The organism is Adlercreutzia aquisgranensis (genome assembly GCF_943193145.1).
In the GTDB taxonomy this organism is placed as follows: Bacteria; Actinomycetota; Coriobacteriia; order Coriobacteriales; family Eggerthellaceae; genus Xiamenia; species Xiamenia aquisgranensis.
The window spans coordinates 1-57671 of sequence record NZ_CALPDA010000014.1 but is presented as its reverse complement, the minus strand read 5'-3'; the positions used below and the strand labels follow the sequence as shown (position 1 = coordinate 57671).

At 66.4% G+C, this 57671-nt stretch carries 47 protein-coding genes; 41 read left to right on the top strand and 6 right to left on the bottom strand.

The window, feature by feature from the left end; translation table 11 throughout:
* Positions 1-544 precede the first annotated feature (544 nt).
* From NFR41_RS09325 to thrS, 19 genes are all read left to right on the top strand, one after another.
* On the top strand, positions 545-994 hold the full coding sequence (locus tag NFR41_RS09325; protein WP_160212772.1) for a division/cell wall cluster transcriptional repressor MraZ: 450 nt from the start codon (positions 545-547) through the stop codon (positions 992-994).
* A gap of 15 nt (positions 995-1009) precedes the next feature.
* Positions 1010-1984 (top strand): 16S rRNA (cytosine(1402)-N(4))-methyltransferase RsmH, encoded by a 975-nt coding sequence (gene rsmH, locus NFR41_RS09320; RefSeq protein WP_251231633.1) that lies wholly within the window; start codon positions 1010-1012, stop codon positions 1982-1984.
* Positions 1985-2062: 78 nt separating this feature from the next.
* Positions 2063-2593, top strand: coding sequence for a cell division protein FtsL (locus tag NFR41_RS09315; protein WP_251231632.1), 531 nt, complete (start codon positions 2063-2065; stop codon positions 2591-2593).
* Positions 2594-2599: 6 nt separating this feature from the next.
* A complete protein-coding gene (locus NFR41_RS09310; RefSeq protein ID WP_251231631.1) occupies positions 2600-4519 on the top strand; it encodes a peptidoglycan D,D-transpeptidase FtsI family protein in 1920 nt (639 codons plus the stop codon).
* Position 4520: 1 nt separating this feature from the next.
* Positions 4521-6023, top strand: a complete 1503-nt coding sequence (locus NFR41_RS09305) for a UDP-N-acetylmuramoyl-L-alanyl-D-glutamate--2,6-diaminopimelate ligase (protein ID WP_251231630.1) — start codon at positions 4521-4523, stop codon at positions 6021-6023.
* A 12-nt stretch (positions 6024-6035) separates the two neighbouring features.
* Complete coding sequence (locus NFR41_RS09300) at positions 6036-7532, top strand: UDP-N-acetylmuramoyl-tripeptide--D-alanyl-D-alanine ligase (RefSeq protein ID WP_251231629.1); 1497 nt, start codon at positions 6036-6038, stop codon at positions 7530-7532.
* Positions 7533-8570: a phospho-N-acetylmuramoyl-pentapeptide-transferase gene (gene mraY / locus NFR41_RS09295; RefSeq protein WP_160212768.1), complete on the top strand. Its 1038-nt coding sequence runs from the start codon at positions 7533-7535 to the stop codon at positions 8568-8570.
* 3 nt (positions 8571-8573) lie between these two features.
* Positions 8574-10106: a UDP-N-acetylmuramoyl-L-alanine--D-glutamate ligase gene (gene murD, locus NFR41_RS09290; RefSeq protein ID WP_251231628.1), complete on the top strand. Its 1533-nt coding sequence runs from the start codon at positions 8574-8576 to the stop codon at positions 10104-10106.
* Between the two features lie 9 nt (positions 10107-10115).
* On the top strand, positions 10116-11348 hold the full coding sequence (locus tag NFR41_RS09285; RefSeq protein WP_251231627.1) for an FtsW/RodA/SpoVE family cell cycle protein: 1233 nt from the start codon (positions 10116-10118) through the stop codon (positions 11346-11348).
* Between the two features lies 1 nt (position 11349).
* Positions 11350-12447, top strand: a complete 1098-nt coding sequence (gene murG / locus NFR41_RS09280; RefSeq protein WP_251231626.1) for an undecaprenyldiphospho-muramoylpentapeptide beta-N-acetylglucosaminyltransferase — start codon at positions 11350-11352, stop codon at positions 12445-12447.
* An 88-nt stretch (positions 12448-12535) separates the two neighbouring features.
* Positions 12536-13972: a UDP-N-acetylmuramate--L-alanine ligase gene (gene murC, locus NFR41_RS09275; RefSeq protein WP_251231625.1), complete on the top strand. Its 1437-nt coding sequence runs from the start codon at positions 12536-12538 to the stop codon at positions 13970-13972.
* Position 13973: 1 nt separating this feature from the next.
* Entirely contained in the window at positions 13974-14903 is a 930-nt protein-coding gene (gene murB, locus NFR41_RS09270; RefSeq protein WP_251231624.1) for a UDP-N-acetylmuramate dehydrogenase, read from the top strand.
* A gap of 142 nt (positions 14904-15045) precedes the next feature.
* Positions 15046-15864: a cell division protein FtsQ/DivIB gene (locus NFR41_RS09265; protein ID WP_251231623.1), complete on the top strand. Its 819-nt coding sequence runs from the start codon at positions 15046-15048 to the stop codon at positions 15862-15864.
* Positions 15865-16110: 246 nt separating this feature from the next.
* Positions 16111-17589 carry a trigger factor gene (gene tig, locus NFR41_RS09260; RefSeq protein WP_251231622.1) on the top strand — a complete coding sequence of 493 codons (1479 nt, stop codon included), beginning with the start codon at positions 16111-16113 and terminating at the stop codon, positions 17587-17589.
* Between the two features lie 256 nt (positions 17590-17845).
* Complete coding sequence (locus NFR41_RS09255) at positions 17846-18481, top strand: ATP-dependent Clp protease proteolytic subunit (protein ID WP_160212760.1); 636 nt, start codon at positions 17846-17848, stop codon at positions 18479-18481.
* Between the two features lie 19 nt (positions 18482-18500).
* Complete coding sequence (gene clpX / locus NFR41_RS09250; protein ID WP_251231621.1) at positions 18501-20105, top strand: ATP-dependent Clp protease ATP-binding subunit ClpX; 1605 nt, start codon at positions 18501-18503, stop codon at positions 20103-20105.
* Between the two features lie 7 nt (positions 20106-20112).
* A complete protein-coding gene (locus NFR41_RS09245; RefSeq protein ID WP_251231620.1) occupies positions 20113-22776 on the top strand; it encodes a valine--tRNA ligase in 2664 nt (887 codons plus the stop codon).
* Positions 22777-22968: 192 nt separating this feature from the next.
* Complete coding sequence (locus NFR41_RS09240; RefSeq protein WP_160212758.1) at positions 22969-23475, top strand: zinc ribbon domain-containing protein; 507 nt, start codon at positions 22969-22971, stop codon at positions 23473-23475.
* A gap of 123 nt (positions 23476-23598) precedes the next feature.
* Positions 23599-25518, top strand: a complete 1920-nt coding sequence (gene thrS / locus NFR41_RS09235) for a threonine--tRNA ligase (protein ID WP_251231619.1) — start codon at positions 23599-23601, stop codon at positions 25516-25518.
* A 314-nt stretch (positions 25519-25832) separates the two neighbouring features.
* Here thrS and NFR41_RS09230 read toward each other — a convergent pair whose 3' ends face one another.
* Positions 25833-26765, bottom strand: coding sequence for a patatin-like phospholipase family protein (locus NFR41_RS09230; RefSeq protein WP_251231618.1), 933 nt, complete (start codon positions 26763-26765; stop codon positions 25833-25835).
* Between the two features lie 229 nt (positions 26766-26994).
* On the opposite strand from NFR41_RS09230, the gene trxA reads away from it, so the two are divergent.
* From trxA to NFR41_RS09205, 5 genes are all read left to right on the top strand, one after another.
* Positions 26995-27303, top strand: coding sequence for a thioredoxin (gene trxA, locus NFR41_RS09225; protein ID WP_251231617.1), 309 nt, complete (start codon positions 26995-26997; stop codon positions 27301-27303).
* Between the two features lie 118 nt (positions 27304-27421).
* Entirely contained in the window at positions 27422-28408 is a 987-nt protein-coding gene (trxB, locus tag NFR41_RS09220) for a thioredoxin-disulfide reductase (RefSeq protein ID WP_251231616.1), read from the top strand.
* A gap of 271 nt (positions 28409-28679) precedes the next feature.
* Entirely contained in the window at positions 28680-29762 is a 1083-nt protein-coding gene (prfA, locus tag NFR41_RS09215) for a peptide chain release factor 1 (RefSeq protein WP_251231615.1), read from the top strand.
* A 3-nt stretch (positions 29763-29765) separates the two neighbouring features.
* Positions 29766-30953, top strand: coding sequence for a N5-glutamine methyltransferase family protein (locus NFR41_RS09210; protein ID WP_251231614.1), 1188 nt, complete (start codon positions 29766-29768; stop codon positions 30951-30953).
* The gene (locus NFR41_RS09205; protein WP_251231613.1) at positions 30946-31791 is read left to right on the top strand and encodes a purine-nucleoside phosphorylase; all 846 of its coding nucleotides are present in this window, start codon (positions 30946-30948) and stop codon (positions 31789-31791) included. The genes NFR41_RS09210 and NFR41_RS09205 overlap by 8 nt, the downstream gene beginning before the upstream one ends.
* A gap of 9 nt (positions 31792-31800) precedes the next feature.
* Here the strand turns inward: NFR41_RS09205 and NFR41_RS09200 are convergent, their stop codons facing one another.
* Entirely contained in the window at positions 31801-35106 is a 3306-nt protein-coding gene (locus NFR41_RS09200) for a DEAD/DEAH box helicase (protein ID WP_251231612.1), read from the bottom strand.
* Between the two features lie 217 nt (positions 35107-35323).
* Here NFR41_RS09200 and NFR41_RS09195 point away from each other — a divergent pair, with 217 nt between their 5' ends.
* Positions 35324-36190: a ZIP family metal transporter gene (locus NFR41_RS09195; RefSeq protein ID WP_251231611.1), complete on the top strand. Its 867-nt coding sequence runs from the start codon at positions 35324-35326 to the stop codon at positions 36188-36190.
* Between the two features lie 111 nt (positions 36191-36301).
* Here the strand turns inward: NFR41_RS09195 and NFR41_RS09190 are convergent, their stop codons facing one another.
* From NFR41_RS09190 to NFR41_RS09180, 3 genes are read right to left on the bottom strand one after another with little or no spacing between them, the layout of a single operon-like run.
* Complete coding sequence (locus tag NFR41_RS09190; RefSeq protein ID WP_251231610.1) at positions 36302-38236, bottom strand: heavy metal translocating P-type ATPase; 1935 nt, start codon at positions 38234-38236, stop codon at positions 36302-36304.
* 7 nt (positions 38237-38243) lie between these two features.
* On the bottom strand, positions 38244-38462 hold the full coding sequence (locus NFR41_RS09185) for a cation transporter (protein WP_160212233.1): 219 nt from the start codon (positions 38460-38462) through the stop codon (positions 38244-38246).
* Between the two features lie 53 nt (positions 38463-38515).
* Positions 38516-38866: an ArsR/SmtB family transcription factor gene (locus NFR41_RS09180; protein ID WP_432762704.1), complete on the bottom strand. Its 351-nt coding sequence runs from the start codon at positions 38864-38866 to the stop codon at positions 38516-38518.
* Positions 38867-39738: 872 nt separating this feature from the next.
* On the opposite strand from NFR41_RS09180, the gene NFR41_RS09175 reads away from it, so the two are divergent.
* From NFR41_RS09175 to NFR41_RS09140, 8 genes are all read left to right on the top strand, one after another.
* The gene (locus tag NFR41_RS09175; protein ID WP_251231609.1) at positions 39739-40911 is read left to right on the top strand and encodes an LCP family protein; all 1173 of its coding nucleotides are present in this window, start codon (positions 39739-39741) and stop codon (positions 40909-40911) included.
* A 166-nt stretch (positions 40912-41077) separates the two neighbouring features.
* A complete protein-coding gene (ftsZ, locus tag NFR41_RS09170; RefSeq protein ID WP_160212235.1) occupies positions 41078-42205 on the top strand; it encodes a cell division protein FtsZ in 1128 nt (375 codons plus the stop codon).
* A gap of 24 nt (positions 42206-42229) precedes the next feature.
* Complete coding sequence (locus NFR41_RS09165) at positions 42230-43057, top strand: purine nucleoside phosphorylase YfiH/LACC1 family protein (RefSeq protein WP_251231608.1); 828 nt, start codon at positions 42230-42232, stop codon at positions 43055-43057.
* A gap of 3 nt (positions 43058-43060) precedes the next feature.
* Positions 43061-43753: a YggS family pyridoxal phosphate-dependent enzyme gene (locus NFR41_RS09160; protein WP_251231607.1), complete on the top strand. Its 693-nt coding sequence runs from the start codon at positions 43061-43063 to the stop codon at positions 43751-43753.
* Between the two features lie 86 nt (positions 43754-43839).
* Positions 43840-44688, top strand: coding sequence for a cell division protein SepF (locus NFR41_RS09155; protein ID WP_251231606.1), 849 nt, complete (start codon positions 43840-43842; stop codon positions 44686-44688).
* 33 nt (positions 44689-44721) lie between these two features.
* Positions 44722-44982: a YggT family protein gene (locus tag NFR41_RS09150; RefSeq protein WP_160212239.1), complete on the top strand. Its 261-nt coding sequence runs from the start codon at positions 44722-44724 to the stop codon at positions 44980-44982.
* A gap of 138 nt (positions 44983-45120) precedes the next feature.
* A complete protein-coding gene (locus NFR41_RS09145; RefSeq protein WP_251231605.1) occupies positions 45121-45900 on the top strand; it encodes a DivIVA domain-containing protein in 780 nt (259 codons plus the stop codon).
* 49 nt (positions 45901-45949) lie between these two features.
* Entirely contained in the window at positions 45950-46753 is an 804-nt protein-coding gene (locus NFR41_RS09140; protein ID WP_160212241.1) for a YebC/PmpR family DNA-binding transcriptional regulator, read from the top strand.
* Positions 46754-46868: 115 nt separating this feature from the next.
* Here the strand turns inward: NFR41_RS09140 and NFR41_RS09135 are convergent, their stop codons facing one another.
* On the bottom strand, positions 46869-47765 hold the full coding sequence (locus NFR41_RS09135) for a plasmid pRiA4b ORF-3 family protein (RefSeq protein WP_251231604.1): 897 nt from the start codon (positions 47763-47765) through the stop codon (positions 46869-46871).
* 228 nt (positions 47766-47993) lie between these two features.
* Between NFR41_RS09135 and ruvC the strand changes: the two genes are divergently transcribed.
* From ruvC to NFR41_RS09095, 8 genes are all read left to right on the top strand, one after another.
* Positions 47994-48557 (top strand): crossover junction endodeoxyribonuclease RuvC, encoded by a 564-nt coding sequence (gene ruvC / locus NFR41_RS09130; protein WP_251231603.1) that lies wholly within the window; start codon positions 47994-47996, stop codon positions 48555-48557.
* The gene (gene ruvA / locus NFR41_RS09125) at positions 48554-49138 is read left to right on the top strand and encodes a Holliday junction branch migration protein RuvA (protein WP_251231602.1); all 585 of its coding nucleotides are present in this window, start codon (positions 48554-48556) and stop codon (positions 49136-49138) included. Before ruvC ends, ruvA begins: the two co-directional genes overlap by 4 nt.
* Before the next feature lie 10 nt (positions 49139-49148).
* On the top strand, positions 49149-50225 hold the full coding sequence (gene ruvB, locus NFR41_RS09120) for a Holliday junction branch migration DNA helicase RuvB (protein ID WP_160212245.1): 1077 nt from the start codon (positions 49149-49151) through the stop codon (positions 50223-50225).
* Between the two features lie 28 nt (positions 50226-50253).
* The gene (locus tag NFR41_RS09115) at positions 50254-50754 is read left to right on the top strand and encodes a hypothetical protein (RefSeq protein ID WP_251231601.1); all 501 of its coding nucleotides are present in this window, start codon (positions 50254-50256) and stop codon (positions 50752-50754) included.
* A 242-nt stretch (positions 50755-50996) separates the two neighbouring features.
* The gene (gene priA, locus NFR41_RS09110; protein WP_251231652.1) at positions 50997-53300 is read left to right on the top strand and encodes a replication restart helicase PriA; all 2304 of its coding nucleotides are present in this window, start codon (positions 50997-50999) and stop codon (positions 53298-53300) included.
* 257 nt (positions 53301-53557) lie between these two features.
* Positions 53558-54805, top strand: a complete 1248-nt coding sequence (locus NFR41_RS09105) for a DegT/DnrJ/EryC1/StrS family aminotransferase (RefSeq protein ID WP_251231651.1) — start codon at positions 53558-53560, stop codon at positions 54803-54805.
* A complete protein-coding gene (locus NFR41_RS09100) occupies positions 54805-55419 on the top strand; it encodes a sugar transferase (protein ID WP_251231600.1) in 615 nt (204 codons plus the stop codon). Before NFR41_RS09105 ends, NFR41_RS09100 begins: the two co-directional genes overlap by 1 nt.
* Before the next feature lie 69 nt (positions 55420-55488).
* Positions 55489-57671: N-acetylmuramoyl-L-alanine amidase (locus tag NFR41_RS09095; RefSeq protein ID WP_251231599.1), on the top strand; the 2183-nt coding region annotated here is incomplete at its 3' end.

The following is a 57671-nucleotide window of genomic DNA, read 5'->3' as shown; positions in this document are numbered from 1 at the left end:
CGTTGTGCTCGGCGCCCTTCGGCTCTCGGGTTGCGATGACAGGCGGGGCGCCGCTAAATACGATCGAAGCGCGGGGGGTTGCCGCAGGGGATGCACCCCGCGATTGCGGCTTAGGCTTAAGCCCCCATCTCGCGGCGACCGCTGGTTGTTGAAGACACTTTCCTTTCTGCAACCATTTGCCTGGGTAGGGGACCGCTCGCCATAGGTTCTGCATATTTCTGATCTGGGGACGGCGAAAACGTTGGGATGGCGCCCCACCAACCCGAATTATCACGAACGAACGTATGGTTCAAGCATGCACTGTTCCATATCTTGGGGGTGCGTTTCCCTGACAACCACTATATGGGCTCCGTATTGGTGAGTGCTTTTGTCCACGAGCAGCGAACATTCGTTTTTACCAGCAGAAACGCTCGCCGCGGATTTACGTATGGCAGTGGTAACAGGGGGGTAAAAGTGGGATAAAGTGTAGCGAAGTGGGGCAAAATGGTGTACTATTCCAGCCATCGGAAGAACCGTGGGATCACTAGCAGGGAAGGCTCAAGCGATGGAAGGCGAAACCGCGTGGCATATCGACCTCATGGGGTCGTACAGCCATAAGGTGGATGCCAAGGGTCGCCTTGCGCTCCCGTCTCAGTTCCGCAAGGTGCTTCCGACCGACCTTGTGGTAACCGTTGACATGAAGGATCAGGCGCTGCGCGTGTTCGACCAGGAGGACTTCAACCGTTGGGTGGACAAGTTCTTCGTCGACCGCTTCGGGAAGTACGATTCCTCCAGCAGCCAGCACGAGGCTCTCAAGCGCAAGCTGAAGTCTCGCAGCATGCCGGTGACCATCGACTCCGCCGGGCGAATCGGCCTTTCGAAGGCCCAGCGCGAGAAGGTGGGCATCGACGCCGACGTGGTCATCGTGGGCAACACCGGTTACTTCGAGATCTGGGATGCGGCCTCCTTCGAGCAGGCGGACGACGAGATCGATCTCGCGTCCTTCATGCAGTAGGCTGCCGCGCGAACCGTGACAAGCGAATACCGGCACATACCCGTCCTGCTCCCCGAGTGCCTCGAATACCTGCAGCTTAAAACACACCCCATATTCGTGGACGCAACGCTCGGCGGAGCAGGGCATTCCTCCGAAGCAGCGAAAGAGCTGGGAGCGTCGGGCCTGCTCATAGGTATCGATCAGGACGAGGTGGCCCTTGCGGCCGCCGAAGCCAAACTCGGGACGATACCGAAGGCGCAGCGCCCGCGCATCCAGCTGGTGCGAGGGAACTTCGGCGACCTCGACCAAGCGCTGCTTTCCGCGGACATTCCCGGCATCGATGCGATCCTGTTCGATCTGGGGGTATCGTCCGTGCAGATAGACACACCCGAGCGCGGCTTCTCCTTCAAGGAGGACGGCCCGTTGGACATGCGGATGGATCCGGGGAACCAAACCCTAACCGCAGCAGAGATCGTCAACACCTACAACGCAGCAGATCTCTCCCGGATAATCCGCGCCTACTCCGACGAGAAGTGGGCCAGCCGAATCGCGGAGTTCATCGTGAGGGCGCGCCAGCAGGAGCCGATCGTCCGCAGCGAGCAGCTGGTGGAGGTGATCAAGGCGGCCATCCCCGCATCGGCCAGACGGGCCGGGGGGCATCCCGCCAAACGCACCTTCCAGGCGCTTCGCATCGAGGTGAACGGCGAGCTGGACGTGCTGCGTCGCGGGCTTGAAGCGGCCATTCGCTGGCTGAACCCCGGCGGGCGCATCGCGGTGATCAGCTACCACTCTTTGGAGGACCGCATCGTCAAGGACGCCTTCGCCGCTATGGCGAACCGCTGCACCTGCCCGCCGGATCTGCCGGTGTGCGCATGCGGAAGAAAGCCGGTACTTGAGCTTGTTACCAGAAAGCCCGTCCTGCCGACGGCAGACGAGGTAGCCCGAAACCCCCGGGCCCGCAGCGCCAAGCTGCGCGTGGCCCAGAAGTGTTTGGACTGCCCGTCCAACTAGAAGACGAACCTGCAAGGCGCGCCCGGAACCACCCAAGGCGCGCCTGTTTAGCCCAAGGGGGCGGAAAGGAGCGAGAGCATGGCCGGCCGAAACGCCTACGTGTACGGCACCGCCGCCCGCAACCTTGCCGCCGAGCCCGCCCGCCGAACCCGCTACACCCCGCAGCCCGAGCGCAGCACGCAGCGCCGCGCGCAGCCCCGCCAGGAAGTGCGGGTGGTGCGCGGTGCCCAGACCGCTTCCTCGGTGCGACCTCAGCCCGCCTCTTCCGCAGCCGGCTTCGTAATGGCAGCCGTAGTGGTGCTGCTGATAGTGGCGGTCGCGGCTTGTTTGCGGCTTGCGCTCTCGTCGGCGGCTATCGCCACTTCCTTGGACTCGCAGCAGATCTCCAACAGCATCCAGGACGTCCGTACCGCCTCCACCTCGCTGGAGATCGAGCAGTCCACCCTGGCCAACCCCGCGCGCATCAGCGCCGAGGCTAAGCGCCTGGGCATGGCGGCACCTTCCAGCGTGGGGGTTATCGAGCTCTCGCCCGACGTGGTGGTGCTGGACGGTAGCGGCGCGCTGTCCCTTTCCGGCAGCGTCAACAGCCTCATCTCCCTTGAAGGGTAGCCTTCCGTGGCGCCCCGCAGATCTTCCACATCCTACCGCGGGACCGCTTCCCCGTTGCGGCCCGCGTCTGCGCGCCCGCGGACGGGCCGCTACGACAACCTGAACCTTTCCCAGCGAACCGTAGGCTCGTCCCGCCGAAGCTCCCATGCGTCCGCTTCGCGCGGCCGCACCTCGGGCGGGGGCGGCTTCCAAGGGCAGGGCAGGGCAAACGCCGCCGCGGCAGCCAACCCCGGCGCCCGCATGATGCTGGTGCTGGTGCTGCTTGGCCTGGTGCTTGCCGGCATTGCCGCCCAGTTGGTGCTGCTGCAGGTGTTCGATCCCTTCCAGTACCGGGCCATGGCCGTGGAGAACCACACCAGCGTGGAGGTGCTGGAGCCCAGGCGCGGCACCATCTACGACCGCAACGGCACCGTGCTGGCCATCAGCGTGGACGCGGTGGACATCTACGTGAACCCTTCCGAAAGCGAGGACCCGGGTGCGGAGTCCCAGGCCATCGCGTCGGTTCTGGGGGGAGACCCCGCCGAGTACCTGGACAAGCTCACCCGCAAGGGCACCTACCAGATTCTGGTGAAGAAGGTCGACCCCGAAGTGGGCGACGCTGCGAAGGCGCTGGGCATCGACTGCGTGCACGTGAAGCAGACCACCCGCCGCGAGTACCCCCAGGGCGAGATCGCCGGGCAGGTGGTGGGCGCCTGCAGCCTTGAGACCGACGAGGAGCGCAACCGCGAGTACTACGTGGGCCTCTCGGGCATCGAAGCCTACTACGACAGCCTTCTGTCCGGTACGCCGGGCACTTCGTCGGTGGAGGTGGGCTTGGGCGGCCTGCCCAAGCCTGGCGGCGAGAGCGTGGTGGAGCCGGCGGTGGATGGCCAGGACATCGTGCTGTCCATCGACCTCGAGCTTCAGAAGTACGTGCAGGAGCGCCTGGTCAAGGGTGTGGACGACGTGGAGGGAACCGGCGGCAGCGCCATCGTCATGGATTCGGAGACCGGCGAGATCTACGCCGCCGCGTCGCTGCCGTTCTTCAACCCGGCCGACCGCACGAAGGTGGAGGAGCGCGCCACGGAGCTGCGCTGCATCACCGACACCTTCGAGCCCGGCTCCATCTTCAAGACCGTGTCGATGCTGTCCATCCTGGAGAACACCTCCATGACGCCGGACACCGAGATCTTCTGCCCGTCCTATATTCAGGCCGACATCTACACCATCTCCGACGCCCACGAGCGCGGCGACGCTACCTTCACCCTGCGCGAGATTCTGGACAAGTCGTCCAACGTGGGCATCTCGCTGGCCACGGAGCAGATGGGCTTTAGGGCCCTGTACGACTCCATCGTGCGCTACAACCTGAACTCGCGTACCGGCGTGGACTTTCCGGGCGAGGGCGAGGCGGGCACCAACGTGCTGGGCTGGCTGGGCGACTACGAGAACTGGGACATTGTGAAGTGCTACAACGCCAGCTTCGGCCAGGGCCTTTCGGTGACGCCGCTGCAGATGACCCGCTTCTACGGGGCGCTCATCAACGACGGCGTGGAGTGCACCCCGCACTTCCTGATGTCCTACGCGCGCACCGGCGAGACCGTGGAGTATCCCACCACGCGCATCAGCGACGATGGCGAGGCCATAGACACCTTGGTGGACATGCTGGGCACCGTGGTCTCCGACGGCACCGGAACCTCGGCGGCTATCGAGGGCTACACCGTGGCGGGCAAGACGGCCACCGGCGAGATCTACGACGAGGAGAACGGCGGCTACCGCGAAGGGGTGTACAACCTCGCCTTCACCGGGTTTTTGCCGAACTCGTCAAGCCGGTTGGTATGTTTTGTGGGAGCGAACGAGGTTCCCGGCGACAGAACGGTGGCTCCCGTGTTTAGGGATATAATGGCCAAGGCCATAGACCGGTTCAGGATATCCCCGGAAGAGAGCTAGCATGGAAAAGACCTTGAGCGGCATCCTTGAGGGTGTGCAGGCTACAGTGATAGGCAACGGCGACGAGCCGGTGTCGGGCATCGCCTACCGCAGCGACGAAGTGCATCCGGGCGATGCCTTCTTCTGCATCGTGGGCACCGTCTCCGACGGGCATTCCTATGCGCAGGATGCCATCGACCACGGGGCGAAGTCCTTGGTGGTGGAGCGGAAGGTGTACCTGGCCGACGCCACGGAGGTGACCGAGGCGGTGGTAAGCGACACCCGCAAGGCCATGGCCCAGGCCTCCGTCAACTTCTACGACGACCCCTCCGCCGACTTCTCGCTGGTGGGCATCACCGGCACCAACGGCAAGACCACCACCACCTACCTGGTGCAGTCCATCGTGGAGCATGCCGGCAAGCGCTGCGGCGTTATCGGCACCGTGGGCGTGCGTATCGGCGGCGTGCGCGAGAAGGCCGAGCGCACCACGCCCGAGTCCCCCGACCTGCAGCGCCTCTTCGCCCGCATGCGCGACGCGTCCGAGGACGTGGTGGCCATGGAGGTGAGTTCGCACGCGCTGGACCTGGACCGCACCTGGGGCTCGCACTTCGCCGTGACGGCGTTCACGAACCTGACCCAGGACCACCTGGACTACCACCATACCTTCGAGGCCTACTTCGAGGCGAAGGCTCGCCTGTTCTCGTCGGACTACCCGGCCAAACGCGTCATCTGCATCGACGACGCCTGGGGAGGCAGGCTGCTTGAGCGTTGCTCGGCCGCGGGAGACGCCATTGTCACCACGGGCTTCAACGAAGCCGCCCAGATCCACCCCGTGTCGGTGGACTACCACGACACCCACACCTCCATCGTGCTGGACGTGCGCGGCCAGCAGGTGGCCTTCGACTACCCGCTGGTGGGCCGCTTCAACGTCGAGAACGTCATGACCGCCTTCGGCGTGGGGCTTTCCCTGGGCATTCCGGCCGCCGCCATCGCCCAGGCCCTGCGGGAGGCCCCCCAGGTGCCCGGCCGTCTGCAGCGGGTGCCTTCGCCCGCAGGATGCGACGTGTCGGTGTTCGTGGATTACGCCCATACGCCCGACGCGCTGGCGAAGGCCCTCTCGTCGGTGAAGGAGTTCGCCCGCGAGCGCACGTTGGTGGTGTTCGGCTGCGGAGGCGATCGCGACGCAACGAAGCGCCCGCTCATGGGCCAGGCGGCTCTGGCTGCGGACCTCGTGTACGTGACCTCGGACAATCCCCGAAGCGAGGACCCGCGGGCCATCATCGACGACATCACGGCCGGCATGGCCGCCGGCGCCGGGCGCTTCGAGGTGCAGCCCGACCGCGGCCGGGCCATCCGCGAGGCTTTGGCGGCGGCGCGCCCGGGAGACGCGGTGCTCATTGCCGGCAAGGGCCACGAGGATTACCAGATCATCGGTTCTAAGACCGTCCATTTCGACGACTGCGAGTGCGCTGCGGCGGCGCTTGCCGAGCTGTTCGGCCCCGACGCGGCGAAGGACCGCCCGTAGAGGAGACGTCCCATGCGCATGAACCTCAAGCAGATCGCCCAATGCACCGGCGCCCAAGCGGTGGTGGAGCCCATCGACCCACGAGCCATAGCCTGTGGCGTCACCTGGGATTCGCGGGACGTGGCCGCGGGCGACGTGTACGTGGCGCTGCCCGGCGAGCGGGCCGACGGCCATGACTTCGTGGCCTCGGCGCTTCGCCAGGGAGCCTTGGGCGCCCTGGTCATGCAGCCCCTCGACGACGGCGTGCTGTCCCTAGCCCGCGAGTTGGGGGCCGCGGTGCTGGAGGTGCCCGACACGGCTCATGCCGTCGAGGACATGGCCGCGCAGTGGCGCCAGCACCTAACGGGCAAGGTGGTGGCCATCACCGGCTCCACCGGCAAGACCACCACGAAGAACCTGGTGCGCGACGTGGCAGCCTCCTGCTTCACGGTGTGCGCCACCCAGGGCAACCAGAACAACGAGCTGGGCGTTCCCAAGACCGTCCTGCGCGCCGAGGCCGACACCCAGGTGGTGGTGGTGGAAATGGGCATGCGGGGCGCGGGCCAGATTACGGCTCTGTGCGACTACGTGCGCCCGGACTGGGGCGTGGTGGTCAACGTGGGCGAGGCGCACATAGAGCTTCTGGGCAGCCGCGAGAACATCGCGCGGGCCAAGGCCGAGCTTCTGTGCGCGCTGCCCGAAGGGTCGGGCAAGGCCTTCGTGAACGCCGACGACGACTTCGCCGACCTTATGGCCACCGTGTCGAACCTGCACGCCCGGTCGGTGGAAGAGGTGTTCTTCGACGGAAGTCCCTCGGCCACCGAGCGGCATCTGACCTGCTTGGACGCCCATCCGGCCGACCGCGACCACAGGGTGTGGGCGACCGATGCAACCCTTGACGACCAGGGGCGCCCCTCCTTCCTGCTGCATTGCCGCGGCTTTCTGGAAGGGGAGCCGTGGGTGGAGGAGACCTGCCCGTGCGCCCTGGCGCTGCGCGGCGCCCACAACGTGTCCAACGCCTGCGCCGCCGCGGCGGTGGGGCGCGCCCTGGGCATCCCGCTGGAGGTGTGCGTAGAGGCGCTGTCCCGCTCGCTTCCGGAGGCGGGCCGCCAGGAGGTGCTCGAGGGCCGCGGCGGGTTCACCGTGGTCAACGACGCCTACAACGCCAACCCCGAATCTATGCGCGCCTCGCTTTCCACGTTCGCTTCCATGGACGTGGCCGGGCGGCGCATGGCGGTGCTGGGGGACATGGGCGAGCTGGGCGACTTCGCCGAGGCCTGCCACAGGGGAGTGGGGCGCTTCGCCGCTTCCCAGGGCATCGATTGCCTGGTGTGCGTGGGGCCGCTGTCGGCCTTCATCGCCGAAGGCGCGCTGGCGGCGGGCTTCCCCGAACAGAACCTGGTCCGCTGCGACACCGTGGCCGATGTGCTGGCCTACCTGGAGCCGCTGCTGGAGCCCGGGGACGCCGTGCTGGTGAAGGCCTCCCATTCCATGGGGCTCAACCGCGTGGCCGAAGGGCTGGTGGCCTAGATGTTCGCGCTGTTCTCCCAATACCCTACGTTCATGGTGTTTCTGGCCTTCGCCATTGCGGTGGCGCTGGTCATTTTGCTCATGCCGGCATGGATCCGCGTGCTTACCCGCAAGCATATCGGCCAGCAGGTGCGCGCCGACGGTCCCGAGAGCCATCTGGTGAAGCAGGGCACGCCCACCATGGGCGGCGTGGTCATGCTGGTGGCGGTTTGCGTCAGCGTGGTGGTGACCGGGGGCGCCTCGGCCGAGGTGCTGGTGCTTCTGGTGGCCACGCTGCTAACCGGGCTTCTAGGCCTTATCGACGATGCGTCGAAGGTGGTCAAGGAGAGATCTTTGGGGCTTACCCCCAAGGCGAAGCTGGTGGGCCAGTTCCTGATCGCCACCGCCTTTACCCTGGTGGCGGTGAACCTGCTGGGCGTGGCGCCCACCTTGGACATCCCGTTTGTCTGCAACCTTGATCTGGGGGTGCTTACCACCACGGTGTTCGGCATCAGCATCCCGTGGCTTTACCTGGCCTTCGTGGACGTGCTGCTGGTAGGCATGTGCAACGCGGTGAACCTGACCGACGGTCTTGACGGCTTGGCCGCCGGCACCGTGATGATCGTCATGCTGGTGATGGCGGCCATCGGCTTTCGCACCGGCAGCCTGGGGCCGGCCCTGTTCGCCGCGTCGCTTGCCGGGGCGTGCGTGGGCTTTCTGTGGTACAACTCGTTTCCCGCCGATATCTTCATGGGCGACACCGGATCCTTGGCGCTGGGCATGGCCCTTGGGTGCTTGGCGGTGCTGACCAAGACCGAGTTTCTGGTGCTCATCATAGGGGGCCTGTTCGTGGCCGAGGCCCTTTCGGTCATGATTCAGGTGTTCTACTACAAGAAGACGAAGAAGCGCATCTTCCTGATGGCGCCTTTGCACCACCACTTCGAGAAGAAGGGCTGGTCGGAGACGAAAGTGGTCGTGCGGTTCTGGATCGTGTCCGGCTTCCTGGCCGCCACGGGCTTCTTCGTGTACTTCGTCCAATCGCTGTTGGGAGCTGTGTAGGCCATGGATGCGAACCGCGAGGAGTATCTGGACGATAGGAAGCGCGCGCCGCGGAGCTTGGGGCGCGTGCTTGTTCTGGGGCTGGGACGCAGCGGCAAAGCGGCGGTGTCGTACCTGACGGGGCCTGCGGCCGCTCGGGTTGAGGCCCTGGCCGTGGCGGCGGGGGAGCGCACGGCCCAAGCCGAGGCGTTCGTGATGGAGTACCCCGCAAGCGCGCTCATGGCCGCCTTCGGCGACGACGCCCCCCAGCTGCTTGCCCAGCGTGCGGGCGCCGACCGCTTCGACCTGTGTATCGCCAGCCCCGGCATCGCGCCCGGCACTGCCCTGTACCGAAACGCTGCTGCCGTAAGCCGCGAAGTGGTGTCGGAAGTGGAGTTCGCCTGGCGCGAGAGCGCCGCCTCCAGCCGCTGGGCCGCTATCACCGGCACCAACGGCAAGACCACCGTGACCTCGCTTACGGCCCATCTGCTGCAGCAGGCGGGCATGCGCGCCAAGGCCGTGGGCAATATCGGCGACACGTGTCTTGAGGCCGTGGCCGCAGGAGACGTGGACGTGTACGTGGCGGAGACGTCGTCCTACCAGCTGGACGGCACCCGCTGCTTCGCGCCGAACGCCGCGGTGCTGCTCAACATCACCCCCGACCACCTGAAATGGCACGGTAGCTTCGAGGCTTACGAGCAGGCGAAGCTGAAGGTGCTCGCGAACCTGGCCGACGTGCCCGGGGCCGTGGCGGTGCTGGACGCCGTCGACGACGTGGTGCGCGCCACGGTGCGCAGCCTGCGCGCCGCCTCCGACACCGAGCGGGGCTTCTCCTACGTGCCCGTGGGCACGGCCCAGGGCGTAAGCGGCGACATGCGCGCCGCGTGCGGAAGCGACAACGCCGCGTTCCTGGATTCCGACGGCGTGCTCACCGTGGCCCTGAGCGGCTGCGAGCATCGGCTGGTTCCCGCATCCGATCTGCAGATTCGCGGCGAGCATAACGTGTCGAACGCCCTTGCCGCGGCCGCTGTCGCCCTGGCGCTGGGGCTTGGCGAGGACGAGGTGGCCCAGGGGCTGCGCAGCTTCAAGGCGCTGGAGCATCGCATAGAGCCCTGCGGAACCGTGCGCGGCGTCGCCTGCTACAACGATTCGAAGGCCACCAACGTGGACGCCACCCTGAAGGCCTTCGCCGCCTTCGACCCGGCGCGGCCCATCGTGCTCTTGGGAGGTCGAGACAAGGGAACCGAGCTGGCGCCGCTGGTGCAAGCCGCCCGCGACCACGCCAAGGCGGTGGTGCTCTTCGGCGAGTCCCACGACCGGTTCGCCGACGCCTTCGCTTCGCTGGAGGCCGCTCCCCGCGGCGAGCAGCCCGTTTCGGTGCTGCATGCCGGCAAGCTCGCCGAGGCCCTGGACGTTGCCCTGGACGTTGCCGAGGGCGGCGACATCGTGCTGCTGTCGCCCGCATGCGCCTCCTTCGACGAATTTTCCTGCTTCGAAGAGCGCGGGGACACCTTCAAGGCGCTGGTGGCCGAGCGCGCAGCCGCCGCGGGCGCTTAGGGAAGCCCCATGGCACGGAAGACGGCGCAGGCGGGGCGGCCATCGCGGCCGGTGGGATTCTACGTGGCGGTGCTGCTGGTGGCCACGGTGTTCCTCACGCTTTTCGGCATCGTCATGATCTACTCCGCCTCCACTGTGGAAGCGCTCGTGAACGAATCGGGGTCTCCCTGGGCCAAGATGCGCAACCAGGCGATCTTCGCCCTCATAGGGTTCGGCCTGCTGTTCGGTTTCTGGAAGGCGGTGCCGGCGTCGTTTTGGAACGACGACTCGCCGGGCCCGAGGATGCTGCTCTACGGCGGCTGGGCGGTGCTGCTGGCGCTGAACGTCCTGGTGCGCATCATCGGCAACGACGCGCTGGGCGCCTACCGCTGGATCAACATCGGCCCGTTCAGCCTGCAGCCTTCCGAGTTCATGAAGATAGCCATCGTGGTCATGGCGGCCCGCTGCATGGCCCGCTACCAGAACGGCGCCATATCCGGAGGCACCTGCGCTTTGGGGCTTGCGCTGTTCGCGGGGGCGCCGCTGGCCGTCATCGTGGGTGCACAGTCGGACCTGGGCACCACCATCATCTGCGTGGTCACGGTGGTGGCCCTCACCATCATAGGCGGTGCGCCGTGGTGGGCCGTGGGGCTGCTCGTCGCCGTCATGCTGGCCGCCGTGGTGGCCATGATCTTCATCACGCCCTACCGCATGCAGCGCATCATGCTGTTCATGGACCCCTGGAACGACGGGGAGGGCGGCCAAGGGTCGGGTCGGCAGCTCATCCATGCCCGCTACGCGCTGGCCCTGGGCGGCCTGTTCGGCGTGGGGCTGGGCAACTCCGTGGAGAAGTACCTGTACCTTCCCGAGCCCGAGACCGATTTCATCTTCGCCATCGTGGGCGAGGAACTGGGGCTGGTGGGGGCGCTTGCCGTGGTGGCGGCGTTCGTGGCAATCCTGTGGGCGGGGGTTCACATCGCCTTTGCCGCAACGGATAATTTCTCAATGCTGCTTGCGCTCGGCTGCACCATCATGCTGGTGTTCCAGGCGTGTTTGAATATCTGCTGCGTCATCGGTATCGCGCCCGTCACGGGAAAGCCGCTGCCCTTCCTATCGGCGGGCGGCTCGTCTCTCATCTCGTCGCTTTTGCTGGTGGGGCTTATCCTGTCGGTGGCCCGCCAGGCCGAGCTGCCGACGGAGGCCGAGCGGCGCAGAAGCGAGCTTCGCGTGGTGCGGTCGCAGGGCGGCCGGGGGAGGAGGTAACGTGCGGGTGCTGCTTTCAGGCGGGGGAACCGCCGGACACATCAACCCGGCGCTCGCCTTGGCCGAGACGCTTCGGGACCGCGGGGTGGAGGTTTCTTTCGCCGGCACGCCGGAGGGCCTGGAGAGCCGACTGGTGCCCCAGGCGGGCATTCCGTTTACCGCCTACGAGGCCAAGGGCTTCAACCGCAACCATCCGCTCACCCTGCCCAAGGCGCTGCTGACCCTGAACGCGTCCACCAAGCAGGCCAAGCGCGATTTCGCCGAATCCCGGCCCGACGCGGTGGTGGCTTTCGGCGGCTACGTGTGCATCCCCGTGGGACGCGCCGCCGAGTCGCTGGGCATCCCGGTGGTGGTGCACGAGCAGAACTCGGTCATGGGCATGGCCAACAAGTACCTGGCCCGCCGTGCCCAGCGTGTGTGCCTGACCTACGAGCATGCGGCCAAGGATGTGCCCGATGCCGGGCGCGTGCTGGTGACGGGAAACCCCGTGCGCCAGAGCGTGTTCGCCGCCGCCAAGGATAAGGGCCGCGCCGCCTTCGGCATTCCGCAAGACGCGCTCATGCTGCTAGTGACCGGCGGAAGCCTGGGGGCGCGCCACATCAACCAGGCCATGGCGGCCCTCAAAGACGAGCTTCTGGCCCGCCCGAACCTGTACGTGGTGCATCTGACCGGGCCCAAGGAGCTTGAGGCCACTGCCGAGGCGCTGGGGCTCGACGAAGCGCAGCGCGCCCGTTGGCAGCTGCTTGGCTATACCGACCAGATGGGCCTTGCCATGGCCGCCGCCGATGCGGTGGTGTCGCGGGCGGGGGCCACGTCGCTGGCAGAGATATCCGCTCGCCACATTCCGGCGCTGCTGGTGCCGTTTCCCTACGCCACGGAAGACCACCAGAGCCGCAACGCCGAAGCGTGGGTGGAGGCGGGATGCGCGCTGTGCGTGGCCGACGACCAGGTGGAGGGGCTGCAGTTTCGCGAGAAGATGCTGAGGCTGGTGGACGACGCCGCGCTGCGGGCGTCCATGGCGGAGGCATCCGAGAAGATGGGGACGAAGGACGCTGCGGCCGCCTTGGCCGACGCGGTGATGGAGGCTGCCCGAGGATAGCGGGCAGGCTTCGGGCGCGGGCTGCGGCTGCTGCATGCCGCCGGTTCCGCGTCCGTTCGACTTACGAAGAAAGGGTGCGCAGGCCGTGATGATAGATCAGCAGGTTAGCCGGGTGCATTTCATCGGCATCGGGGGCGTGGGCATGTCCGGTATCGCCAAGGTGGCCCATGACCAGGGACTTACCGTGAGCGGGTCGGACCTGCGCGAAAGCCGCTACACCCAGCAGCTGGTGGAGGCGGGCATCCCCGTGTTCATCGGCCACGATGCCGACCATGTGCCCGAGGGCGACCCGGTGGTGGTAGTGTCAACCGCCATCCTGCCGAACAACCCCGAGCTTGTGGCCGCCCAGGAGCGCGGCCTTGCCATCTGGCACCGCGCCCAAATGCTCGCCCGGCTGGGGGTGGGCCTGTCCACGCTGGCCGTTGCCGGCACCCACGGCAAGACCACCACGTCCTCCATGCTGGCCACGGCCCTCGACCAGCTGGGGGAGTCCCCGACGTTTCTGATCGGCGGCATCGTGCGGGCCTACGGCACCAACGCCCATTCCGGGGAGGGGCGTCACTACGTGGTGGAAGCCGACGAGTCCGACAAGTCCTTCCGCTACCTTTCCCCGGCGGCGGTGCTGGTCACCAACATAGAGGCCGACCATCTGGACCATTACCGCGACCTGGACGAGATCTACGAGAAGTTCTCCAGCTTCATGGCCTCGGTGCCCTCCGACGGCGGCATCGTGGTGGCCTGCGCCGACGACGCCAACCTGGTGCGGCTGGCCCGGGCGGCGGGTCGCACGCTGTTCACCTACGGATTCGCCGAGGATGCCGACGCCCGCATCCTGTCCTTCGAGCAGCAGGGCATATCCAGCGTCTACACCTTGGAGCTGCCCGACGGCCAGGTGGTGACGGGTGCCGTGCGCCAGAATCCCGGCGCGCACAACGCGGCCAACGCCGCCGGCGTGGTGACGCTTCTGTGGGCGCTCGGGTTCGATCCGGCAGAGGCGGCAGCGGCCACCTCGTCCTTCGCGGGGGTGCGCCGGCGCTTCGATTTGGTGGGGGAAGTGGCGGGCGTTACCGTCGTGGATGACTACGCGCACCATCCCACCGAGATCAAAGCCACCATCCAAGCCGCGTCCGAGCTGGGCTACAACCGCATCCACGTGCTGTTCCAGCCCCACCGCTACTCCCGCGCGCCGCTGTTCACCGAGGTGCTCCACGACGAGTTCGGCGAGGCCTTCGACGCCGCGGACACGCTCACGTTCATGGACGTGTACCCCGCAGGCGAGATGCCGGTGCCCGGGGTGAGCGGCAAGACGTTCCTGAACGTGGTGATCGAGCACGAGGGGCACCCCGACCTGTCCTACGTGCCGCGGCGCATAGAGGTGGTGCCCTACCTGATGACGCTCGTGCAGCCGGGGGACCTGGTGATCACCATGGGCGCGGGGGACGTGACCTCCATCGGCCCGGAGCTGGTGAATGCCTTGGCCCGGAAGAGCGCGGGGGACACGGCTTCGCTGGGAGCGGGGTGCTAGGGTGTCCGCTCGCCATACCAGCGCCCTGGAGGCGCTCTGCGTAGATGAGGGCTTCGACGCCGACGTGCGCCTGGACGAGCCCATGGCGCGCCATACGGCCTACCGCCTGGGAGGGCCCGCCCGTTACTTCGCGTGCGCCCATTCCCTGGGCTCGCTCAAGCGCCTGATCGGCGCCGCTGTAAGCTGCGGCGTGCCGTGGATGGTGGTGGGCCGCGGGTCGAACCTGCTGGTGGCCGACGAGGGGTTCCCGGGCCTGGTGTGCACGCTGGGGCGCGACTTTCGCACCGTGCGCTACAGCGACGAGCAGCAGGCGATCCTTGCCGGCGGCGCCGCGCTTCTGCAGGCCGTGGTGCAGGAGGCCTTCCGCCGCTGCTTGGCCGGCATGGAGTTCGCGGTGGACATCCCCGGCACGGTGGGGGGCTCCCTGGCCATGAACGCCGGCACTGCGAACGGCTGCATGGCCGACGTGGTGGCGGCCGCCACGGTGCTCGATGCCGACGGCCGGCTGCGGCGCCTGCCCGCCGAAGACATGGCCTGGGGCTACCGGCAGGGCCCCTTCGCCGCCGACCAGGTAGTGGTCGAATGCGAACTTTCCGTAAAGCAGGGCGAACCCTTCGCCATTCGCGGTAAGATGGAGGCGGCCCATGCCCGTCGCACGAAGACCCAGCCGCTTGGCTGCCCTTCCTGCGGCAGCGTGTTCCGCAACCCTGAAGGGGAGTCCGCCGGATCGCTGGTGGAGCGCGCGGGGCTGAAGGGCTATACGGTGGGGGGAGCCCAGGTTTCCCCGGAGCACGGCAACTTCATCGTGAACACCGGTACCGCTACGGCCAGCGATGTGAAGTGCGTTATGGACCACGTTCAAGCGAAGGTGTACGAAGCCTATGGCATCCAGCTCATCCCGGAAGTCCGGACCGTCGGGTTCGCGTCCTAGAGCAGGCGCCTACTCCTCGCGCCCCCGGGCTTCGGCCTCCGCGGGCTCCGGCCGCCCGTCGTCGGGCCGCGCAGGCAGGCAGCCGTCGGGGCGAGCGGGCTCTTCGCGGTCTTCGCAGTCCCGCGGTTACTCGTCGGTGCGCGTGGGCGACCTGTACGACAACCGTCGGCGCGATCGGGGCAACCAGCGCTACCGTCGCTACATGATCGGCGTGGTGACCGTGGCCGTGCTTATCTGCGGGGGAGTGCTCGGCCTGCTGGGCGCCTACCATTCGCAACTGTTCGAGATCAAGCACGTTACCGTTTCGGGCGTGGAGCATCTCACTTCCGAGGACATGCAGGCGCTGGCCGCGGTGGAGGAGGGCGAGACGCTGCTGCGCGTGGACACTGCCGCCATCCGCAACTCCCTTCTGCGCGACGCATGGGTGGACGACGTGGTGGTTCGCCGCGAATTCCCCGATACGCTGGCCATCGACGTTACCGAGCGCGCCGTGGCGGCGGTGGTCGAGGTGCCCACCCAGGATGCCACCGACACCAAGGCCTGGGCCATCGCTTCCGACGGCATGTGGCTCATGCCCATCCCCAAGGCCGGCACCGAGGCGGCGTCGAAGACCAGTGCGAAGGTGTACGAGGACGCGGCCAACGTGCTGCACATCACCGACGTGCCCTACGGCACCCAGGCCGAGATAGGCACCTACTGCTCGGATGCCAATGTGAGCAATGCCTTGGCCGTGGTGGACGGCCTGACCACCCAGCTGGCCGACCGCGTGGTGTCGGTGCAGGCCACCGACCCGGAATCCACCACCCTTTCCATCGAGGACGGCCCCGACATCGTGGTGGGGACCGCCGAGAACATCCGCGAGAAGGAGCGCGTGGCCATCGAGATCATGGCCCAGCATCCCGAAGGAGTGGCCTACATCAACGTGCGCACCGTGGACCGCCCCACCTGGAGGGCCCTGTAGGGCTGCCGACGACCGAGGTGCCCGCTGCGGGATGCCCGGCCTGCTCTCCGGCCGCTTCCGCGAAGCCGGCACGCTCCTTGAGCGCATCTGGTGAACGGGGAAACGTTTACGCATGCGGTCGAGCCATGTTGTGCCATAATGTGCCCTTGTGCGTTAAGCGCCGCTTTGCCGTGCCCTGACTCGGCTTGACGGCAAGCAGAACCGTGGCGCCTTGCGCGCTTAGTGAATCACGATGGAGGAAAGCCAGTGGAAACCAAGGTAGAGACCCTCGAGGACGGCCGCCTGAAGGTAGTGGCGACGGTGGACGCCGCCGACGTGGACGCCCGCATCAAGAAGACCTACAAGGACTTCGCCAACAAGTACAACTTCCCCGGATTTCGCAAGGGCCATGCCCCGCGTCCGGTCATCGACAACGCGCTGGGCAAGGAGGCCGTGGTCGCCTCCGTCACCGACGATGTGATCAACGACACCTATCCGCTGGTCATCGACCAGCTGCGCCTGTACCCGCTGGGGCATCCCCAGTTCGACCAGGCCGACCTGGTGAAGGGCGGCCAGCCCTACAGCTTCTCGTTCACCGTGGCCGTCAAGCCCGAGATCGAGCTTGACGACTACAGCCCCGTGGCCATCGACCTGCCGCCCGCCGGCGCCACCGATACGGAGGTCGACGAGCAGATCGAGCTGCTGCGCCAGCACTACCAGACCCTCGAGGACGCCCCGGCCAACACCAAGGTGAAGGCCGACAGCTACGTGGAGCTGTCCCTCGAGGCCACCGACGCGGCCGGCGAGCCCGTGGCCAGCCTCACCTCCGAGAGCCGTCCCTACGTGCTGGGATCGGGCCTTCTGCCCGAGAGCTTCGACGAGAATCTGGTGGGCCTGAAGAAGGGCCAGGAGGCCGAATTCACCATCGACGTGCCCGAGGACGCCCCGGTGCTGCTCTCCGGCGTGCAGGGCAAGACCGACAAGCTCAACTTCAAGGTGACCGTCAACGCGGTGAAGAAGGAAGTGCTGCCCGAGCTCAACGACCAGTGGGCCAAGGACACCCTGGGCTTCGACACGCTGGAGGCCGTGCGCGAGCAGGTGCGCAACTCCATCGACGCCCAGAAGGCGGCCATGCTTCCCCGCATGAAGGAAGGCCGCATCCTGGAGGCGCTGGCCGCCCGCGCCACCGCCGAGGCCCCCGAGGGCATGGTGGAGGAGGCCGAGTCCAACCTGCTGCAGGACTTCTTCCGCCAGCTGCAGGCCCAGGGCATGTCCTTCGACATGTACCTGAACCAGGCCGGCATCACCCCCGACCAGTTCAAGGCCGACGTGAAGCAGCAGGCCGCCGACGTGGCCAAGCAGGACCTGGCTCTTGACGCCTGGGCCAAGCACGAGGGCATCGAGGCTACCGATGAGGACGTGGTGGCCGAGTTCGCCGCCTCCGGCGCAGAAGACCCTGCCAAGACGGTGGAGGAGTGGCGCGCCGCCGGCAACCTGCACTTCGTCCGCCAGGGCATCCTGCGCACCAAGGCCGTGACCCGTCTGATGGACGAGGCCGTGGTGACCGAGGTCGAGCCCGGCTCCGAAGACGAGGCCCCCAAGGCCAAGAAGGCATCCAAGCCCAAGGCCAAGAAGGCGAAGAAGGACGCCGCCGAGGACGAGGTGGCCGCCGACATCGCCGAGGGCGACGCTGCCGCTGCCGCCGACGTGGCTGCCGAGGCCGCTGCCGAGCAGAGCGCCGAATAGCCCGACACCGCAGGGCTTCGGCCCTTGATGGAGCATCTTTCATCGGCCCGTCATCCGGGACGCTTCGGCGAAACGGCATGTGCGGGCCGATGCGTTTGCAAGGGCCCGGTGCGGGCTGCTTTGCCGGGGGGGGTGCGCTATGCCTTTTCGGTGCGCTCCCTTGCGCGATTCGGGCCGCTTCATCACTATGGACGCAAACACGACACGGGACGCAGCCCCCGAAGGCGGGCGCGTCCCCGAGGAGAAACGAGGAACCATGGCATTCGAAACCCGCGATGCGCTCATCCCCTACGTCATCGAGCAGTCGCCCCGCGGCGAGCGCAGCTACGACATCTACTCGCGCCTGCTCAACGACCGCGTGATTTTCCTGGGCGAGCAGATCGACGACCATGTGGCGAACTCGGTGGTGGCCCAGCTGCTGCACTTGGAGAGCGCCGATCCGGACAAGGACATTTCGCTCTACATCAACTCCCCGGGCGGCTCGGTGACCGCCGGTTTGGCCATTCTGGACACCATGAACTTCATCAAGTGCGACGTGTCCACCATCTGTCTGGGCGAGTGCGCTTCCATGGCCGCGGTGCTGCTGTCCAACGGCGCCAAGGGCAAGCGCCTGTGCCTGCCCAACTCCATGGTGCTCATCCATCAGCCCTCCGGCGGCGCCCAGGGCCAGCAGACCGAGATCGCCATCGTGGCCGACTTCATGCTGAAAACCCGCGACCGCCTGAACCGCATCCTGGCCGAGAACACCGGCCAGACCATCGAGCGCATCCAGAACGACACCGAGCGCGACAACTACATGACCGCCGAAGAGGCGCTCGCCTACGGCCTGGTGGACCGCATCACCACTTCGCGCGCGGCCCACAATGCCGGCGACGCCAAGAAGGACGAGTAGGGAAGAGAACCGGACATCCATGAGAGATCGAACGAACGGCACCGGCGCCGACGAGCCGCAGGATGCGGTGTGCACCTTCTGCGGCAAGTCCACCGACGAGGTGGTCGCCCTGGTGCAAGGCCCTAACGGCATCTACATCTGCAACGAGTGCATCGGCATCTGCGCCGACGCCATGGTGCGCGACCTGTCCGAGAACGCGCCGGGCTTCGACGCCGATGAGGCCCAGCGCCTGATGAGCGAGAGCGGCTACCCGCTGCAGGGCGGCGAGCAGTGGATGGGCACGGCGCTGCAGGCCCGCTACGCCATGGACCAGGTGGAGCTTATGGCCAAGCTGCACGACCAGGCCCTGGGCTCCCATGACGGCCACGATGCCCCCGGCTACTTCCCCCGCGAGTACCGCGCCATGGGGCTTACGCCGGAAATGCTCGAGCAGATCCAGGCGCAGCTGCGCGACCACATGGAGCAAGCGGCCCTGCCCGACGACGACGCGTCCGAGGCGCGCGCCGCATCCGGACGGCATGCGGCCAAATCTTCGGAGCGCCCCGAGGACATCCTGGCCGACCTTCCCACGCCCCACCAGCTCTACGCCGAGCTTTCCGAGCACGTGGTGGGCCAGGAGGAGGCCAAGCGCGCGCTTTCCGTGGCGGTGTACAACCACTACAAGCGCATCAGCATGGGGGCCGATGCCCAGGAAGGCGACGTGGAGCTGGCCAAGAGCAACATCATGCTTTTGGGCCCCACGGGTTCGGGCAAGACGCTTCTGGCCCAGACCCTGGCCCGCACCCTGCGCGTTCCCTTCGCCATCGCCGACGCCACCACGCTCACCGAGGCTGGATATGTGGGCGAGGACGTGGAGTCCATCCTGCTGAAGCTGTTGACCGCGGCCGATTTCGACGTGCCGCGGGCCCAGATCGGCATCATCTACGTGGACGAGATCGACAAGATCGCCCGCAAGGCCGAGAACGTCTCCATCACCCGCGACGTGTCCGGCGAGGGCGTGCAACAGGCGCTGCTGAAGATCGTGGAGGGCACCGACGCCACGGTGCCTCCCCAGGGCGGCCGCAAGCACCCCCAGCAGGAGCTCATTCATATCGACACCACGAACATCCTGTTCATCCTGGGCGGCGCCTTCGTGGGACTGACCGACATCATCGCCCAGCGCGTGGGCAAGTCGGGCGTGGGCTTCAACGCCGACATGCCCGAGTCGAAGAAACACGAGGAGGCGGAGCTGCTTTCGCGCGTGCTGCCCGAGGACCTGAACAAGTACGGCATGATCCCCGAGTTCGTCGGGCGCATCCCGGTCATCACGTCCCTTGCGGAGCTTTCCGAGGACGACCTGGTGCGCATCCTCACCGAGCCGAAGAACGCGCTGGTGAAGCAGTACGTTCGTATGTTCGAGTTCGAGGACTCGCAGCTTTCCTTCGAACCCGACGCGCTGCGGGCCATCGCCCGGGAGGCCCTGGAGCACGGCACCGGTGCCCGCGGCCTGCGCTCCATCTGCGAGCGGGTGCTGCAGGACACCATGTACGACCTGCCCGAGACGGACGGACCGTCGAAGGTGGTCGTGAGGGAAACGGACATCACCGGGCAGACCAAGCCCGCCATCGAACCGAGAGAGGCGTAGGGAACCTATGGCTGAGCAGGGAAGCTCCATCGACTACGATTTCCAGGCCCACGAGCGGCCGTTGTTCGAGGCGTGGAAGGAGGCGGGCTACTTCCAGCGCACGCCCGGCACGCCCGAGCAGAAGGACCATCCCTACACCATCGTCATCCCGCCGCCGAACATCACCGGCGTGCTGCACATGGGCCATGCCCTGAACGACACCATCCAGGACGCCTGCATCCGCCGCGCGCGCATGCAGGGGCGCCCCACCCGGTGGGTGCTGGGAACCGACCATGCGGGCATCGCCACCCAGACCAAGGTGGACAAGAAGCTGGCCGACCAGGGCATCAGCCGTCTGGACATCGGGCGCGAGGCCTTCGTCGAGGCCTGCTACGAGTGGTACCGCGAGTACGGCGCCACCATCGTGAACCAGATTTCGGGCATGGGATGCTCGTGCGACTACGCCAACGAGCACTTCACGCTGGAGCCGGCCTACGTGCGCGCCGTCCGCCAGCTGTTCACCGACTGGTACCACAACGATCTCGTCTACCGGGGCAAGCGCATCGTGAACTGGTGTCCGCACTGCACCACGGCCATCGCCGACGACGAGGCGGAGTACGTTGACGAGGCGGGGCATCTGTGGCATCTGCGCTATCCGCTGACCGAGCCCGTCGACGGCTTGGAGTACCTAGTGGTGGCCACCACGCGCCCCGAAACCATGCTGGGCGACACCGGCGTGGCCGTGAACCCCAAGGACGAGCGCTTCGCGCACCTGGTGGGCAAGACCGTGCGCCTGCCCCTGGTGGACCGCGAGATCCCCATTTTCGCCGACTGGCACGTGGATACCGAGTTCGGCACCGGCTGCGTGAAGGTGACCCCCTCCCACGACCCCAACGACTGGGCCATGGGCGAGGCCGCGGGCCTTCCCCGCATCAACATCTTCGACGAGACCGCCCACGTGGTGGAGGGCTTCGGGCGCTTCAGCGGCATGGACCGCGACGAGGCCCGCGAGGCCGTGGTGGCCGCCTTCGACGAGCTGGGACTTCTGGAGAAGGTGGAGGAGCACGCCCATTCGGTCATGACGTGCTACCGCTGCCACACCAAGCTGGAGCCGTGGGAGTCGGAGCAGTGGTTCGTGCGCGTGGACGGCCTGAAGGCCGACGCGGCGCGCGTGGTGGAGGATGGGTCGATACGGTTCCATCCGGCCCGCTGGAAGCAGGTGTACCTGGACTGGCTGGGCAACCTGAAGGACTGGTGCATCTCTCGCCAGCTATGGTGGGGGCACCGCATCCCCATGTACTACTGCGATTCCTGCGGCTGGGAGGATGCCAGCGTGGAGGACGTGGAGGTGTGCCCGGCGTGCGGGGGCTCCGTGCGTCAGGACAACGATGTGCTGGACACGTGGTTCTCCAGCCAGATGTGGCCCTATGCCACCATGGGATGGGCCGAGGAGGGCAACGACGCCCCCGAGATTCGCGCCTGCTATCCCACCCAGGTGCTCTCCACGGCCCGCGACATCATGGGCCTGTGGGTGGCCCGCATGGTCATGAGCTCCATGTACTGCACGGGCCAGATTCCCTTCGAGCACGTGATTATCCATCCCACGGTCATGGGCGCCGACGGCAAGCCCATGTCGAAGAGCCGCGGCAACGGCGTGGACCCGCTGGTGCTCATGGAGAACTACGGCGCCGACGGCATGCGTTTCGGGCTGCTTTTGCAGGTAACGGGCGCCCAAGACCTGCGTTTCGACGAGAACAAGCTGGTGAGCAGCAGAAACTTCGCCAACAAGATTCGCAACGCGGCTCGCTTCGTGAGTATGAACCTGGAAGGCTACACCCCTGGCGAGCCCGTGGCCGCCACCCCGGCCGACCGTTGGATCTTCAGCCGAGTGGCGGGTCTGGTGAAAGCGGTTGACGAGGCCTTCGACGCCTTTGAGTTCGGCGAGGTCACCCGGCTTCTGTACGGCTTCTTCTGGAACGAGTTCTGCGACTGGTACATCGAGTTCTCCAAGGCGCGCCTCTCGGGCAGCCCCGAGGACAGGCTGGCCTGCCAGCGCAACCTCATGTTCGTGCTGGACCAGTCGCTGCGGCTGCTGCACCCCATCATGCCCTTCGTCACCGAGGAGATCTACCAGGAGCTGCCCTTCGAGCGCGACTCCCAGCTGCTCATCGGGGCGGCGTGGCCCAAGGCCGAGGCGCTGGCGAAGTACGCCGACGCCCAGGCGGAGCGGGCCATCCAGATGGTATGCGACGTGGTCTCGGCCATCCGCAGCACCCGCAGCCGCTACGGCATCTCGCCGAAGGAGCCCCTGGCCGTGGTGGTGAAGGCCGGCGCGGATGACGCCGAGCTGCTGCAGGCTCAGCGCGCGCTTATCGAGGGCATGGCCAACACCGCCTCGCTGTCCATCGCGCCCGACGCCGACAAGCCGGCTCAGGCAAGCGTTGCCCTGGTGCCGGGCCTTGAGGTGTACGTGCAGCTGACGGGCCTGGTGGATTTCGACGCGGAGCGGGCGCGCCTTCGGAAGGAGCAGGCCAAGCTTGCCAAGGACGCCGAGAAGTTCCGCAAGAAGCTGTCGAACCCGGGCTTCCTGGCCAAGGCGGCGCAGGAGATCGTGGAGAAAGACACTGCGAAGCTGGCTGAATTGGAAGAGGCCCTGGCCAAAGTGGAAGCGCAGCTGGCCGAGCTGGGGTAGGGGGAGCGTCCCCGCAATCTTAAGGTATGAGGGGCCCGTCCATGACGATGGGCCCTTTTGCGTGCTTTTCGGTGATTTGCCGGTGCGGCGGCCTTCTTTGCTATAATGCCATACCATATGTGCTAGTCACAGTGCATCCGCTTGTCCCGTGCGAGGGGTGGCGGGGGAAACCGACCGTTTCGAGAGGTTGATATGAGCGAGCTTCTGTCCCAGCTTTGGACGCCCGAACTGCAGATGGCGTTCACCGTCGTGATCGTGCTTGTGGTGGTGCTGTACGTGCTCTCCGTCATCTGGGTGGCGCGCGACGCCTACCTGCGCGGCGGCGCGTGGTACGTGTGGATCATCATCGCGCTCGTGCCCTTCATCGGCGTCATCGCCTACTGCCTGCTGCGTCCGCCCCTGCTGCAGATCGACCGCGACGAACAGGAGCTTGAGATCGCCATCAAGCAGCGCGAACTCATGAAGTACGGCGAGTGCGCCAACTGCGGCTATCCCGTGGAATCGGACTACGTGCTGTGCCCGAACTGCCATCAGCGCCTGAAGAACCTCTGCAACGTGTGCAACCATGCGCTCGACCCCACCTGGACGGTGTGCCCCTACTGCGCAACGCCCGTGGGTGCCCGCGGTTCGGCCCGCGGCGCGGTGTCCCGCAGCGCCCGAACTGCCCAGCCGCAGCAAGCGGCTTCCCGTCAGCGCTAGGCACGTCTCGCAGCCTAACCCTTACCCTTTGGGAACCAAGCCGCCTTGCATTGCGCTCGGCGGCTTTTCATTTCAACCGGCGCAGGTGCTTTGTGCGCACCCGGCGCCAAGAAAGGAACCATCATGATTGTGAATCTTCCGGACGGCTCGCGCAAAGAGGTGGCCGAAGGCGCCACCGTGGCCGATGTGGCCGCCGCTATCGGGGCCGGCCTTGCGAAGGCGGCGCTCGGCGGCAAGGTGGACGGGGCGTTTGCCGACCTTGACACCGTAGTGCCCGAGGGGGCTACGGTAGAGATCCTCACCGCCAAGAGCCCCGAGGCCCTGGGAATCATGCGCCATTCCGCCGCGCACGTGATGGCCGAGGCCGTGCAGCAGCTCTATCCCGGCGCTCAGATCGGTTTCGGTCCCCAGACCGACGACGGCTTCTTCTACGACTTCGCTCTGCCCGAGGGAGCGTCCATCTCGCCCGAGGACTTCGCCGCCATCGAGGAGAGGATGGCCGAGATCGTGAAGCGCGACGAGCCCTTCGTGCGCGAGGTGGTCACCCGCGACGAAGCAAAGCGCATCTTCGCCGATCAGCGCCTGAAGGCCGAGCATATCGACGATTTGCCCGCTGACGAGGAGATAATCATCCGCCGCCACGGCGACTTTGTGGATCTGTGCAGCGGCCCGCATATGCCCTCGGCGGGCAAGATCGGCCCGTTCAAGATCATGAAGACCGCCGGCGCCTACTGGAAGGGCGATTCCGACAACGAGATGCTCACCCGCATCTACGGCACCGCCTTCTTCTCGAAGAAGGAGCTGGAGGAGCATCTGCACAACCTGGCCGAGGCCGAGAAGCGCGATCACCGCAAGCTGGGACGCGAGCTGGGCATCTACATGATGGACCCCATGGCCGGCGTGGGCCTTCCCATGTACCTGCCCAAGGGCGCCCGCGTCATCCGCACGCTGCAGGAGTGGCTGCGCCGCGACCTGTACGACCGCGGTTACGAAGAGGTCATCACCCCGCATATCTACAATGCCGACGTGTGGAAGACCTCGGGCCACTACGGCTTCTACCATGACAACATGTACTTCTTCCAGATCAACGAGGGAACCGACGACGAGCCGCGCATGAGCGAGTACGGCGTGAAGCCCATGAACTGCCCGGGCCATGTGATGCTGTACAAAAACGAGCTGCATTCCTATCGTGACCTGCCGCTTCGCTACTTCGAGTTCGGCACGGTGTACCGCCACGAGATGTCCGGCGTGGTGCACGGGCTTCTGCGCGCCCGCGGCTTCACCCAGGACGACGCCCACGTGTTCTGCACCAAGGACCAGGTGGTGGACGAGGTGGTGGCCATCCTGGATCTGGTGGACCATATCATGACCACCTTCGGCTTCCAGTACGAGGCCGAGATCTCCACTCGCCCCGAGAAGTCCATCGGCACCGACGATATGTGGGAGCATGCCACGAACGCCCTCATGGAGGCATGCGCGCGCCACAACCTGCCCTACGAGATCAACGAGGGCGACGGCGCCTTCTACGGGCCGAAGATCGACATCAAGGTGAAGGACGCCATCGGGCGCACCTGGCAGTGCTCGACGGTGCAGATCGACTTCAACATGCCCATGCGCTTCGGGCTGACCTACCGCACCGAGGACAACACGGAGGAGACCCCCTGGATGCTTCACCGGGCCATCTTCGGCTCCATCGAGCGCTTCCTGGGCATCCTCATCGAGCACTACGCCGGATCGCTGCCGCTGTGGCTGGCGCCGGTGCAAGTGGCGGTGCTGCCTATAGCCGACCGCCATATCGGCGCGGCGGCCGATCTGGTGAAGCTCATCAAGGACGCCGGCGGGCGCGTGGAGCTGTACGACCAGAACGAGCCCATGCGCGTGAAGATCGCCAAGGCGCAGTCGCAGAAGATCCCCTACATGGTGGTGCTGGGCGACAAGGAAGTGGAAAGCGGCACCGTGAGCGTGCGCGAGCGCTCCGAGGGCGATTTGGGAAGCTGGCCCGTGGAGCAGCTGCTGGAAGTGATTCGGGCAGCTGCGCTGTAGCCTGCGGGGCTGCGGCATTCCGGGTCGCTCGGACTTGCATTGGCGGTTCGGACGGTCGGCCGCTCGGAAACTGCGCGAGATGCCGGTTGCGCGATGCATATCCGGCAACTCGCGCCATCTGCTCTGACTTGGTGTTATATAGTGTAATGCCAGGTCAGAGCCTTGCTTTTCCCGTGCACGAGATGCCGGTTGTGCGATGTTTCCCGGCCCGGAACGCGAGACGGGAGCAGGAAGAGGGCGGGGTTTCGGAAGGGGCTGCAGGCGTCGTTTAGGCCTTTGGGTATCGCAACGGGTAGGCCGGCTGCGGCCGGTGTCTAGCTTTCCAGGTACTGCAGCAGGGCGGGCCAGTTGCTGGCGGCGGTCTGGTAGCCTTCCTCGTAGAGGGCCAGCAGTTTCTCCGGGTCCTTCTCCATGGAACCTACCTGCACCGGCTTGGGCGGACGGATGCGGAACAGGCGTCCCTCGTCATGCCAGCGGTCGATGGCTCGGTAGGTGCGGTTGTAGTCGATATGGCGGTTTGCCAGGCGCTCCACGTAGTAGGGGTAGTCGCGGTAGCGGGACGAGATGAGCGGCAAGAGCTTGTTGGCCGGCTTCACGTAGGTGGCGTCCTGGGTGAGCACCACGATGTTCTTGCGGCCTGTGCCGTTCATGATCCAGGAATGGACGATGGGCACGCTGTCGCAGGCCCCGCCGTCCAGCAGAAGCTTGCCGTCCACCTCCACGATCTGGCTGATGAGGGGCATGGAGGAAGAGGCGATCAGGTAGGGCATGTCCTTCTTGGCGTCTGCTATGAGATGGTAGTCCGCCTCGCCGGTTTCCAGGTTCGCGGAAACGGCTACCAGGTTCATGGGGGAGCAGTTGAAGCTGTCGTAGTCGAAGGGCAGCAGTCGGTCGGGGATGTCGTAGAAGGCGAACTCGCGCCCGAAGGCGTTGCCGGTGCGCACGTAGCTCTTAAGCGACATGTAGCGCCAGTCGTCGCAGAACACTACGTTCTGCAGGCAGGTTCGCCCGCGGGCGCCGGCCACGTAGTAGTAGCCGGTAAGGGCTCCAGCCGACGTGCCGATGACGTTTTCGCAGAGCAGCCCCTGGTCCATGAGGAAATCCAGCACGCCTGCGGTGAACTGACCGCGCATGGCGCCCCCCTCGAGCACCAGGTTGACCGGCGATGCGGCACGCCCTTGCCACGCGGGCGGCTCGCAAGCCGATTCGCCACCGGCCGGGGAGGCTAAAAATGTTACCTGATTCATGCCAAATCCTTTCCAGGTTCCTGCTACCATAGTCTAAGTCATTTCGTCAGCCTTGAACCGGCACGTTCTCCTTTCGGTTCGCTTCCAATATTGCTACGGAAGGGGACGCGCTCTTCTGAGCGGGTGCGGAAAGGGATAGACTGGCACGAACATGCCGCAGAGCCGCGGAACCGCGGCCTCCGAAGGCGCCCCGAGGGAGCCTTCGGCGTTACAACGAGGAGGAATTACCATGGCAGAGATCGTTTCATCGAGCGACTTCCAATCCAAGGTCCTGGACGCTACCGAACCGGTGCTCGTGGACTTCTTCGCTACGTGGTGCGGTCCGTGCAAGATGATCGCGCCCACCGTGGACGAGGTGGCTGCCGAAGTGGCCGGCCGTGCGCGCGTGGTGAAGGTGGACATCGACGCGAGCCCCGATATCGCCAGCCGTTACGGCGTCATGTCCGTGCCGACGCTTGTCGTGTTTCAGGGCGGTCAGCCGGTACGTCAGGCCGTGGGCGTGCAGCCGAAACAGAACCTGTTGGCGATGCTCGGCTAGGTCGGCCGTTGCGGATTGTTGCCAGCCGGTGTAGCGGGCGCGCTGAACGGGGCCTTAGGGCTCGCGGTTCGGCGCGCTTGCGCGTTCGTTGGGTGTGAAGAAGAGAGGTGGCGGGTCGATGGAAGAGAAGAACTATATTCCCAAGTCCGAATCGGCCAAGGCTGCGGCGGGAAGCGCTGCGGATGTGGCCGTCATAGGCGCCGGCCCGGCGGGGCTCACCGCTGCGCTCTACGCGGCGCGGGCGGGGCTGAGCTGCATGCTGTTCGAGCGCATGGTGGCCGGAGGGCAGCTGGGCCAGACCGAGCACGTGGAGAACTACCCGGGGTTTCCCGAGGGGGTCAACGGCTTCGAGCTGGCTTTCGCCATGAAACAGCAGGCCGAGCGTTTCGGCGCCCGGTTCGTGGGCGAAGAGGTGGTTTCGGTTGATTTCTCCAAGCCGGCGAAGGTGCTCTCCACCGCCTTCGGCAGCTACCAGGCCCGCACCGTTATCGTGGCCACCGGCGCCCGTGCCCGCAAGTTGGACGTGCCCCTGGAGGACGCGCTGGCCGGGCGAGGCGTGTCCTACTGCGCCACCTGCGACGGCAACTTCTTCCGCGGCAAAACCGTGGCCGTGGTGGGCGGGGGCAACACTGCCGTGGCCGACGCCATCTACCTGTCGCGTATCTGCGAGAAGGTGCTGCTGGTGCACCGGCGCGACACGCTGCGGGCCACCAAGGTGTACCACGAACGCCTGCAGGAGCTGCCCAACGTGGAGTTCTACTGGAACAGCCAGGTGAAAGGGCTTGTGGCCGAGGATGGCAAGCTGGCAGGGCTTCGCATCGAGCAGACGAGCGAGGACGGTGCGCCCCGTATGCTCACCGTGTCGGCTGCGGGGCTGTTCGTGGCCGTGGGTACCCAGCCCAACAGCGAGTTCCTGCGCGACGCGCTGGAGCTGAACGAGAAGGGCTACGTGGTGGCGGGGGAGACGGGTGCGACGTCGGTGCCCGGCGTGTTCGCGGCGGGGGACGTGCGCGCCAAGTCGCTGCGCCAGGTGGTGACCGCGGCGGGCGACGGGGCGGTATGCGCGGAACAGGTCTCTGCCTATTTGGCCGCTTCGGAGGCTTAGGGAGGTTGCAAGCCGCAGATGTGGCAGCGCATGGCGGCGGGGTTCTGCAGGAAATTGCGCAGAACCCCGCCGCCATGCGCTGCTAAAGCATGCGACAGGCGGTCGGCGGGCCGACAGGCGGTCGGCAGCAGGTTGGACGGCGATAGGGGCCTTCGGAGGCCGCCCGGGCGTATGCGCTTGTGTAATCGCCCGCCATAGGCTCACAGCGGTTGCGTCCTTTGCTACAATGCCCATTTACGAGTCAATGACGTTTTGAAGGATTGCGCCCGCTATGCAAGATACCGATATGCGAGAGAAGCTCGTCAAGCTTGTTGCCGCCTACGAGGAGCTCCAGGCCAAGATGGGCGACCCGGCCGTGCTGGCCAACCAGAAGGAGTACAACCGCCTGGCCAAAGAGTACGCGAACCAGGGGCCCCTGGTGGCGAAGGCTCGCCAGTACGTGCAGGCCGTGGACGATCTGGCCGAGGCCAAGGAGATGCTTTCCGACGCGGACATGAAGGAGTTCGCCCAGGAGGAGATCGCCCGCATAGAGGGCCAGCTGCCCCAGCTGGAGGACGACATCAAGTTCATGCTGATCCCGGCCGACCCTGCCGACGAGAAGGACATCATCGTGGAGATTCGCGCTGCCGCCGGCGGCGACGAGGCGGCCATCTTCGCCGGCGATCTGTACCGCATGTACGAGCGCTTCGCCAGCGAGCAGGGCTGGAAGACCGAGACCATGGACGTGTCCCCCTCCGAGGCCGGTGGCTACAAGGAAATCCAGTTCAAGGTCAAGGGCGACAAGGTGTACTCGGTCATGAAGTTCGAAAGCGGCGTTCATCGCGTGCAGCGCGTGCCCAAGACCGAGAGCCAGGGGCGCATCCACACCTCAACGGCCACCGTGGCGGTGCTTCCCGAAGCTGACGAGGTTGAGGTGGAGATTAATGAGAACGACCTGCGCATCGACGTGTACCGCGCCGGAGGCCCGGGCGGCCAGTGCGTGAACACCACCGACTCCGCCGTGCGCATCACACATCTGCCCAGCGGCCTTGTGGTGCAGTCCCAGGACCAGAAGTCCCAGCTGCAGAACAAGATCGCCGCCATGGCCGTGCTGCGCGCGCGCCTGTACGAGAAGATGCTTGCCGAGCAGCAGGCGGCCGAGGGCGCTCAGCGCCTGGCCCAGATTGGCTCGGGAGACCGCGCCGAGAAGATCCGCACCTACAACGGCCCGCAGGACCGCGTGACCGACCATCGCATCGGCTACAACGGCACCTACAACGGGGTGCTGCTGGGCAACGGCGGATCGGGGCTTGCCGAGCTCATCACGGCGCTTCAGGCGGCGGACCGCGCCCAGAAGCTCGAAGAAGCGGTCTAGGGGATGGGCTTGCCCAGCACCCAGGAGGCCCCCGATGCCCGCTGGACGGTGAAGGCGGCTCTGGACTGGACCGTATCCTATCTTGAGCGCCACGGCGACGAGCACCCGCGCCAGTCGGCGGAGTGGCTGCTGTCCCACGGCTGCGGGCTGTCTCGCATTCAGCTCTACATGAATTTCGAGCGGGAGCTTTCCGCGGACGAACGCGCGTGGCTGCGTCAGGCCGTCGCTCGCCGAGGCGCCGGCGAGCCTTTGCAGTACATCACCGGCGAGGTGGCCTTCCGCCATATCACCGTGAAGGTGCGCCCCGGCGTGCTGATTCCCCGGCCCGAGACCGAAGTGCTCGTGAGCGAGGTGCTCGCCGAGCTTCCCGCCCCCAAGCGACGGGTGGCTCTGGACTCCACCATCGAGGCCTGGGAGGGGAACGTGCTCATCGAGGCCGCCCGCGCCGAAGCGGCTCAGCAGGGTGCCGCTTTGCAGCCCTTCGCGCCTGCAGGTTCCGCCGCATCCGACGGCATGCTCCCCGAAGAGCAGGACGAGCCCCAGGTGCCGCCGGCTGTGTTCGAGTCGTTCGGGACCCGCGTTGCCGACGAGCCGGAACCGGACGAAGATCAGCCTGCCTCGGGGCCCGATGCCTCGCCGGCTGCGCAAGCGTCGGCTGCCGATGGCGTGCTGCTGGTGGCTGACATCGGCACCGGCAGCGGGTGCATCGCCTGTTCGCTGGCCCAAGAGCATGGCGATGTGCGCGTGATCGCCACCGATGTGAGCGACGAAGCCCTGGGGTTGGCCCGCGAGAACGTGCGCAGCCTGGGGCTGGATGCGGTGGTGAAGGTCATTCGCAGCGATCTTGCTTCGGCCATTCCCGAGCGCTACCGGGGGCGATTGGACGCCGTGGTGTCGAACCCACCCTACATCCCCACGGCTGTGATGGCCTCGCTCTCGCCCGAGGTGGCCGCGTTCGAGCCGTCCTTGGCCCTGGACGGGGGAGTCGATGGTCTGGACGTGTTCCGTCGGCTGACGCCCCAGGCCCTGGCCTTCCTGAAGTCGGGAGGCGTTTTCGCCTGCGAGCTTCACGAGACCTGCCTGGACGATGCGGCCGCCATTGCGCGCGCAGACGGATTCTCCGACGTGCGCGCAGTGAAGGACTTAGCAGGCCGCCCCCGCGTGCTGGTCGCGAGGAAGCCGCTTGAGTAGAGGGGGAGCCATGGACTGCTCGCTGGAACTTATGCTGGACGGGGCCTGCGCGGTGATGCGCGAGCGGCTGGAAGGCCGCGCCCCGAAGGTGGGCCTTATCCTGGGGTCGGGCCTCAACCCTTTCGCCGAACAGGTACAAGACGCTGTCCTCATCTCCTACGGCGAGGTGCCGGGCATGCGCCGCTCCACCGCCAACGGGCATGTGGGGCGCTTCGTCTGCGGCACGGTGGAAGGCGTGGAGGTGCTGGTCATGCAGGGGCGCATCCACGGCTACGAGGGCGCTTCCGCCCAGGAGGTGGCCTTCCCCGTGTGGCTTATGGACCGGCTGGGCGTGGGTACGCTCATCACCACCAACGCTGCCGGCGCTTTGAACGAGACGTACCAGGTGGGCGACTTCTGCCTGATGGCCGACCAGCTGAACTTCACCGGGCGAAACCCGGTGGCCGCGCAGGAGCCGGCTTTGCTGGCGCCGCGGTTCTTCAGCATGCTGGATGCCTTCGATCCGGGATGCCGCCGGCTTGCCCTCGCCGTGGCGGAGCGCGAGGGCATTGCGGTGCGCGAGGGGGTGTACCTGGGTCTTTTAGGCCCCAGCTTCGAGACCCCCGCCGAGGTTCGCCTTTTCGCGTCGTGGGGGGCCGACACCGTGGCCATGAGCGTGTGCGAGGAGGTTATCGCCGCGCGCCACGTGGGCATGCGGGTCGCGGGGCTGTCCCTGGTGACGAACATGGCCTGCGGCATTGGCGGGGCTAGCCCCAGCGATGAGGAGATCGTGGACGTGGCCGCTACGCGCCTGGACGATTTCTCCAAGCTCATGCGGGGCGTGATCGCAGGGCTGTAGCCGGCGGCGCTACAGGATGTCGGCATCCAGGAGGTCGGCCCAGGATTCGGCGTCAAGGCTGGCCAGCGAGGCGGCTCCTACGGCCACTACCTGGTCGGTCAGCTGGGACTTCGCCTGCTGCAGCTTGGCGATGCGCTCCTCTACGGTGCCTTTGGCGATCACGTTGACCACGCTTACCTCCCGGTTTTGACCGATGCGGTGCGCCCGGTCGGTCGCCTGGTTCTGGGCGGCTGCGTTCCACCAGGGGTCGGCATGGATCACCACCGATGCGCCGGTGAGGTTAAGGCCCGTGCCGCCGGCTTTGAGCGACACCAGGAACAGCGGCGTGTCGTCTTCGTTGAAGCGGTCGACCAGCTGGAGCCGGCGCTTCGCCGGAGTCTTGCCCGTAATGGCGAAGTAGCGCAGCCCGTCGGCCTCGAAGCGGTGCGCAAGGATGTCGAGGAAGCTGGTGAACTGCGAGAACACCAGCACCTTCTGACCGCCGTCCACCGCCGAGGCCGTCAATTCCACGATGGCGTCCACCTTCGCCGATCCACCCTTGTAGCCTTCGTAGACAAGGCTCGGGTCGCAGCAGAGCTGGCGCAGCCTGGTGAGCTCGGCCAGCACTTCCACCCGCGAGGGCTGCTGCCGGGTGCCGTCGGCGCGCAAGGGCGCGGTGCCCCGACGGTGCGAGCGGGAGGCGCTTTCGTTCTTCTGCACGGTGAGCATCTCGCGCAGCTGCTGCTCGTGGGCGTCGTAGAGCCGGCGTTGCTCGGCCTCAAGGGGCACGTAGACGGCCGTCTCCCATTTGTCGGGCAGCTCGGTCAGCACGTCTTTCTTGCAGCGTCGGCAGATGAAGGGGGCGACGATCGCCCGCAGGCGCTCGGCCGCATGCTCGTCGCCGCCCACGATGGGTTCTTCGAAGCGCGTGCGGAAGCCGGCGTAGGGCCCCAGCAGCCCGGGCATGAGGAAGTCGAAGAGGCTCCACAGGTCGCTCAGGCGGTTCTCCAACGGCGTGCCGGTGAGCGCCACGCGGCATCGGGCGCTCAGGCGCTTGCAGCTGCGGGCGACGAGCGTGGCCGGGTTCTTGATGTGCTGGGCCTCGTCCAAGGCGCACAGGTCGAACTCGGTTCGCCGGTAGTCGTCGGCATCCGCCCGCAGGGAGTCGTAGGAGGTGACCAGCACATCGGGCGCTTTGGGCCCCTGCAGGCTGCGCAGCGCGGCCAAGCGTTCCGGCTTCGAGCCGTGGGCAACCGTGACCGCCAGGTGCGGCGCGAAGCGTTCGAACTCCGCCAGCCAGTTGTACAGCAACGAGGCCGGGCACACGATGAGCGCGGGGCCGCAGCCGGGATGTTCCTGCGCGCGGTAGGCGATGAGGCTTATCAGCTGGACGGACTTGCCGAGCCCCATCTCGTCGGCCAGCACGGCGCCGAAGCCCGCCTCCATGCGCGCCGCCAGCCACGCGAAGCCCTCTCGCTGGTAGGGGCGCAGCGCAGACGCGGTGCACGGCGGCGGGGCGAAGCGCTCTTCGGTCGTCTTGCGCAGGCGTTCCACGTAAGCGGCAAACGACCGGTCTCGGTCCAGGTCGGCTTCGTCGTCCAGGTAGAAGGCCCGATAGCTCGGCAGCTCCACTACGCCCGCCGAGAGCGCCTTCTGGCTGATGCCCATATCGTCGCTCAGCCGCTCCAGCTGCGAGAGGTCCAGCGCCGCCACATCCACGAACGCGCCGCTTTTCAGCCGGTGGAACCGACGGCGCTTGCGGTAGCTGCCCAGAAGCGCCGCCAGCTCCGCTGCGGACAGGTCGTCGGAGCGCACGGAAAGCTGGATCAGGTTGCCCACGAGGGACACCCCCAGGCTGTAGCGCGGGGTGCCGTCCTTGATCAGCCGGTCGAACGCGGGCGTGGTGAACACCTCGCCCAGCTGCCGCATGAGGGGCAGCCCCTCGAACAGAAGCTCCCCCAGCGACCGCTCGTCGGCCAGGGGCAGGCAGGCGTTGGCGGGCTCGAAGAACCTCCGCAGCAACCCCAGGGCGCGCCCTTCTGCTTCCTCGTCGCGCGCCGGTGCCACGGTCTCGGCGGAGGAGTCGCTCTCTTCGCGGTAGCCGCACAGCAGGAAGCGCCGTTCGCCGTAGACGGCGAAAGCGTCGCAGGTGACCAGGTCGCTCTCGCGGTCGAAGTAGAACTGCAGACGGCAGGGCACCGGGCGCAGCGCATCCAGGGACCGGGGAGCGCGTACAACGGCGGCCTCTTCGAGGGCGGGCAGCACCGCGGCGCAGAAGGCCGGCGCATCCTGCGGGGCCAGTGACAGCGTCGTCTCGCCTGCGGGCAGCACCGTCAGCAGCGGCGCGATGGCCGCCAGCTTGCCCGAGCAGCGCCAGATTGCGTGCGGACCGATGGCGTAGAGGCTCTCGCCCGAACAGAGGAACAGGCGAGAAGCGGGCAAATCCAGCGCGAACCCGCCATCCCGCTCGTAGAACTCCAGCTGCAGGTCGGGGTCGCCGTCGCAGATACGGTACTCCCCGCGCGCCGGCAGGCCGACCCCTTCGCTTTCCAGGGCAAGGGAGCCGTTTCCCAAAGCGTCCAGCAGCTCGACCACGGCGTCGGTTGAAAGCTCCAGGCTGCGCCCGGCCGAGCCGCTGACGCCCCGCTGCACCCCGTAGGCGCCGAAGGCGGCGCCGGCGCGGGCGGACAGCTGGCGGGCCAGGAAACGGTGGATGCGCTGGGCGCGGGGGGTGAGGCTTTCGGGAATATGGACGAAGGCGAGGTTCTTCCCGTAGCTGAAATACGACCCTTGCTGCATGAGGCCCACGAACTCGCCGATGCTCTTCATGACGTAGGTGCCCCCGGGCCCTTCCAGGCGAAACGATGCAGACCAGCTGCCGAACCGGCAGCGAAGCTCGACGAGCAGGTCGACCTTGCCGCTGGTCTTTGCGCGCTGACGCGCCCCGAAAAGCTCCACGACGTCCTTAAGGCCTCGGGTTGTTTCCGCTTGGCAGCGCAGGGCCGGGGGCTTGTAGCCGGCGAAGGAGACGGGCTCGTCGTTGTAGGCCAGGGCCAGGGCGACGCAATGCTTGCACATGCCGGCGTACTCGCGCCAGGCGGGGCAGGTGCACGCGTGGTCGACCACCACGCCCTCCCGCTCGTCGAGGGTGACAGAGGCGCGGTAGGTGTCGCTCCAGCCGCTGGAGCTGGCGACGAAGGCGGACAGCACCGCGTCGGGGCCGTCGTAGGAGACCTTGCGCGAGGCGATGTTGCCGCCGCTTTCCGCGATGAGACTGCCGCGCTCGAAGGATCGCGGAGAGCAGAGGCGGCGTATCTCCTGGGGCGGGACGGGCATGCTTCCCTCCTGTTCGGCGTTCTTGGGCTGCCTTGGCCGGCCACGCGGGACGGCGTGCGGCCCCTCGTTCGGGCGAAACAATCAGTATAGCCTATGGAGAAGGGGAATCGCTCCGGCGATGGGCGTTCGTCCGGCCGCTTCTAGGGATAGAATGGGGGAGGAAAACCGAGCTCGCCGCAGGGCCGTCTTGCTTGAAAGCCGAGGAAACATGGAACCTATGGACCCGTTTTGGTTCGTCACGCTGGTCACGCTTTTGGCGGGGGCCGGCGGTACCGGCATCGGCGGTGCGGTGGGGGCGCTGGTCAGAAGCGATTCCAACAAGGCGGTCAGCCTGCTGCTGGCGTTTGCGGGGGGCGTGATGACGGCCATTGTCTGCCTGGATCTGCTGGTGGAGGCGGCCGAAGCGTCCGGCGAGGCGGTGGGAGGGGTGTGGCTGGCTGTCCTCTCGGTCGCCGTCGGCGTGGCAGTGGTCTACGGCCTGAACTACGTCATCGACAAGCGCACCGCCTCCGAGGTGCCCCATACGGCCGAGGCGGGGCACCCCAAGACCCATGACGATATCGACGAGCTGGTTCACGCCGATCACCTGGCCCAGCACCGTCGCAACAACGACTCCCGTGCGAGCCTTGTGGTGGCCGGCATCGTCATGGCCTGCGCCATAGCGCTGCACAACGTGCCCGAGGGCATGGTCATCGGCGCCAGCTTCACCGTGTCGGACAACCTGGTGCTGGGGGCGGGCATGGTCATGGCGGTGCTCATCGGCCTGCACAACATTCCCGAGGGCATGGCGGTTTCCGTGCCGCTCATCAGCGGCGGCATGGGTCGTGCCCGCGCGGTGCTGTTGACGGCGGCCTGCGGCGCGCCCACGGTGCTGGGCGCGTGGTTGGGGATCTGGCTGGGGGAGGTGGGCCCTTTGGGGCTTACGCTCAGCCTCGGCTTCGCTTCGGGGGCCATGCTCTACGTGGTCTATGGCGAGATCATCCCCGAGTCCATCCTCATCTATCGTTCCAAGGCGCCTGCCTTCGCGGTGATCGTGGGCATTCTGCTGGGCCTGGTCATGATGACGCTGCCCTCGGCGGTGTAGGCCGCTTGCCTTCGCAGCGGCTCTTGTCTTGTTGCGAAAAGTAGGGGGGGGCGAAGCAGTCCGCTTCGCCCCCCCCCTACTACTTCAGTACACCTTCGCCCTTGCTCGGATCTAGCCGATGGGTTTGCGGGGTACGTTCATGGCGCGCATGGCGTTCAGGATGGCGATGACGGCCACGCCTACGTCGGCGAAGACGGCCATCCACATGTTGGCTAGGCCAAGAGACGCCAGCGCCAGCACGGCGAACTTGACTCCCAGGGCGAAGACGATGTTCTGCCATACGATTGACAGCGTCTTCTTCGCAATGTTCACGGCCCGGGCGATGGAGACGGGGTCGTCGTCCATGAGCACCACGTCGGCCGCCTCGATGGCCGCGTCGGATCCGAGCGCCCCCATGGCCACGCCCACGTCGGCGCGCATGAGCACGGGCGCGTCGTTGATGCCGTCTCCCACGAAGGCAAGCGTGTCGCGTCCGCGTCCCTGGCCGTGCACCTCGGCCAGCAGCATCTCCACCTGCTCCACCTTCTGCTGGGGCAGCAGCTGGGAGCGCACGTCGTCCAGCCCCAGCCGCTCGGCGATGGCCCGGGCCACGTCGGCGCGGTCGCCGGTGAGCATGACGGTGCGCCGGATGCCCTCTTTGTGCAAGTCGGCTATGGCCTGGGCCGACTGCGGCTTTATTCGGTCGGCGATGACGATGCTGCCGGCGAAGGAGCCGTCCACGGCCACGTAGAGCACGGTCCCCACTGCGTCGTCGGCGACGAAGTCGACCGCGTGCTCGGCCATGAGCTTGTCGTTGCCGATGAGCACCGCCGCGCCGTCCACCACCGCCGACACTCCGTGGCCGCCGAACTCCTGGGCGTCGCGCACCCGGCTGCCGTCCGTCTCCTGCCTGGCGGCGCGGCGCACGGACAAGGCGATGGGGTGGTCGGAGAACGACTCTGCCAGGGCTGCCGTTTCGAGCAGCTCTTCGGCGGTGCGGCCCGCTGCGGGCTTCACGGACACCACCTCGAAGGTGCCGCTGGTGAGGGTGCCGGTTTTGTCGAAGGCCACCACCTTGGCGTGGGCCAGGGCCTCCAGGTAGTTGCTCCCCTTCACCAGCACGCCTGCCCGAGAGGCGCCGCCGATGCCGCCGAAGAACGACAGGGGCACCGATATCACCAGCGCGCACGGGCACGACACCACCAAAAATACCAGCCCGCGCTCCACCCAGGTCTCCCAGGGCTGGCCGAGAAGCAGCGGCGGCAGCACGGCCAGCGCCGCCGCCACGCCCACTACGGCGGGGGTGTAGTAGCGGGCGAAGCGCGTGATGAAGCTTTCGGTGCGCGCCTTCTTGTCCGAGGCGTTCTCCACCAGCTCCAGGATGCGACTCACGGTGGACTGGGCGAAGGGCTTGGTGACAGCGACGGTGAGCACGCCGGTCATGTTCACGCAGCCCGAGATCACCTCGTCGCCGTCGCGCACGGTACGCGGCACGGACTCGCCCGTGAGCGAGGAGGTGTCCATCTGGCTCGTGCCGCTTGTCACTATGCCGTCCAGCGGCACGCGCTCGCCCGGCTTCACCACGATGACGTCGCCGGGGGACAGCTCGTAGGGGTCCACCTGTACCAGGCGCCCGTCGCGCTCCACGTTGGCGTAATCGGGGGCGATGTCCATCAGCTCGGCGATCGATTCACGGCTCTTGCCCACGGCGTAGCTCTGGAACAGCTCTCCCACCTGGAAAAACAGCATGACCGCCGCGCCTTCGGCCATATGGGGCTCGCTGCTGGGAAACAGCACCAGGGCGAATGCGCCGATGGTGGCTACGGTCATGAGGAAGTCCTCGTCGAAAACCTGGCCGTGTCCGATGTTTCGGAAGGCTTTGAGCACCACATCGTAGCCAGCCACCAGGTAGGGGACGAGGAACAGGGCGAACTCCACCCAAAGCGCGCCCGTTTCGCTTCCCGTCCATGCTTCCAGCGGGGCGAAGGTCTCCACGGCCCAGGCGCAGGCGAACAGGGCCAAGGCCACGATGATGCGGTTGCGCATCCGTTTCTGCTTCTTGTTCATGGCGGCACTACCTCAGAATCTCGCAGTCCGGCTCGATCTTGCTGCAGACGGCCGCAGCCGCGTCCAGGATGGCGTCGAAGCGCGCATCGTCGGCGTCCAGCGTCAGCTTCTGGGTCATGAAGCTCACCCGTGCGCTGTTCACGCCGTCCAGCTGGTTGATGGCGTTCTCCATCTTCGCGGCGCAGTTGGCGCAGTCCAGGTCGCGCAGTTTGAAGGTCTTGATCATGGTTCGTCCTTTCGTCGGGGGTGCGGCCGCGGCGACGGCGCGGCGTGCGTTGCTTACTCGCAGATGTGGGTCATGCCCTGGGCCAGCATGGTGTAGACGTGGTCGTCGGAGAGGGAGTAGATGACGTTCTTGCCGTCGCGCTGGAACTTCACTAGGCGCGCCTGCTTCAGCGTGCGCAGCTGGTGGGAGATGGCGCTTTGGGTGGCGCCCACCAGGCTGGCGATTTCGGACACCGTAAGGTCGGCCCCCATAAGCGCGTACAGGATCTTGATGCGCGTGGTGTCCCCGAAGGTCTTGAACAGGTCGGCCAGATCGTAGAGCAGCTCCTCGTCGGGCATCGCCTCGGCCTCGGCGATTGGCGGGGTCGGGCAGGCCGTTGCGCTCTCCGCGTTTTCCTGGTCCATAGCACTCCTCTCATTAATTAACATATGTTCATTTGTTCACATGTTAAGTGCAAGCACGGCCCTTGTCAAGAGGGAAGGGGTGTCACGGGGCATCCGCGCATGCCATTTCGCAGGGAAAGGCGTATTTGCGCAATTCTGGGGCAACCGGCGGCTGCGGGGGAGGGGCGAAGGCGAGGGCGGAGGTTCCGTCGGCTTTCCCTGTAACCGAAGACGTTTGTGGCAAAAACCGCTGTAACTGAAGACGATTATGTACGATTTTCTGTAACGAAGGACGGTTATGGCAGGTTTCGATTGCCATAACCGTCGTTCGTTACAACGGGGCGTGACGGGCGTCGGCCAGCGTAGTCGACAGCGGGACGGGGCTGATTGCCATAACCGTCTTTCGCTGCGGTGAAGCGGACGCCGGCAACGGGGCGGGCGCTAGTTGCCGAAGCCGGCAGCGGAACGGGCGCTGGCAGCTGCAGTCGGCAACGGGCGGCCGCCGGCAGCCGCGGCCGACGACTGAACGGGCGACGGCAGTCGAAGCTGGCAGCGGAGGAGGGCTGGCAGTCGAAGCTGGCAGCGGAGCGGGCGATGGTTGCCTGGGCGCAGGTGGTTGTCGGGGAGCGTGGGGAACATGACCTGAGCGGCCGCCCAGGCGCGGGTGGCCGGCGAGGGGCGCGGGCGGCGCCGAAGAGCATGGGGTGCATGGCCGGCGATGGAGACCATGCGCCCCGGGATCTCAGGGCACGCTTGTGGAATACCTGCGCCCGACGGCCGAATCCCTGCGGTTGGCGGTTATACTTCTGTATCCCTGACACTGCGAGCGCTCAGCGCTCCCTTTCGAAAGGCGGCTCCGTTTCGGCCGCCCTGGAAACAGACGCGAGGACCCTATGAATCGCAGACAGACCTCTTCCACAGACTACCTCAACCGGGCACGGCAGGAGGCGGCGCGCCAGAAGTGCTCCGCCGGCCCGGCCCATCAGAGCCGCCATATCGGTCACGGCGCTTACCAACGCGGCGCCTACCCAGTTCCCGACAACTATCCCGGCGGTGCTTCGGGACGGGTGCCCGTTCAGAAAAAGCGCCTGCGCACCTGGCAGAAAGCGCTTATCGGCGTGGCTTGTGTGCTGTTCGCGCTGGTGGCGGGAATTGGCATTGCGGGTACTATGTACGTGACCTCCATCGACAAGGCCCTCACCTTCGACGATTTGAAGGAGCTTGAGGAGCTCAAGGGCGAGCTTACTCCCGTGGAGAGCTCGTCGGATCCCTTCTACGTGCTGCTGTTGGGCTCCGACGCCCGCGGCGACGAGGCCAGCCGCTCCGACGTGAACATCCTGGTGCGGGTCGACCCGGACGCCGCTCAGGTGACCATGGTGTCTATTCCCCGCGACACGAAGGTGGAGATCGACGGCTACGGCACCCAGAAGATCAACGCCGCCTACGCCTTCGGCGGGGCGTCGCTGGCCGTGCGCACCATGTCCGAGTTCGCCGGCGTGCCCATCGCCCACTACGCCGAGATTCACTTCGACGAGCTGGTGCAGCTCATCGACAAGCTGGGCGGGGTGACCGTGGACGTGCCCGAGTACATCGACGACCCCAACGCAGGCAACGTGGTGATCTCGGAAGGCGAGCAGACCCTGAACGGCACCGAGGCGCTGGTGTTCGCCCGCAGCCGCAGCTACGCCGATGGCGACTTCACCCGCACCTCCAACCAGCGCTTGCTGGTGACGGCTATTCTCGAGAAGGTGATGGCCACGCCCGCGCTTGAGCTGCCCGGCACCATTCAGTCCCTGGCCGAGTGCGTGACCACCGACTACTCCGTAGGCGATTTGGTGTCGCTGGCGCTACAGATGCAGTCCAAGGGCGACCTGAAGGTGTACTCGGGCATGGTTCCCTCCACCACCGACTACATCGATGGCGTCTCCTACGTCATCACCACCGAGCCGGCCTGGTCGGAGATGATGGCCGCTATCAACGCCGGCGAGGACCCGGCGGACATGACGACCACCGACGTTGCTACCGCCGACGAAGGGGAGGCTGCCGAAGGCGATAGCGGGGAATAGCTTTGCCGTGCATCCGGCCCAAGGTTCCGTTTAGACGCGCTGGGGCTTTATGTGGACTTAAATTTTTCATTTCCGCAGGATAATAGGCAACGCGCGATATGTCGTGTACAATGACCGACTATGTGTACTGCAATCTAGGGACCGTTTAGGTGTGGAGGACTATACGATGGCGAAGAACATTGGCGAGCATCTGGCCGTAATCAAGGTGGTCGGCGTAGGCGGTGGCGGCACGAACGCCGTGAACCGCATGGTCGAGGCCGGTGTGCGCGGCGTGGAATTCATCGCGGTGAACACCGATCGCCAGGCGCTCATGATGTCGGATGCCGATAAGACCATCCACATCGGCGAGGAGCTTACCCGTGGCCTCGGCGCAGGCGCGAACCCGCAGGTGGGGTGCCAGGCAGCCGAGGAGAGCCGCAACGAGATCCGCGAGGCTCTGGCCGAGGCCGACATGGTCTTCGTCACGGCCGGCGAGGGCGGCGGCACTGGCACCGGCGCGGCACCCGTGGTGGCCGAGATCGCCCGCGAGGAGATTGGCGCCCTTACCGTGGGCATTGTGACCAAGCCCTTCTCCTTCGAAGGCCGCACCCGCCGCAACCAGGCCGAGCAGGGCATCGACCTTCTGGCTCAGAAGGTGGACACCCTCATCGTCATCCCCAACGACCGCCTGCTGGAGATCGTGGACAAGAAGACCAGCATGGTGGACGCTTTCCGCATCGCCGACGATACGCTGCGCCAGGGCATCCAGGGCGTGACCGACCTCATCACCATCCCCGGCCTCATCAACCTGGACTTCGCCGACATCAGCACGGTCATGCGCGACGCCGGCACCGCCATGATGGGCATCGGCATGTCCTCCGGCGAGAACCGCGCCCTCGACGCTGCGCACCAGGCCACCAGCTCCAATCTGCTGGAGTCCTCCATCGCCGGCGCCAGCCGCGTGCTGTTCTCCATCGCCGGCGGCCCGGACCTCACCCTTACCGAGGTGGACGAGGCGGCCCGCGTGGTGGAGGCGTGCGCCGACGAGAACGCCAACATCATTTACGGTCAGATCATCGACGAGGCCATGGGCGACTGCGTGCGCATCACCGTCATCGCCACCGGCTTCAAGGTGAGCCCGGCCCAGCCCTCCATGGACTTCGGCCGCAAGGACCTGTTCTCGTCTACGGCCACCGAGACGGTGTCCTCCACCGTGTCCTCGTCGGTCAGCTACTCGGGCCATGCGTCCGCCAGCACAGCGGACCGCTTCGCCGACGGCACCTACATCCCCGACTTCCTGAAGCGCCAGCGCTAGAAGGCGACCGCTGTAGCCGGCGTCATGAAGCTGCCATTGCCAACATTGCAGGCCCGCTCTTGTGCGGGCCTGTCGTTTCTCACCGACGAGGCGCTCTTCGGCGCGTGCGGCGTGCGCATGGGCTTCACTCGGCGCGGCGGCGGCGCGAGCCTGCCTCCGTACGATTCGCTGAACTTGGGCTCCCATGTGGGCGACGACCTTGAGGCCGTTCGCGAGAACCGCCGACGGCTGCTGGATGCGGCCGGCCTGGGCGGTACGCGGCTGCTCATGGCCAACCAGGTGCACGGTAGCAGTGTGCTCTCCGTCGACGACGGATTCGACGAAAAGCTGGACCGGGTGGCTGCGCAGGCTGGCGCCGGGGCCGACGGGCTTGCCGTGAGCGTGCCCGGCGTCACGGCGCTTCTGTGCTTCGCCGATTGCGTCCCGGTGGTGGTTGTATCCGCATCGGGCGCCTTCGCCGTGGCCCATGCCGGCTGGCGCGGCGCCTTCGCGGACATCCCGCGCAAGGCGGTAGAGGCGCTGCGGGTTTTGGACACGGATCGGGGAGGCGACGGTTCTCCGTTTCGTTACAACGCCTACATCGGCCCTCACATCATGGCAGAATGCTACCAGTGCGATCCGGATCTGGTGTCGCAGTTCGTTGAGCGCTTCGGGCCCGAGTGCGCCTGGGACGGCGACCATCTGAGCCTGGATGCCGCCGTGCGCGCGAGCTTGCTGGGTGCGGGCGTTGCGGCCGAGCGCATCGTATCTGCGGGCGTGTGCACCGCCTGTTCCACCGAAGACTACTACTCCTACCGCGCAAGCGGCGGAGTGTGCGGGCGCCACGGCGCCTTCGCCGGACGGAAGGAATGAGCCATGGGGTTTTCCCAGCATTACGAGTCCGCCCTCCGCGAGCTTGCCGCTGTCTGCGGCGAGTGCGGGCGCGACCCTGAAGCCGTCTCCCTCATGGCGGTTTCCAAGACCGTCGGGCCCGACCAGGTGGCCGAGGCCGTTGCGGCGGGATGCCGTCTGTTCGGCGAGAACCGCCCCGAGCAGCTGTCGCTGAAGGCCGAGCTGTTCCCCCAGGTGTCGTGGCACTTCATCGGCAACGTCCAGTCGCGCAAGATCGGCCAGATCGTGCGCTTCGCCGATCTCATCCATTCCGTGTACCAGCCTCACCATCTGGCCAAGATCGACAAGGCGGCCGAAGAGGCCGGCAAGGTGCAGGACATCCTGCTGGAGGTGAACGTCTCGGGCGAGAAGTCCAAAAGCGGCCTGGCGCCGAGCGACGTAGCAGCAGCGGCGCAGGAGTGCTTCGGCTTCGAGCATCTTCGCCTTTGCGGCCTGATGACCATGGCACCCCAGGGCGACCTTGCCGAAGCAAGGGAGTGCTTCGCCGGGTTAGCGCAGCTCAAAAGGGAGATAGAGCTTTCGCTGCCGTCGCAGGATGCCGCGGCTTTTACCGAGCTGTCCATGGGCATGAGCGAGGACTGGCCGCAGGCGGTGGCCGAAGGCGCCACCATCGTGCGAATTGGGCGTGCTTTGTTCTCTGATGATTTTTCCCGATGATGCCCGCGTTTTTCGGTATTATGGCCTACGAGCATCCAAACGCAGCGGCGGCGTGACCGTCGGACACAACGAAAGCAGGGAAGCTTATGGAATTGCCACGAATCAAGCACAGCGACGGCGGTGTGCTCGGCGGTCTCAAGTCCCGGCTGGGGTTTGCTGACTCCCAGGCCGACTATGCCGACGACGACGGCTTTGACGAAGGCTACGACGAGTTCGAGGAGTACGGTCCGGGCTATCGCGCCGACGACGACTTCGCCCCCACCCATGCCCGAGACTCGTTCGCGCCGGCCACGGTCCGCGAACCCCGTTCCGCCGGACGCCATAGCGCCACCGGCTCCGTCAGCTCGAACCTGGTGTCCCTCGACGACGTGCGTGCCTCCACGCGCATCCCCGAGAGCCTCAACCGCGATCCGCTGCCCGAGCGGCGCGCCAGCTCCGCCTCCATGCGCTCTGCCCGCACCATGGTGGAGCCGGCCATTGCAGCCCATGCGGGAACGCCGAACGCCCGGGCCCAAGCGGCCGCCGCGGCCAGCAGCCAGGAGCGCTCCGAAAGCCTGAACAGCCTGTTCGGCTCCGGCGACGGTTCCGCCCAGTCTTCTGCCGCCGCCTCGCGCGGCTTCGATCCCTACGACGCCCTTTCGGGCCGCGGCGCCACCCAGCACACGCCTACGCGCTCCGTGGCGGTGGTTCGCCCCACTGCCTACGCCGACGCCGAGGCCGTGGCGAAGTCGCTCAAGGCGGGGGACGCGGTAGTGCTGGTGCTCAGGCAGACGCCTTCCGAACTGGTCATGCGGTTGCTCGACTTCTCGTTCGGCGCCTCGTGCGCGCTGGGGGCCTCCGTCGACTGCATCGCCGAGAAGGTGTTCGCCATCACGGCCGGCGCGCCCCTTACGCAAGGGGAGCTTTCGAACCTTCGCGGCCAGGGCATCCTGTAGCCGGCCGCCCGACTAGCAAAGGAGATCCGGTACGTGAGCGGGCTCATTCTCGCGCTGGGGGAGGCGTACTCCCTCATCATCATCGTGTACGTGCTTCTATCCTGGTTGCCCACCGACCGGGGTATCCTCAAAGACGTCAACGACGTGCTCGCCCGGGTGTGCGACCCGTACCTGAACCTGTTCAAGCGCATCGTGCCTCCCATCGGCGGCATGGTGGACATCTCGCCCATCTTCGCGCTTCTGATACTTCAGTTCGGCTGCGGGCTTCTGGCTCGTCTGCTGTCGGGTTTCTAGCGGTTTTTGGCATGTCGGTGAACATGGCGCATCACCTGCGGTTGTGGTCGCCGCGCGTTCGCTTCGAATGGTACACTGTTTCTATGCTAGGCAGACTCGGCCTCTGAGTCGCGAAAACGTCTGAAAGGATCGGCACCCATGGCAATCACCGCCAACGACATCCACAACCAAAGCTTCTCCATCGACCGCAAGGGCTACGACGTTGACGAGGTAGACGTCTTTCTCGAGCATGTCGCCGACGAGATCGACGATATGAACCAGACCATCGACGCGCTTCGCGACCAGCTGCAGCGCGCCGAATCGCAGCGCGGCATGGCCCCGGCGGCCCCCTCGCTCATGCCTTCCGACATGTCCTCCGACCTTGCCCGCAAGGACGCGCGCATCATCGAGCTGGAGTCTCAGCTGGAGGCCAAGAAGGCCGACGACAACGCCATCGCCCAGGCGCTCATCATCGCCCAGCGCTCCGCCGACGAGATCCTGGCCAACGCCAACGCCCGTGCCAACGACATTGTGGCCGACGCCGAGGACGAGGCCAAGCGCATCGTCGACAAGGCCGAGGGCGAGCGCACCAAGGTGCTCGATGCCATCAAGAAGCTTGAGGACGACCGCGAGAGCGCCCGCGAGTCCTACAAGGACCTGCTGACGGACTTCATCGGCGATGCCACCCGCAAGCTGGCCGAGATCGGCGAAGTGGTGCCGCAGCCCAAGTCGTTCGGCACGCACTCCACGGCCGGCCGCACGTCCTCCAAGCCGGCAGCGCAGGCCCCCATCAACGCCACGGCCACCCCGGCCTATTCCACCCCGCAGGCAACCGACGCCGTGGTGGTGGCTGCCACCCCGGTGCCCGCCACCGTCGAGAAGGATCTCTCGGGCTTCGGTGACGCCGAGGCGGTGTTCGAGTTCGACGAGCTCGACTAAGGCGCGATCATCAGCGGTTTGTCAGTAACGCGTTTTCGAAGGGAAGGTTATGTCAGGTCATTCAAAGTGGGCAACCACCAAGCATCGTAAGGCGGCGCAGGACGCGAAGCGCTCGGCCTTGTTCTCCAAGCTTTCGCGCAACATCACCGTGGCGGCCAAGGAGGGCGGCGATCCCAACCCCGACAACAACGCTTCCCTGGCGGCGGCCATCGAGAAGGCCAAGGGCTACTCGCTGCCCAAGGATAAGATCAAGACCGCCATCGACAAGGCGTTCGGGTCGGGCAAGGACGCGGCCAACTACGAGACCGTCGTCTACGAGGGCTATGCCCCGTGCGGCATCGCCGTGTACTGCGAGGCCCTGACCGACAACCGCAACCGCACCGCTGCCGACGTGCGCGCCGCGTTCAACCACCATGGCGGCAACCTGGGCACTTCTGGTTCGGTGGCGTTCCAGTTCGAGCGTAAGGGCCAGGTCATCATCTCGAAAGAGATCGAAACGGGCGACAAGAAGAACCCGGTGGGCCCCAACGGCGCTGCGGCCGACGAGGACGAGTTCATGATGGTGGTGGCCGAGGCCGGTGGCGACGACTACGAGGACGGCGGCGACGAGTGGATCGTCTACACCGACCCGTCGGCGCTGATGGCCACCGTCAAGGCCATCGAGGAGCAGGGCGTGCAGGTCAAGGGCGCCGAGATGACCATGATCCCCACTACCCCCACGGCGGTTTCCGTGGCCGACGCAAAGAAGGTCATGCGGTTGGTTGACAAGTTGGAAGAGCTCGAGGACCTTCAGTCCGTGTACCATACCATGGACATCACCGACGAGATCGCCGAGGCGCTCGAAGAGGACTAGGCCATCGGCGGCATCTGCAGGTTGAAACGGGGAGGCCCGGCCGAGTAGCCGGGCCTCCCTTCGCGTTTGCGATGCACCGAATGTGCCGGCGTGCGGGCGCACGGTGTTTAGCAGGCTAGTCTTCCCAGGTCTCGCCCTCTGATTCCATGAGCTCCTGAAGGTCGTGGAAGTGCCGGGCCATATGGGCGATACCTACCAGGTCGGTGCATTCGCGAGCCAGCACCTCGGCGAGCAGCGACTTGTAGCTTTCTCGCAGCTCGCGGGGGTCACGGGGGACGAAGTGCTCCTCGGCCAGGGACACCTGGGCCTCGGCCAGCCGGTAGTTCGCTTCCAGCAGGTCAAACAGCTCCTCGTCGTAAGGGGTGTTTTCGGGAAGGTCCAGCTGCTCGCGCAGCTCCTGGTAGCGGGGGTGCTCCGGATTCGACACGACATCGCAGAGCGCCTCGTAGTCCTGCGCCGACTCCGCCTCGCCAAACACGTCGGCGCCGTCCCCGTCCAGGCATGCGCAGGGTAGCGGCAGATCGAACTCGCAGACGGGCATGGTGTCGACAAGGCGCAATTCGACGGTCCATCCGCCCTCGAGGCCGACGAGGAGCTGGGCTGTGGACCCGACGGCGGGCAGCACATCGGCGAGCACGGCCCTCTCCGCATTTTCCCACGGCTTTTCGTCGTCGTCCGGCGACGGGGCGCAGCCGTCCGCGTGGTCGAGGGATACCGGGTCGAGGTAGCGGCCGCTTTTCGCCAGGCAGCGGTAGGGGTCGTCGGGGAAGAGTCCCAGCGAGTCCATGATGGCGCAGAGGGCCGCGTCGAGCGTGGACTTGGCCGGCAGGCTCACCGTGCGGAAGTGGGGGACCCGTGTTCCCAGGATATCCGCATCCACGATGAGCACATCGCCTTCTTCGGGCAGCGGATCGCCGGTCTTCTTCAGATGCTTCTGGGACGCCGCCAAATCGGCAAGGGCGCGCAGGGCTGCCGGGTCGAGGGGGAGGGGAGTCTTGTGGCTGTCGCTCATGGCGCTCCTTCGCTCGGGTACGGATTCGGGCTTGCCGCGAGTATACCCTAGCGCATGCCGGTAAAGGCTGTCGGCGGCCTCTGTCGCGCTGCCGAAATAGAACATCCGGCGAATCTTTTGTGGCCAAGGGGGGAAGGAGGCCGGGCCGTCTTTCGCGTGCGGTGGAATCTGTGGTAGTATGCATACGAACATTTGTTGTGTTTTACGGTTGAGGAAGGGGAGCGGCCCGTGGGCTCCGTCGCAAGAACCGTCCTGGGCATCGACCCGGGGTTGGCGAACACCGGCTGGGGAATCGTGCGTCAGGAAGGCGCGCGCCTGGAGTGCGTCGCCTACGGGTGCATCTCGTCTCGCTCCGACGACCCGCTCGCCCAGAGGCTTCTCAAGGTGACCTCGCAGATGCGGGCCGTCATCGCTCGGTTCCAGCCGGAATGCGTCGGCATCGAGACGGTGTGGTTCGGGCAGAACGTCACGGCCGCCTTCGCCACCGGCCAGGCCCGCGGTGCGGCCTTGGTGGCCTGCGCCGAAGGGGGCCTTCAGGTGGGGGAGTTCAGTCCCAGCCAGATCAAGCTGTCCGTGGTGGGGACCGGGTCGGCCTCGAAGGACCAAGTTGCCTACATGGTACGCCACGTGCTCGGCTTGCGGGATGTCCCTCGCCCCGATCACGCTGCCGACGCCCTTGCGGCTGCCATCTGCTATACCGCCCACGACGGCGTATCCCGGGTCGAGGAGCGTTTCGGCCGGGCGGCGCAGGCGCGGGGCGGCTGCGCTTCGATAGAAAGGACCTGCGCATGATCGCGTTTTTGGAGGGTGCCGTTGCGGGCCGCAGCGCCCAGGCGGCCTATCTCAACGTCGGCGGTGTGGGCTATCAGGTGTTCATGGCCGCAAGCTCCCTGGCCAAGCTGCCGGAAACGGGGCAGAGGGCGTCGGTGCTCACGTACCTGCAGGTGAGCGAGAACGGCGTTTCGCTGTACGGGTTCCTTTCCCAAGAGGAGAAGGATCTGTTCGAGCGGCTGATCGGGGTGAGCGGCGTGGGGCCGAAGGTGGCTCTTTCCGCCCTGTCCACCTTCTCGCCCTCGCAGTTGGCCCAGGCCGTCGCCTCGCAGGACACCGCCCTTATCGCCAAGATTCCCGGCGTGGGAAAGAAAACCGCCTCCCGCATCGTCGTGGACCTTAAGGGCTCTCTCGACGAGCTGGGCCGAAGCCTCTTTGCGGCCCAGGATGCCGAAGTGGCGCCGGCAGGTGCCAGCCGGGCAGCGGAGGACTTGCTGGCGCTGGGCTTCACGGCCGACGAGGCCGAGCTTGCCTTGCGCGGTGCGCCGGAAGGGGCATCCGAGCAGCAGCTGCTGCAGTATGCGTTGAAGCGCCTGGGCTAGGCGGCGGGCTATGGTTGCATACGATTCCGAAATAGAGGGCATGGTGTTCTTCTCCGGCGCCGGCCGTGCTGCCGAGCCTTTCGGGGAGGAGCGCTCCGTGGCACCGCAGCTCATCGAAGAGGATCTGGCGCTCGACCGCAGCTTGCGGCCCAAGCGCCTTTCCGAGTATCTCGGCCAGACGAAGGTGAAGGAGTCGCTGTCGATTCTCATCCAAGCGGCTCAGGAGCGCGGCGATGTGGCCGACCACATACTGTTCTCGGGGCCTCCAGGTTTGGGGAAGACCACCCTCGCCCAGGTGGTTGCCAACGAGATGAGCGCCAGCATCCGCGCCACCAGCGGTCCTGCCATCGAGCGCACCGGCGACCTGGCGGCGATTCTCACCAACCTGGAAGAGGGCGACGTGCTGTTCATCGACGAGATTCACCGTCTGAACCGCATGGTGGAGGAGGTGCTGTACCCGGCGTTGGAGGACTTCGCCTTGGATATCGTGGTGGGCAAAGGTCCGGCAGCGCGATCCATCCGCCTGGACATACCGCGCTTCACCTTGGTGGGGGCCACCACGCGCACGGGTCTTCTCACCGGGCCCTTGCGCGACCGGTTCGGTGTTGTGTTCAGGCTGCAGTACTACACCCCCGAAGAGCTCTCCCAAATCGTGGAGCGGTCGGCCGCCATACTGGACGTGCCCATTGCCCCCGACGGCGCCTTGGAGATCGCCCGTCGCAGCCGGGGTACGCCGCGCTTGGCGAACCGCCTGCTCAAGCGCGTGCGGGATTGGGCTCAGGTACGCGGTGACGGGGTTATCGACGAAGACGTGGCCGCCCAGGCCCTGAGCTTCTTCGAGGTTGACTCGTTGGGTTTGGACGCTATGGACAATCGCATACTGGAAATGCTCTGCGTGCAGTTCGGCGGCCGCCCCGTTGGGCTTACCACCATAGCCTCGGCGCTGTCGGAAGCGCCCGACACCCTGGAGGACGTCTACGAGCCCTACCTCATGCAGCAGGGGCTTCTCGTTCGCACTCCCAAGGGCCGTCAGGCCACCGATCGCGCTTACGACCATCTGGGCCTGCCGCTGCCTTGTCGCGGCTGAGGCTGACCGCAACCGGAAAGGACCGCCCGTGTTCGAGCGCGACTACCTTATGAACATCCTGCTCCAGTACGCCGAAATCCTGCGGCGCAGCTGGTTCAAGGCCCGCAGGGAATCCGACCCTCGCGGCGCCGCCGTCATGCTGGAGGCGGCGGTGGGCCAGGCTACCGATATCGACGGGGCCACGCTGCTGTCCCTTTCCCCGGAATCCATGGCGGGGGTGCTGCAGGTGTCCGGGGTGGACGACCGGGTGGCCGGCTACATTGCCCGCAGCTTGGCGCTGGCCTCATCGTATCTGAACGAGGCGGGCGACCGGCAGCTTGCCGCGCTCCGCTTCCAGCAGGCGAGGGCCCTGGCTGATGCCTACGGTGTGGAGCTGCCCGATTCCGCGAACGAACTGGCGGCCCTGGCCGACAGGACCGAGGGCGGGTGCTTCTCCGAAGCCGACGAGCCGGCGCTGGTGGATATAGAGGGCTCGTCCCTTTCCGATGCGGCACCCATGGTGGAGACCTTCTCGGTTTCTCGGGATTAGTCGCAGGCAGACTTTCCGTGCGCATCGCCAACGTCATAGTGGACGTAGCCACCCAGGCTCTCGACGTCGCCTACTCCTACATTGTTCCCGGGTTCGGCGAGGATGCGGCCGTTCCGCCGCAGGAGGCCCGGCTGACCTTGTTCGGCGACGATAGTGCCTGCGAGGCCGACGGGGCTTCGGGTCTTGCGCCCGCTGCCGACTGGTCTGCGGGTTTCTCCGCGCCTGCAGGGCTATGCGACCCGATGGGCGCCGCGATGGGCTTCGAAGAGCGGGCGGTGCAGGTGGGGTGCGCCGTGCTGGTGCCGCTTGGCGGGCGGTGCGCCGTGGGGTTCGTGGTCTCGGTGGAGGACCGGCCTCGGGATGCCTTCGACGAGCAGATGCTCAAGCGCATGAAGCCCATCATTCGCGTGCTTACCGACCCGTACTTCGACGAGGAGGGGGCCGCATGCGCCCAGTGGATGGCCGACCGCTACATCGCGCCGCTTTCGTCGTGCATTCGGCTGTTCACGCCTCCCGGGGCCGTGCCCCGTGCGGTCCGCACGGGCGAGGGGCGCTGGGTGGTGGAGCAGCCGGCCGTGGGGCAGGTGGACGACCGTTGGGTTGCGGCGGGGCCCGCCATAGAGGGTTTCCAGCCTAAGCCCAACGCCGTGAAGCAGCAGTCCATCATAGAGGCCGTGCGCGCCGGCGACCTGCGCGTGGCCGAGCTCGCCGCCGAGCTGGGTTCGGTGTCGGGCGCCTTGAAGTCGCTGGAGAAGCAGGGGGTGGTGCGCATCGAGCGCCGCCGGCGACAGCGCTTCGTCCTGCCGGGAGAAAAGCTGCCAGCCTGCGCTTCGCCGGCGCAGGTCGGGGGTGCGGGTCGTGGGAGCGCCGAGCCGCGCACGCCCGGCTTTTTTTCGCTCACCGCCGAGCAGCAGCACGCCTTGAGCGTCATCGAGGGGGCCTGCGAGCGGGGTGACGGCGAAGTGGTTCTGGTCGACGGCGTCACGGGGTCTGGCAAGACCGAGGTGTACCTGCGCTCCATCGCCTCGGCACTCGCCCGGGGGCGCAGCGCCGTCGTCCTGGTGCCCGAGATCTCGCTCACGCCCCAGACGGTCGGTCGGTTCCGCGGCCGCTTCGGCGACCAGGTGGCCGTCATGCACTCGCGCATGAGCCAAGGCGAGCGCTACGACCAGTGGGACTTCATCCGCTCGGGGGCTGCCCGCGTGGTGGTGGGCGCCCGCAGCGCCCTGTTCACCCCCCTGGCCAACGTGGGGCTCATCGTTATCGACGAAGAGCACGAAGGCTCGTACAAGCAGGACAGCGCCCCGCGCTACCATTCCCGCGACGTGGCCGTATGGATGGCTCGCCGCAGCGGGGCCACCGTGGTGCTGGGCAGCGCCACCCCCTCGATAGAGTCTCTATGTGCCTGCGAGGCGGACCCGGCCTGGCAGCGGGTGTGCCTTCATGAGCGCGCGAACCGCAAGCCCATGCCCGAGGTGACCGTTGTCGACATGGCGGCCGAGTTCTCCCGGGGCGAGCGGTCCATGTTCTCGCGCCCCCTTGCGGTCCAGCTGCAGCGGGAGCTCTCCGCCGGGCGCAAGGCGGTGCTTCTGCTGAACCAGAGGGGGTTCGCGAAGTTTCTGCTGTGCCGCGATTGCGGGTTCGTTCCGGAATGTCCCTCCTGCGCGAGCTCGCTTACCTACCACGAGCACGGCAACGCGCTAGTTTGCCACCACTGCGGCTACAACGTGGCATCCCCCGGATGCTGTCCCGCGTGCGGAAGCCCCTACTTGAAGAAGTTCGGAGCTGGAACCCAGCGGGTCGAGGCCGAGCTGCGAGCGTTGCTGGACGGTATGGAGGGCGTGGGGCCGTCCGTGCCCGTCATCAGGATGGATGCCGATACCACGGCAAGGAAGGGCGCTCACGAGGCGTTGCTGGCCCGTTTCGCCGAACCCGGGGCCTCGGTGCTTCTGGGAACCCAGATGATAGCGAAGGGGCTCGACTTCAGCGACGTTACCCTGGTGGGCGTCATCAATGCCGACACGCAGCTCCACCTGCCCGACTACCGCGCTGCCGAGCGCACGTTCCAGCTGATCGAGCAGGTGGCCGGCCGGGCCGGGCGGGCCGAACTGCCGGGACGGGTGCTGGTGCAGACCTACGAGGCGAACAGCGTACCCGTGGTGGCGGCGGCTCGCTACGACCGCGAGCTGTTCCTGGCAGACGAGCACGTCAAGCGCCGGATGCTGGGTTACCCGCCGTTCGTGCGCATGGCGAACATACTCGTGTGGGGGAAAGCGGAAGGGGAGGTGCAGGACGCCGCCATGCAGCTGCAGCGCGAGGTGGAGCGGGCAGTGTTCGACTACGCGGGGCCCGATGGCGGATGGACGGTTTTGGCGGCGACGCCGTGCGCGCTTTCCAGGCTCCGCAACGCCTACCGTTGGCACATCGTGGTGAAGTGTCCGGCCGGCCAGGACCTTTCCGCGGCGCTTCTGGGCCTGTTCCGCCATCGCAAGCCCTCCCGCACTGTCAACGTGGCTGTGGATGTGGACCCGGTGAGCCTGCTGTAAGCTCCGGGCGAATGCTGCGCCGACGTTTGCCGCTGCGTCGGTGCCCGTGCGGTGCCGCGGCGCTTCGGGACCGTACGGGCGCAAGCTGCACAGCTTGCTTCCGACGATGCGTCGCTGGGCCTCCAGGCTGCAAGAACACATCGGTGAGCTGCAGTTTTTGTGCCTCCTCAGCTGTGCGGCGGTTCCTTGCGCCTCCCATACGTATAATGAGCGGTCGGTATGCAACGCCATCGAGGGCCTAAGGAGGCTTGGGTTTGATGCAGAACAGGCACATCGCGTTTTCCCCGCCCGACGTGGGCGAGGCGGAGATAGAGGCCGTTGCCGACGCCCTGCGCAGCGGCTGGATCACCACCGGGCCCCGCACCAAGGAGCTCGAGGGGCGCCTGAAAGAGTACACGGAGGCTGCCGGCTTTGCGTGCCTCAATTCCGCCACGGCTGCCCTGGAGTGCTGCCTTCGCGCCCTGGGCGTGGGTCCGGGCGACGAGGTCATCGTGCCTGCCTACACCTATACGGCCAGTTGCTCGGTGATATGCCACGTGGGGGCCACCCCGGTGCTATGCGACACGGAAGAAGGTTCCTTCCAGATGGACTACGAGGCCATGGGGGCCTTGATCGGGCCGCGCACCAAGGTGATCATCCCCGTGGACCTGGCGGGCCGCATGTGCGATTACGGCCGCATCTTCGCTCAGGTGGAGGCCGCCAAGGGCTGCTGGCAGCCAACCGCGGGCACGATCCAGGAATGCTTCGACCGCGTCATCGTGCTGGCCGACGCGGCCCACGCCCTGGGGGCCACCTACCATGGCCGCCCCTGCGGTTCGGTCGCCGACTTCACGGCGTTCTCGTTCCATGCGGTGAAGAACTTCACCACCGCGGAGGGCGGCGGCCTGTCCTGGCGCGACCACGGATTCGACAACGACGAGTTCTACCGCCAGCTCATGCTGCTGTCGCTGCACGGCCAGACCAAAGACGCCCTGGCGAAGAACAAGCCCGGGGCCTGGGAGTACGATATCGCCTTCCCCGGTTGGAAGTGCAACATGACCGACCTTCAGGCCGCCATCGGCCTGGTGCAGCTGGACCGCTACCCCCAGCTGCTGCGCCGGCGGCGCCAGATACTCGAGCGCTATCAGGAGGGCACGGCGGGCAAGCCCGTGGAATGGCTCGTCCACTACGACAGCGAGGGCGACTCGTCGGGGCATCTGGCCATCGTGCGGCTTATCGGCAAGGGGCAGGAGTTCCGCAACCGCCTGATCGAGGCCATGGCCGAGCGCGGCGTGGCCACCAACGTGCACTACAAGCCGCTGCCCCTGCTTACCGCCTACAAGGACATGGGCTTTTCCATCGACGACTACCCCCATGCCCTCGCCCAGTTCGAAAACGAGGTCACGCTGCCGCTGCACACGTTGCTTTCCGACGACGACGTCGAGTACGTGCTGCAGGTGTTCTCCGAGAGCTACGAGCGGGTGGAAGAGGAGTTTGACCGGGCCGAGGCGCAGGAGCGGCCCTGATGTACGCTCGTTTCTTCAAGAGGGTGCTCGACATAGTCGTATCCCTGGTGGCGTTGCCGTTCGTGCTGGTCATCATAGCGGTGCTGGCCCCCGTCATCTACTTAGAGGACAAGGGCCCTATCTTCTACAATGCTCCGCGGGTGGGCAAGGACGGCAAGCAGTTCACCATGTTCAAGCTGCGGTCCATGAAGGTGAACGCGCCCGACCTGACCATGGCGGACGGATCCACCTACAACGGCAGCGACGATCCGCGCATGACCCGTATCGGTGCGTTCATGCGCCGGACCAGCCTGGACGAGTTTCCCCAGTTCCTCAACGTGCTCGGCGGCTCCATGAGCATCATAGGCCCGCGCCCCGACCTAGAGCGGGAGACGCTTCTGTACGAAGGGAACGAGCGCGAGAAACTGCTGGTGAAGCCAGGCATCACCGGATACGCCGCCGCTTACGGGCGCAACTCGCTGCCGTGGCACGACCGGTTGGCTATGGATGTGTTCTATGTTCACAACCTCAGTTTCGCTTTCGATGTTAAAATATTTTTCCATACCATCAAAACCGTCTTCGCCCAGGAGGGCGTCTACGTCCAAGAGGAGAAGGGCGAAGACGGCGCAAGCTAGGGAAGCCCTGCGCCCGCGCGCTCTTCCCTGAACCCTCGAACGTACCCTATTCGCAGCAACGGAGGTTCTATGGTACGCGGAAACAAGCGATTCGTGCGTCTTATTCTGACGGCAACCCTCGTTCTGGGGCTTCTGCCGCTTCCGGCCTACGGGCAGACGGTGGCGCAAGGCGGAGAAGCGCCCGCAGGCGAGACGGCCGCACCCGCTTCGGTTGATTTCGTCTATCTGGACGAGGAGGCTCCCGTTGCGGGTCAGTCGCAGCTGGTGGTGGTCGCCTTCGGCGAGCAGAGCGCGAACTTCCATTCGGCTGTGCTTGACGTCGCATGCCCCGATGGTTCCCAGCTTGCTGTAGCGTCCGATTCGCAGGCCGAGGGCGCTGCTCTGTTCACCCTGGATGACCTGCAGGAGGGCGGCTACCGCCTCCTTGGCGTGACGACGCTTGCCTCTGACGGCTCGGAATTGGAGGAGACGTCCCTGGCCTCGGACGAGAGCGGATCGTGCTCGTTTACGGTGGGGGCCCCTTCGGCTGGCGCCCTGTCCCTCGAGGCCGCCACTGCCCAGGACGCGGTGACCTACGTGCTCGACGACGCAGGCGACGTGGCCACAGTGTCGAGCACGCTCGACTACGGAACCGACGACATCTCCCGGGCAGTGGAGGAGGCCGTGTGGGCCGCATCGTCGGCCGACCCGGCGCGCTCGTCGGGAATCGCTGCGTTCTCGGCCGGCGATGCCGCTTCGAGCCGTGCTGCGACCGACAGCCGCGACATCATCATCGCCATCGACCCGGGCCATGGCGGAGGCGACCCCGGCGCCGTGTCGAGCGGGCTGCGCGAAGCCGACCTTACCTGGGAGATCGCCCAGGCTTGTGTTGCCCGCTTGAACGAGCTGGGCATCAAGACCTACGTTACGCGGGCGAAGAACGAGTGCCCGTCGTTGACCGACCGCGTGCTGCGCTCCGTGAAGGCCGGTTCAAGCGCATTCGTGAGCATCCATCTGAACTCCGCCACGTCCTCGGCGGCCCAGGGCGCCGAGGTATGGTATCCCAATGACAGCTCGTACCGCTACGATCTGCACGAGCAGGGGTTGGAGCTGTCGAAGGCCATTCTGAAGAAGCTGACCGCCCTGGGGCTGTACGATCGCGGTGCCAAGGTGAAGGATGCCACGGCCGTAGGGGACGACCCGGCCGAAACCTATCCCGACGGCAGTATCTCCGACTACTACACGGTGATCAACGAGGCTCGTCGCAACAACATCGTGGGCATCATCGTGGAGCACTGCTTCATCACCAACAATGCCGAGGCGCTGAAATTGCGCGACCCTGCGTTCGTGAAGAGCCTGGGCGTAGCCGACGCCGAGGGCATTGCTCAGTCCATCAGCAACGGCGTCATCTCGCCGGCGCTGCCCAAGCCTGGCGAGAACGACGGGAGCAACCCGGTAAACCAATGGGAGCAGCGCGGGTCGTCTTGGTACCGCTTCGGGCCGGACGGCAAGCTGGTCGTAGGATGGGCCGATATCGATGGTGTGCGCTACCACTTCGACGAGGCCGGGGTGATGGCGACCGATTGGCAGCTGATCGACGGCAGCTGGTACTACTTCAAGGGCAGCGGCGCCATGGCCACCGGTTGGATGTGGGTTAAGGGGAAGTGCTACTATCTGGATCCCTCGACGGGAAAGATGGCTACGGGAAGCTGCGAGGTGGGCGGCGTTCGCTATGCGCTGGATGCGGCGGGCGTCTGGATCGATGCGAGCGACGGCTGGGCTTATAGCAGCGGCGGCTGGTACTGGCTCGATGACGGCGAGCTGGCGAAGGGCTGGAAGAAGGTGGGCGGCACCTGGTACTACCTTGACGCCGAGACGGGGCTTATGGCCGAGGGCTGGAAGAAGGTGGGCTCCGCCTGGTACTACCTCAACCCCGGCGGGGACATGGCCGAGGGCTGGAAGAAGGTGAACGGCGCCTGGTACTACCTCAACCCCGGCGGCGGGGACATGGCCGAGGGCTGGAAGAAGGTGGGCTCCGCCTGGTACTACCTCAACCCCGGCAGCGGGAGCATGGCCGAGGGCTGGAAGAAGCTCGGCTCCGCCTGGTACTACCTCAACCCCGGCAGCGGGGACATGGCCGAGGGCTGGAAGAAGGTGAACGGCGCCTGGTACTACCTCAACCCCGGCAGCGGCGCTATGGCCGAGGGCTGGAAGAAGGTGGGCTCCGCCTGGTACTACCTCAACCCCGGCAGCGGGAGCATGGCCGAGGGCTG

What these genes read in the sequence shown, in the direction of transcription:
- NFR41_RS09325 (WP_160212772.1), top strand. Translation starts at nt 545, where the DNA reads ATGGAAGGCGAAACCGCGTGGCATATCGACCTCATGGGGTCGTACAGC.
- NFR41_RS09315 (WP_251231632.1), top strand. Translation starts at nt 2,063, where the DNA reads ATGGCCGGCCGAAACGCCTACGTGTACGGCACCGCCGCCCGCAACCTT.
- NFR41_RS09305 (WP_251231630.1), top strand. Translation starts at nt 4,521, where the DNA reads ATGGAAAAGACCTTGAGCGGCATCCTTGAGGGTGTGCAGGCTACAGTG.
- NFR41_RS09300 (WP_251231629.1), top strand. Translation starts at nt 6,036, where the DNA reads ATGCGCATGAACCTCAAGCAGATCGCCCAATGCACCGGCGCCCAAGCG.
- mraY (WP_160212768.1), top strand. Translation starts at nt 7,533, where the DNA reads ATGTTCGCGCTGTTCTCCCAATACCCTACGTTCATGGTGTTTCTGGCC.
- murD (WP_251231628.1), top strand. Translation starts at nt 8,574, where the DNA reads ATGGATGCGAACCGCGAGGAGTATCTGGACGATAGGAAGCGCGCGCCG.
- NFR41_RS09285 (WP_251231627.1), top strand. Translation starts at nt 10,116, where the DNA reads ATGGCACGGAAGACGGCGCAGGCGGGGCGGCCATCGCGGCCGGTGGGA.
- murC (WP_251231625.1), top strand. Translation starts at nt 12,536, where the DNA reads ATGATAGATCAGCAGGTTAGCCGGGTGCATTTCATCGGCATCGGGGGC.
- NFR41_RS09255 (WP_160212760.1), top strand. Translation starts at nt 17,846, where the DNA reads ATGGCATTCGAAACCCGCGATGCGCTCATCCCCTACGTCATCGAGCAG.
- clpX (WP_251231621.1), top strand. Translation starts at nt 18,501, where the DNA reads ATGAGAGATCGAACGAACGGCACCGGCGCCGACGAGCCGCAGGATGCG.
- NFR41_RS09245 (WP_251231620.1), top strand. Translation starts at nt 20,113, where the DNA reads ATGGCTGAGCAGGGAAGCTCCATCGACTACGATTTCCAGGCCCACGAG.
- NFR41_RS09240 (WP_160212758.1), top strand. Translation starts at nt 22,969, where the DNA reads ATGAGCGAGCTTCTGTCCCAGCTTTGGACGCCCGAACTGCAGATGGCG.
- thrS (WP_251231619.1), top strand. Translation starts at nt 23,599, where the DNA reads ATGATTGTGAATCTTCCGGACGGCTCGCGCAAAGAGGTGGCCGAAGGC.
- NFR41_RS09230 (WP_251231618.1), bottom strand. Translation starts at nt 26,765, where the DNA reads ATGAATCAGGTAACATTTTTAGCCTCCCCGGCCGGTGGCGAATCGGCT.
- trxA (WP_251231617.1), top strand. Translation starts at nt 26,995, where the DNA reads ATGGCAGAGATCGTTTCATCGAGCGACTTCCAATCCAAGGTCCTGGAC.
- trxB (WP_251231616.1), top strand. Translation starts at nt 27,422, where the DNA reads ATGGAAGAGAAGAACTATATTCCCAAGTCCGAATCGGCCAAGGCTGCG.
- prfA (WP_251231615.1), top strand. Translation starts at nt 28,680, where the DNA reads ATGCAAGATACCGATATGCGAGAGAAGCTCGTCAAGCTTGTTGCCGCC.
- NFR41_RS09210 (WP_251231614.1), top strand. Translation starts at nt 29,766, where the DNA reads ATGGGCTTGCCCAGCACCCAGGAGGCCCCCGATGCCCGCTGGACGGTG.
- NFR41_RS09200 (WP_251231612.1), bottom strand. Translation starts at nt 35,106, where the DNA reads ATGCCCGTCCCGCCCCAGGAGATACGCCGCCTCTGCTCTCCGCGATCC.
- NFR41_RS09195 (WP_251231611.1), top strand. Translation starts at nt 35,324, where the DNA reads ATGGACCCGTTTTGGTTCGTCACGCTGGTCACGCTTTTGGCGGGGGCC.
- NFR41_RS09190 (WP_251231610.1), bottom strand. Translation starts at nt 38,236, where the DNA reads ATGAACAAGAAGCAGAAACGGATGCGCAACCGCATCATCGTGGCCTTG.
- NFR41_RS09185 (WP_160212233.1), bottom strand. Translation starts at nt 38,462, where the DNA reads ATGATCAAGACCTTCAAACTGCGCGACCTGGACTGCGCCAACTGCGCC.
- NFR41_RS09180 (WP_432762704.1), bottom strand. Translation starts at nt 38,866, where the DNA reads ATGGACCAGGAAAACGCGGAGAGCGCAACGGCCTGCCCGACCCCGCCA.
- NFR41_RS09175 (WP_251231609.1), top strand. Translation starts at nt 39,739, where the DNA reads ATGAATCGCAGACAGACCTCTTCCACAGACTACCTCAACCGGGCACGG.
- ftsZ (WP_160212235.1), top strand. Translation starts at nt 41,078, where the DNA reads ATGGCGAAGAACATTGGCGAGCATCTGGCCGTAATCAAGGTGGTCGGC.
- NFR41_RS09165 (WP_251231608.1), top strand. Translation starts at nt 42,230, where the DNA reads ATGAAGCTGCCATTGCCAACATTGCAGGCCCGCTCTTGTGCGGGCCTG.
- NFR41_RS09160 (WP_251231607.1), top strand. Translation starts at nt 43,061, where the DNA reads ATGGGGTTTTCCCAGCATTACGAGTCCGCCCTCCGCGAGCTTGCCGCT.
- NFR41_RS09155 (WP_251231606.1), top strand. Translation starts at nt 43,840, where the DNA reads ATGGAATTGCCACGAATCAAGCACAGCGACGGCGGTGTGCTCGGCGGT.
- NFR41_RS09145 (WP_251231605.1), top strand. Translation starts at nt 45,121, where the DNA reads ATGGCAATCACCGCCAACGACATCCACAACCAAAGCTTCTCCATCGAC.
- NFR41_RS09140 (WP_160212241.1), top strand. Translation starts at nt 45,950, where the DNA reads ATGTCAGGTCATTCAAAGTGGGCAACCACCAAGCATCGTAAGGCGGCG.
- NFR41_RS09135 (WP_251231604.1), bottom strand. Translation starts at nt 47,765, where the DNA reads ATGAGCGACAGCCACAAGACTCCCCTCCCCCTCGACCCGGCAGCCCTG.
- ruvA (WP_251231602.1), top strand. Translation starts at nt 48,554, where the DNA reads ATGATCGCGTTTTTGGAGGGTGCCGTTGCGGGCCGCAGCGCCCAGGCG.
- ruvB (WP_160212245.1), top strand. Translation starts at nt 49,149, where the DNA reads ATGGTTGCATACGATTCCGAAATAGAGGGCATGGTGTTCTTCTCCGGC.
- priA (WP_251231652.1), top strand. Translation starts at nt 50,997, where the DNA reads ATGGGCGCCGCGATGGGCTTCGAAGAGCGGGCGGTGCAGGTGGGGTGC.
- NFR41_RS09105 (WP_251231651.1), top strand. Translation starts at nt 53,558, where the DNA reads ATGCAGAACAGGCACATCGCGTTTTCCCCGCCCGACGTGGGCGAGGCG.
- NFR41_RS09100 (WP_251231600.1), top strand. Translation starts at nt 54,805, where the DNA reads ATGTACGCTCGTTTCTTCAAGAGGGTGCTCGACATAGTCGTATCCCTG.